The sequence below is a fragment of the Desulfobotulus alkaliphilus genome (assembly GCF_007830435.1).
GTDB lineage: Bacteria > Desulfobacterota > Desulfobacteria > Desulfobacterales > ASO4-4 > Desulfobotulus > Desulfobotulus alkaliphilus.
Window position 1 is genome coordinate 1 of sequence record NZ_VLLC01000025.1, and the last position, 51,237, is coordinate 51,237.

The following is a 51,237-nucleotide window of genomic DNA, read 5'->3' on the forward strand; positions in this document are numbered from 1 at the left end:
TCATGGCTGAGTCTTCATTCAACTGCAGTGTGTATCAGGGGTTCAATTTTCAGAAAGACGGTCAGGAGCTTGTGGGGCATCTGGTATCCCTCACCATCGGCGATGAGGAAATGACAGCGGATATGGATGTAACGGATCCCACATCGGCGAATATGTCCGAATATGTCAAGGTGGTTGGGGTTATTTCCAAGATTTACTGGAATGGCGGCTATGCGGACCCCATCCAGCTTGCCTTTCAGGTGAGTACGGCGGTGAAAAACAAGGTGGCCATGCTCCAGCACCAGAGCCTTTCCAATACGGAAGTGGTGATGAAGTTCAATATTTATGACTATGACCCCGATGCCAAAATGTATTATCTCTGCTTTCATTCCGACGATACGGATCTGAAGGGTCTTATCATGAAGTCCGGCGGGGATCTTGCCATCAACATCGACATGGATCAGTCCATGGAAGTGGTAAGCCCCAAGAACTATACCATGAGCCTTGGTGTCATGCCCCAGCCCGAGAGTCAGGACATTCACCTTGCCGTATCCAATACGGATAAGTTTGTAAAAAAATGGGGCGTTACCGTGGGCTGATAAAGGCTCTGATGAATGCTGCTGTTTTCAGATTTTTTGCTCCTCTGTTTTTATAAGGCATCATGGAATGGATGTATGGATGTATTCAAAAATATACATGTGCAGGTGCATGGGGCCTGTACCTGCACTTATCAATCAGAACCTTGAAGAGGAAGCCTGCTGCCGGTATGGGGGGCATTCAGGAGGATAGTATGGGAACAGGATTCAAGAATTATTCAAATTATCAACTTATTAGAAGTCTTGGGGTGAGCGCCCATCCAGTACAGATTATTCAGAGAACCAGCCAAAAAAATCCACAGAAAAAAGATGTGTGGTTTTTAAAGGAGCTGGAAAGTGCCCAGGAGGCCCAGATTGAGTGCATGACAGGCGAGATTTACCGTTATCTTCTGGGGCCTTATCAGCCAAAAATAAGGGTGCGGGATGCCAATACCGTGGTTTCTGCTTCGGTTAATTTTCTGTCTTTCCGGGAGCTTTTGGAAAAGGAGGGAAATAAAAATAACAACTTTATTTATGACAAATATAAAAAAGCTTTCCAGGAAAATCTGGACAGTTTCATGATGGTGATGATCTCTTCCATCTTTTTTGAAGAAAATGATCTCTCGGATAACAACTACGGGCTGGTGGTGCTTTCGGGGGATGGAAATGCCAGAGAATTTGGCGGTTTTGTTAAAATTGACCATGGCCAGTCCTTTAACAGCCTGAGGATCAGCGAGGCTTCGAGAAATGCTGGTGTTTTCGATGTGAAAAAAAAGATGCTGGGTCATGCCAATATCAAGTATTTTCCCCCTGTATCCCCAAGGCCCGCAAGGGACAGGCGGGTTAAAAGTGACCGCTGCACCATGGGCCTGATGTCCAACAGGAAATATCTCCTTTCCCATGCATTTTTGAATACAATTGTTACGGATTTTCTGGATGGTCGCATTACTAAGGATTATATTCAGAACCTCCAGTATCAGCCCAGTGCATGTCCTTTTTATGATTCACGGCTTCTCAGTCTTTTTGATTACGCCAAAGATCCCGGCCCCTATCTTTTAATGGAATACTTTAAGTATCTTGCCATCGCGCGGCTGATCTTTACCTCCCTTTCTGCTTTGTATCACATTGCAAAAAATGCCAGCGATATAGAAAAGGTTCCCAGAGTATGGGTGGATGTTCAGAAAAAACTGATTGAAAGCCGGGAGCATCTTGTCAGCGAGATGAAAAAGGATCCGGATTTTCTTCTTTTTTGTCATAGTCAGGAAAATCATATTAAAAATCTTATCAATAAGTCCTGGGGGGAAATGGTTCAGGGGTCTGAGCGTTACGCAGGTTTTGCAGGCAATGCCTTTGATGCGGGAACCATGAATGAATTTTCTGGTCCCGGAGGTGAATATGATAAGGATTCCTTTATTAAACAGACGGAAGAATATCTGGGATCACTGCAGAAGTTTATAGAAGATTACCCGTGGAGTACGGGGTGGGGTGGCGGTAAAAGTGTGGTTCTTGGCGGAAGAAATAAAAAGGTGCCCGGCCATGTGGCACAGATGGTTGAGGTGCTGGATCTTTACAGAAAATGCGGTCTGGTCAGGCTGATCCGCAGTGCAGGGGATATGGTGGACATGATAGAAAAGGCAAATGCCTCCACAAGTTCTACCCGTAAAAAATCCACAACAGAGGCCTATCAGGCACTCCATACCACGGTTCAGGCCTATGCCATGAACCTGAAATCTTCGGGTCTGAGCAGGGCAGCCATTGTTCGCATTCATCCCGGACTGGGGGCTTTTCTGTAGTTTTTGTCTGATTTGTGTTGTTGTAATAATTACAAAATGTTTTTGATATTTAGGGAGGTCATCATGTCTGAATATCTGAATTTTGTTGTAGGCTGGTTTAAAAATCATGGGAAGGCAGCAAAAAAGGAAAAGGAATGGGAAGAAATAGATATCGAGGGGAAGAAATTCTATCTGGCTGATCGGGTTCAGGAAGATATTGGTACAAGAGCAGAAGGTACCGTTGCATACCGGATTATATATGGGTATCACATTGATTCGCAAAAGATGGCATGCCGGATGTGGTACTATTCAGGCAGTGAGGCCAACTGGCGGGCTTTCACGGGATTCAGAAGTCGTGGAGCATGGGCAAAAGGGGCTGAAGGTTTTGGGGATAACAAAAAAAAAGAGCATACTAAAATTGGGTATGTCAATGAATGCTTTGTTACTTCAGAAATGCATACAAAACTCGAAACTTTCTGGGAAAAAAATAAATGCAGCAGAATCGTTCCCCATACATTCCCGTGGACAGGTAAGCCAAAAGCAGGATCCAGCGATCATGCAGCTTATAGCTATATGGTCATGGAAAAAAATCATTTTCCAGAACTAATGAAAGAATACGATACAAAAAGAAATTTTGAACCTGCTAATTTTCCGGCCAATGTGGAACATTGTTCCATCGAAAGAAGCGAAAAAATTGGCTCTGTTCTGGTTCAGGAAGTATATGGAAAACAGCCTGCTAAAATAAATCTAACCAAGGTAAAACATGGAGAAGTGGCAGGACCTATCTCAAAACATGGGCAGATTTTTAAACATGACACTAATTTAAATGCCTGGATCGTAGGCTGTCTCAGTTATTTTCAAAGGGAAGAAAAGAAATATCATCCTGTACTTAAAATGGATTACAGAATCAGATCATATTTAATGAAAGGTAATGCAGGCCCGAAATCTTCGTCTGATCTGATTGTGGAAATAGCTTCTACCTTAAATCCCAGAGAGCATATGTATATGGATTATAGTGGAACAGTTAAAAAGCTGAATACACCGGTCTGCTGGGTCCGGGATGTCTATTATGTCTCAGCCGGGATGACTTCCTTTGGAACGAGAAAGGATATTCCTGTCAATCTGTCTTTTTTAGTTCAGAAACCCTGTGATTATCCAGGACAGGTAAGTGATGATTATAATCAAATGACTGGTGTTGAAACAGATTCTGTTAATAGGGATCTTGGTGGAGGTAAATATGTCATTTTGTCTTTGCTCAATGAGGCCACTTCACCCTTGATTAAAACCTATAAGGATCAGATGGGTTATCCAAGGTTCAGGGAAAAATACCATAAGGCAAAGTCTCCTATAAATCAGGCAGCCATGAAGCTGCCAGCTCCAGGAGAAATGGATTATCCGGATTATCTGAAGATACTTATTTTTCAGGGTATCAGAGAATATATGGCCATTCAGATGAAGGAAGTGAAGTCTTACTCAGACAGTGGTTCCCACGGTTCTTCGGGTATAAAAAGGGCAAGAGCCCTGTCTGTCTGCGTTGAGCAGGCAAGTTCAGAAGTTGAAATCAATCAAATCATGTACAGATGTTTCAAGGAAAACAAGGTTGGAGATTTTTCCGGTGGATGGTTCAGTGGAATCAATACCCACCCGACCTCCCTTTTTACCTGTGTATGCAGGTCTCTTTTGGCAAATGCGGAATCACCTGTCGGTTCGGTCATAAAAGAAATGAAGTGGAGTGAAAAGAGTGCGGAAAAATGCATTAACCGTATGATCCAGTTTATCTATGCAAGGGGGCCTGCTTCGGATAAAGTTTCTAAAAGTTTGCATATTACAAATGAATCAGAAAGCCTTCTGAAGGCCCTGAAGGGTGAAAAGATTTCCGCCTGACCTGTTTCCATGAAATGCTGAAAATCCATGATTTCAGAGGGCTTTTTGGAAAAAGGAGCCGTCTTATGCCTCTTTTGGGCAATAAAATAAAACATGGATACTATGTGTGGAGGCCCGTGCGAATACGGCATGGCAGCCATGGCATCATGTCAGATGGTGGCTGCTTCCTTGGTCCGGTTAAGATACTGGCCGGACTCTTCCTTCCGGCCTCATCTGTTTATTTGATGGAACCCAGCCCTAATCCGCCTCCCTTGTTTTCAGGAAAACCACATCCGGCCACTGTTCCTCCACAAATCCCAGCTGCCATTCCGTTGTGGTGAGGAAGGTGAGGTGGCCTTCGGCATCCCGTGCAAGGTTGTGGCTGTGTTTTTTTTCAAATTCCGCAAATTTTTTGGGATCTTCGCAGCGTATCCAGCGGGCCACGCCAAAGTTGACGTTTTCATAGATGGCATCCACGCTGTATTCCGCTTTCAGTCTGTGCATGGTCACGTCAAACTGCAGGGAGCCTACGGCCCCGAGAATGTAATCCGGGGCATTGACGGGCCGGAAGAACTGAACGGCCCCTTCTTCGGCCAGCTGGGTAAGGCCCTTTTGCAGCTGTTTCAGTTTTAAGGGGTTTTTCAGGATGACCCTGCGGAAAATTTCCGGGGCAAAGTTGGGAATGCCCGTGAATTTCAGAGGCTCCTTGGCAGAAAAGGTATCCCCGATTTTAACGGTGCCGTGGTTGTGCACACCAATGATGTCTCCGGGCCAGGCTTCGTCCACATGGCTTCTGTCCTGGGCCATGAAGATGGTGGCATTGCTGATGGTGATTTCCTTGCCAAGGCGGTGGTGCATGACCTTCATGCCGCGGGTGAATTTTCCGGAGCAGATGCGAACAAAGGCAATGCGGTCCCTGTGGGCCGGGTCCATGTTGGCCTGAATTTTAAAGGCAAAGCCTGAAAAACTTTCTTCTTCAGGAGAGACCATGCGAGTGGTGGTGGCTCTGGGAGAAGGGGCCGGAGCCATCTCCACAAAGGCGTCCAGCAGTTCGCGCACACCGAAGTTGTTGATGGCGGAACCAAAGAAAACCGGTGTCTGGGAGCCGGAAAGATAGTGGCGCATCTCAAGGGGGCTGGCAGCACCTTCCAGCAGCTCAATGTCTTCCCGCAGCTCATCGGCCTGGGAGCCTAGAAGCGTATCCAGCACGGGGTCGCTGAGATCTTTAACGGTGATGACATCTTTGGGTTTGCTGTCTTCGCCCGGATTAAAAAGGGAAATTTCTTTCTTATAAAGATTGTACACACCTTTAAAGCGTTTGCCCATGCCGATGGGCCAGGACATGGGCACGCACTCGATCTGCAGCTTCTCTTCAATATCCGAGAGGATATCCAGAGGACTCATGCCTTCCCTGTCCAGCTTGTTGATGAAGGTGATGATGGGGGTGTTGCGCATGCGGCAGACGGCCATGAGTTTTTCCGTCTGGGTTTCAACACCCCTTGCGGAATCAATGACCATAAGGGCGGAGTCTACGGCGGTGAGTACCCGGTAGGTATCTTCGGAAAAGTCCTGATGACCGGGGGTATCCAGCAGGTTGACTTCATAATCCCTGTAATTGAACTTCATGACAGAGGTGGTGACGGAAATGCCGCGTTCCTGTTCTATGGCCATCCAGTCTGAGGTGGCATGGCGCTGGGCCTTTTTGGCTTTCACGGCACCCGCCGTCTGTATGGCACCGCCAAAGAGCAGGAGTTTTTCCGTTAAAGTGGTTTTACCGGCATCGGGGTGGCTGATGATGCCGAAGGTGCGGCGCATGGCCACTTCCTGGGCGATTTTGCTGTTGGGTCGGGTCATGGTTTTATTCCTGTGGGGTTTGGGCCGCAGGGATAAGGGGCGGCACAGAGGGTTCCGGAATGCTGTGCTGGCTGACGGCAACGCCGGAAAGAACCAGGGCGGCACAGAAATACTGGGGCATGGTAAACTGTTCGCCCAGAATCAGCCAGCCGAAAAAAACGGTGAATACGGGTATGAGGTTGACATAGGCCGATGCCTGGGATGCGGGAATACGGCTGACCCCGTAATTATAGAGCCCGTAGGCCCCTAAGGTGATGCAGACACCCAGGTAAAAAACGGAGAGGGCCGGAACGGGGATAAAGGTCTGGGGCAGCGGGGTTCCCGGAAAAAAGAGTACGGGAAAAAAGAAAATGCTGCCGCAGAAAGCCTGGAAACCGGTCAGCAGAAAAACCGGGTAACGTTCTGAAAGCCGTTTTAAAAGCAGGGTATAGGCCGCCGCACAGACCATGGCCAGAAACTCAAAGGTATTTCCCAGAAGGGGATTGGGTGCATTTTCGGACACGGTTCCTGTAAGGGAAAGGCCCACCGCACCGGACATGGCCAGGGCAAAGCCGCAGAAGGTGCGGGTACTCACCCTTTCATTCAGGGTCAGCATGGCGCCGATGGCCACCAGAAGGGGCAGTACCGCCGTGATCATGCTGGCCTGGGAGGCTGTGGTCAGGGTAAGGGCTTTGGCCTCGAAAATGAAGTAGAGGCAGGGTTCGCAGAGAACCATGATGCCAAGGAGTTTCCAGTCTCCCTTCCGGTAACGGACCTGCGGCAGCAGCCGAAAGAAAAAGGGCAGAAAACAGAGGCTGGCAATGGCCATACGGGCAAAAATCACCACCATGGGATCATAGGCCGTAAAGGCCAGTTTCAGGGCGATGAAGCTTGTGGCCCATAGCAGCATGGCAGTGACAAGGGCAAAATAGGGAAACATGGCGACCACGGCTTTTCCTTTCAGCCAGCCTCAGGTGTCTGCTGCCCTGTGCGGGTAGCAGTCCCATCCAGCAAGAAAGCCGGAGCCGCATAAAGAATCTTTCCGCGGTTCCGGCCTGTCATTCTTTTCGGAGCTGCTTTTAGCATATCCTTTCAAGAAAGAAAAACATTTTGATGGAAGCATCCGGGGCTGATCTACTGCCGAGTCAGTCTTCTGTATTTCATGCGTTTTGGAATCAGGGCATCGGCTCCTAAGCGGCGTTTTTTGTCTTCTTCGTATTCCGTAAAGTTGCCGTCAAAGAAGACCACTTCCGCATCTCCCTCAAAGGAGAGGATGTGGGTGCAGGTTCTGTCCAGAAACCAGCGGTCATGGCTGATGATGAGGGCACAGCCTGCAAAATTGGCAAGGCCTTCTTCCAAAGCCCGGATGGTGTTCACGTCCAGATCGTTGGTGGGTTCGTCAAGGAGCAGGACGTTGGCTTCGGATTTAAGCATCTGGGCCAGATGCACCCGGTTACGCTCCCCACCGGAAAGGACTTCCACCTTTTTCTGCTGATCTGCCCCTGAGAAGTTGAAGCGGGCCACATAGGCACGGGAATTGACCTCCCGGCCACCCACCATAACGATATCCTGCCCTCCGGAAATAACTTCCCAGATACTTTTGCCGGATTCAAGGGAACCCCTGTGCTGGTCCGCATAGCCCAGCTTCACGGTTTCACCGACCCGGATTTCTCCTTTATCCGGAGCTTCTTCCCCTGCAATCATGCGGAAAAGGGTGGTTTTACCTGCACCGTTGGGACCGATGATGCCCACAATGCTGCCGGGCTGCAGGCTGAAGTTCATATTCTCCACAAGGAGCTTATCTTCAAAGGCCTTGGTCACGCCATCGGTTTCAATGACAAGATTACCGAGGCGGGGACCGGGCGGAATGAAGATCTGCAGCTCCTTATCCAGCTGCTCGCTGGTGCGGCCCAGCATTTCCTCGTAGGCACTGATACGGGCCTTGGATTTGGCGTGGCGTCCCTTGGGACTCATGCGTATCCAGTCCAGCTCCCTTTCCAGGGTTTTCTGGCGCTGGGATTCCTGCTTTTCCTCATCCGCAAGGCGCTTTTGCTTCTGCTCCAGCCATGAGGAATAGTTGCCCTTCCAGGGAATGCCTTCGCCCCTGTCCAGTTCCAGAATCCATCCCGCCACATTGTCGAGGAAGTAGCGGTCATGGGTAACGGCAATGATGGTTCCCGCATACTGCTGCAGGTGCTGCTCCAGCCATGCCACGGATTCCGCATCCAGATGGTTGGTGGGTTCGTCCAGAAGGAGGATGTCGGGTTTCTGCAGAAGCAGCTTGCAAAGGGCCACCCTGCGGCGCTCGCCACCGGAGAGTATGGCCACCTTTGCATCCGGGGGGGGGCAGCGCAGGGCATCCATGGCCATTTCCAGCCGGGCGTCAATGTCCCAGCCGTCCATGCGGTCCAGCAGATCCTGCACCTCGCCCTGACGCTCAATCAGCTTGTTCATGGCGTCGTCATCCATGGGCTCTGCAAATTTTTCGTTGATGGCATTGTATTCCTTCATCAGGGCAGCCACCTTGCCAGCGCCTTCCTCCACCAGTTCCAGTACGGTACGGTTTTCGTCCAGAAGGGGTTCCTGGGGCAGATAGCCGATGGAATAACCGTCGGAAAGGATGGTTTCTCCGGCATATTCCTTGTCCACGCCGGCCATGATGCGCAAAAGGGTACTTTTACCGGAGCCGTTGAGGCCCAGTACGCCGATTTTGGCACCATAATAATAGGAAAGGGAAATATCCTTCAGTACGGTTTTGGTGCCGTGCCGTTTGCTTACCTGCATCATTGTGTAGATGACCTTTTTGGTATCCACGCTCATGGGTAATGCTCCTTTGTTCATGGGGGTTCATAAAAGGGAAGCGCACCGGGTGGGTGCGCTTTTTTTTTATATAAGGTCAGTGGGCCTTGAATTTTTTTCAGGCACCCATTTCAGTCCGTATCTAAAGGAAGATGAAGGGAATGGCAAGGCCTGCTTTTTCGGATAGCTTTTTTAATCCGGGAAGGGCGCACAGCCCCATGCATTCAGGGCAGTACTTTTACGGACAGAATTTTTACGGTTTCTTTGGGTACATTCTGATGTCCCCTTTTAAAGCCTGTGGGTACCCGCTCAATTTTGCTCAGCACATCCATGCCTTCCACCACCCGGCCGAACACGCAGTAGCCGAAGCCCTGGGCCGTGGAAGCCTTGTAGTTGAGAAAATCGTTGTCCACCGTATTGATGAAAAACTGACTGGTGGCAGAGTGCGGGGCATTGGTGCGGGCCATGGCAATGGTGCCTTTAAGGTTTTTCAGGCCATTGGCTGCCTCATTGGCAATGGGCTCCTTTGTGGCTTTCTGCTGCATGTTTTCCGTGAATCCGCCGCCCTGAACCATGAATCCGTGGATGACCCGGTGGAAGATGGTGTCGTCGTAAAAGCCTTCCGATGTGTAGGAAAGAAAGTTCTTTACGGTTTCAGGGGCTTTGTCCGGGTAGAGCTCAAGGGTCATGGCACCCATGCTGGTGCTTATTTCAACCATGATATTTGTTGTTTTTTCTTCTGTTTCTGCCATTGCGGGGCCTGCAAGCATAAGGCCCGTGCAGAGAAGGGAGATCAATAATTTCAGCATTTTTTATCCTTTCTTCTGTTTTTTTCCATTGTGCCTGATCTGACAGGCGCTGTTTTCCTCAGTAATCCCTTTTCCAGTAAAGGCCCATTTCTCCGCCTCTGGGACTGAGTCTGCTTTCAAGGGTGAGGCGCCGGCTCAGTTCCACATCCGCTGAAACCAGATCATCATCGGTTTTCAGATCCTTTTCCACCCGAAGATATACCCGTTCGTGGATATATTTGCCTGCCCGCAGGCGGATGTCCTCGTTATCGTCTCCGTCGGATACAATGTCAAGGTCATCGAGCTGCAGGATGTTTCTTGCGGTATCTATGGCTCCGGGACCGCCGTGTCCTGCAAGCTGCCGTGCGGCAAGGGCCAGCTGGGCGGCCTGAACCGGTGTGATGGTGGCAAGGGACCTGCCGAAAAGCATGTGGGCCAGCACCTCATCCTGGGGCAGTTCCGGGTTGGAGGAAAGGGAGAAATCCAGCTCCGGCGGGTGCCCCTCCACCCGGAGAATGGAGACGATTTCCCTTCCCTCCTGCCTTGCTTCAAAGGTGACAAAGGGGTTGGGCGGCTGGCTGCCGTCCAGCATGATATTGCCTTCCGTAAGGGTCAGGCGCTTTCCGAGGAAATCCATGCGGCCCCGGAGCAGGCGGATGTCTCCCCGGATGACAGGCGCCGAGCCCTGACCCTGAACGGCAATGCGGCCCCCCCATTCAGAATCCAGCCCCCGGCCCCGGACGAAAATACGTGAGGGAAAATGGAGATTGATGTCCAGTGCAAGGTCGGTGGTTTTTTCCGGTTCGGCCTGAACAGGCTCAGGCTCTCCTTTTCCGTTGATTTCAAGGACATTCAGATCGGCCACTTCCGGGCCGCCGGTGTCCCTTAGCTGAATCAGTACACGCTCAAAGCGGAGATTTCCCTTGACCTCCTGTTTCTGGGTATTGCCGCTGACGGTGCTGTTTCCCCTTGCCATAACTGCCATAATCAAAGGGTTGTCCACCACTTTGAATCGCTCAGCATCCACGGAAAACTGAAAGGGAAAGTGCTCTTCGGAAGAAATGAGCACCCTGCCGCTGCCCTGAAGCAGGCCGCTGGCCCCGTCGCTGGCCGAAAAGTTTTCCAGTTCTATCCTGTCTTCGCTGATTTTCAGTGCTGCAGCCAGATCCCGGATGAGTACACCCTGCTCCAGATGCTGATAGGCGATTTCCTGAAAAAGAATCGTCCCCGAAGGCCTGGGGGTGCCCACGCTGCCGTTGAGGCTGAGGTCCACAAGGGCACGTCCCGTAAGGGCCTGATCGTGAGGCATAAAGAGCAGACCCAGCCTTCCGAGGTCCAGACTTCCCGCAAGGGAGGCTTCCACGGGGTGGTTTTCGGAGATATCCAGATGAAAGGGGGCAAGGGAAAGGCCCATGGGCATGTGGCCATGTCCCTGCAGCAGGGGCTCGGAGGCATGCATTTCTCCGGCCCGGAGCCTGAGACTCAGATTTTTATCCCTGAGGGTGGCATCTGCATCCAGAGCCATGACAGGAAGATTGACTCCCCCATGGGGTACAAGGTTGCGGCCCTTTACTTCCGCCCGGATATGGGGATTTGCCGGATCTCCTTCCATGTGGATGGCAGCGTCCACTTCCCCTTCCATGAAAGGGGTAAGCAGGGGGACGGGCAAAGCGGTCAGATCCAGCTGCATGTTTATAGAATCCTCCTGCCATGCGGCCCGGGCCTTCAGCCTGCCCGAATCAAGGATAAGATCCAGAGATTCGAGGAAAAAGCCCTCTTCCTTCTGCTGCATCAGGACAGGGGATACAAGGCTGAACACATGGCTGTCCCAGCTTCCGCTGATGTCCTCCATGGTGAGGCTGCGGGTATTCTGCGCTTCTTCATAGAGGGCGGCCAGATTCAGCTCAAAGGGGGCCTGAATATGGCCTGTGCTTTGAAGATCCAGCGCAAGGCGTTCCGGAGAACCCGTGAACCCTGCCTCGGCGCTGTTTATCCTCAGATCCGTCACAGACAGATTCTCTACCCGGATGCTGGCATGCATCTCAGGTTTTTCAAAGAGATTCTGGATATTGCCCTCGGCACGAAGATTTTCCAGCGCAAGGGATGCTGTTTTCCATGGCTTCAGTTCCAGATGAAGGGATGCGTCCTGACGGCTTTCCTGTTCAAACATATGAACAATAAGCTGGCCCCTTCCTTCCATATCCATACCTGCGAGGGTACCGTAGGGCGATGCATCTTCAAGATCGGCCTTCAGCTCCCCGAGGATGACCTTTTTTTCAAAGTCAAAGGCGGCATCCCCTTTGATTTTACCACCGGGAACATGAAGAAGCAGTCCGGACAGGGAAACGGCCTTTTCATCCATGTGAAAAGCACTGCCGCCGGAAATCAGAAAGTCTTCAGGGCCTGCATTCAGGCGAAAGATGCCCGAAGGCATGCCGAAAAGATCTCTGGCCTTGAGGTCAATCCTGAAGGGCGCGGGGGTGCCTGTTATGGTCAGGTCCGGGCCTTCGAGGGCTGTTGTCAGGGAAAGATCATCAAAGCTGCCAAGGGTTTGGGCAAAAAGATCCAGACTGCCAGTGGCTTCCGGCAGCAGGGCGGAAGCATGGCGCAGGTGCATGTGGGCATCGGTTTCAAAACGGCCGTTTTCCGTAAATAAGGCCATCTGACCTTTGAGCCGGGCATTGGGCGTATCCAGCGTGAGGGATGGGATGTGTATGCCCATGCCGCCATCTTCGGGATTCAGATAATCCAGAAGCAGTTTGCCCTCAAGTTTTGCCCTGTCACCGGTGAGGGGGCCCAAGGGATGGGGCAGATCCCTGACATGTGCAAGCTCCGTCAGGATGTCAAAGTGCAGATACAGAGGATAAAAGCTTCCCGTCATACGGGTTTCAAGGGTGCCGCTGCCACAGGCCTCCCATGGCAGGTAGCGGGAAACCCAGGGGTGGAGCTCTCCCAGATGCAGACGGGCACGGATATCCGTTTCAAGGTTTTTTGTATTGATTTCGCCTTTGCCTTCAAGGCTCACATCCTCACCCTGAATGCTGAGGTCGTTTAAAAAAAGGTGGCCCGAAGAAAGGGCAAAGGCAAGGTCAAAGTCTGCTTCCAGCAGGTCCGGCAGGGGGGCGTAGGTATAGGAGAAGTTTTCCCCCCGGATCTTGCCCCTTGCCAGCAGATCAGGAAGCCCGGATTTTTTTTCTTCAATGGCAAGCTGGCCGTCCAGTTCCAGAAGGGAAAAGGAAAGACCCGTTACCTCAGGATCTTTCAGGGAAAGCCGTATCCGGGTTTCCGGTGCGGTAAAAGGACCTTTGGCACTTATATCCAATGAGATGTCCGTTCCGGGATTGAAGCCCAGCCAGTCTGCCAGTGCTTTTGTGTCTGTCAGACTCAAAAAAAGACGGCTGTCCATCTCCTTTGTTTCGGGAAGAAGGTTGCCTTCTCCTTCAAGGGCAAGCCGGCTGTTTTCCAGCAGGAGGTGGGATATGAGAATATGGCCGGTATCTGCTCTGGATATGCCGGCCTTGAAATGACCCGTGGGCAGAAGGCCCCTGAGGGGTTCCGGAAGCAGTTCGGGGTCCAGATCAAAGCCGCCGTCCAGTATCAGGGTGGGCAGGCTTTTCCAGCTCAGAGAGATTTCGCTTTTCAGCCCGTTGTTTTCTCCTGCCCGGATATCAAGGCTGCCCTTCCAGGCGTTTTCTTCCATGGATTCTCCCCCCAGCCGGAGATGCAGGGGAAGTTTTCTGTCAAGTCCCAGAAGCAGGGACAGCCTGCCATGGGGTTCATCAAGGCGGGAGTGGATGTTGAAAAGGCCTGTTTCCGGGAAAAAACCGGCTTCAAGGGCAAGGGAAGCTTCCGGTCCCCGGATCATGTCCAGATGGAGGCCCGTCTGCCAGAGTTCCCTGTCCGTGTGGAGAAAGGCCTGCAGGCGCATGTGCATATCCTCTCCGGCAAGGGATTCAGCGATAAAAATTTCTTCCAGCAGCAGCTCTTCCAGATGAATGGCCGGAAGATCCGGAGGAAAGGAAGCGGTTTTTTCTTCCTTGTCATGCTTTTCAGCGCTTTTTTTGTTTGTAAGGGGAAGGCGGTAAAGGCCAAGGTAGGATGCACGGAGTTTCTGGATATGGATGCGGCCGGACAGAAGTTCGCCCGGAGAAAGGCTGATTTCAGGATGGCGGACCTGAAGGAAAAGCCCCTCCCTGTCATGGAGGCTGAGGTTTTCCATATGCAGGTCAAAGGGGAGGGCACCGCCGAGGCCCTGTATGCGGACAGAGAGGCCTTGGGGATTTTCCAGCAGGCGGTTGATGCCACGCTCCAGCATACGCTGGCCGGGTTCCGTGCGCAAAAGAATCAGGCTGAAGGCGCAAAGGCCCACGGTCAGGGAGAGAAAAACCCAGAGGATGAGCATCAGGATTTTTCTTATTATGCTTTTTTCTGTTTTTTCAGAATCTTGATCTTTAGGGTCCATTAAAATGCCTGTCCTATGCTGATGTAGATCTGAAAGGAATCATCCCGCGCTCTCCGGTTCAGGGGAAAGGCCACATCCAGACGGAAAGGGGCAAAGTCCGTATAATAGCGCAGGCCCAGACCAGCTCCCCAGTAGAAATCGTCTTCCAGCTGCAGTTCCGAGGAGGTGAATACCTGCCCGCCGTCCAGAAAGGCCACAAGCCCGAAATTGTTTTCCATACGCCAGCGCAGCTCTCCCCCGGTTTCCACCATGCTGCGGCCCCCGACCACGGTTCCCTTTTCTTCAGGGCCTATGGACTTATAGCTGTAGCCCCGGATGGAGCCCCCGCCCCCGGCATAAAAACGTTCGTCCGCGGGCACACTGAGGTTGGATTCACCAAGGATGGAGCCAAGGGTGCCCCTCATGGAAAAAACAAGTTTTTCCTCTGCAATGAGGGGGAAGTGTACGGACATGCCCGTGGAAAGCTTGAGAAACCAGACATCCGTATCCAGGGTATCCCTGAGGGGCTCGATGCGCCAGAACATACGCATACCCTTGGTGGGATTGAGGATACTGTTGCGCTGGTCCCGGATCAGTTCCTGGGGAAAGGATATAAGACCGAAGGTTTTGGTTTCTTTCTGCTGGGTGGTGCGGCTGAGGCGGTACTGCACGCCCGTGGATGCGGACCAGAGGGGACAGAGCTGACGGAAAATCCTTGCGCCAAAGGCCCCTTCCTCACTTTTATAGGCCTGGGATTCTTCTTCCCCCACCCAGCCGGAAAGGCGCAGGGACTGGCGTTTATCCATGAAATCGGGAATCCGGTATTCTGTCCGGGACTCTTTTTTTCTTTCCGCAAGGGTAAAGCTCTGGTTCAGGCGTTCTCCCATGCCCCTGAGGTTGCGGTGTTCCCAGTCCACCTTCACACCGGATCCCGTGTCCGGTTCATGGAAGACCCCGGCTTTGATGGTTCGGGGGCTGCGTTCAATGAGGCTGACATGGACAGGCAGGAAGAGGTCCCCGTCGGGCAGGGGCGGGTGGTGGATATCCACCATGGCAAAAAGGCCGTCCTGCATGAGCTGGCTGCGGAAGCGGTTGAGGTGGGATGCCCTGAACAGTTCTCCCTTGCGCCATGGGACACGGTTTTCCACATAAAGGGGTTTGACCCGTTTTGTTCCTTCCACGGAAAGATCGCCGAAAAGGGAAATGGGCTCCGATTTGTAAGTATAATGCAGATGAACGCTGTGATCGCTGTGTCTGACCACGGGGGTTTTTAAGGTCACTTCCGGTGTTGCCGTTCCCCTTTCCCTGAAAAAATTTTTTAAGAGATCAACTCCCTTAAGAATCTCAGGAGCCCTTGCCCTGGTCCCGGGTACAAGGTTCAGATCCTTTGCTTTGGGAAGGTGCTGTACCGAAGGCTCTGTATCTTCTGAAGTTATCAGGATTTCATGGATAAGGTAGGCAGGCCCTGTTTTTACGTGGAAAATGACCTCAGGGATCTCCCCTCCTGTCTTCATTTCTGCAGAAATGTCGCTTTTGTAGAATCCTTCGGAGCGCAGGGCACGGGTCATGGGGGCAATGTCATTGGCCGCACGCCTTCTCAGCATTTCCGGTGTGGCAACGGGCCGGTCTTTCAGGGCATGGGTTTCGGAAACAGCCAGCAGAAGGTTTTTGATCTCAGGAGCCACTTCCCCCTCTATCCTCACCCTGTAGGCGTCCTGGGACAGAAAGGGGAGCAGTCTGGCTTCGGCTGAAGAAACAAGGCAGATCAGCAGAAGAACCGTTAAAAGTTTAAGGGAAATATTTAAAAAAAGCATGGCATGTTCCGGGTCCTGGGCTTTTACTGATGATCTCATATTTGTAATTATTCAGCACGGTTTATTCCGAACGGTCAATGCTGTAGTTGCAGCAGCTTTGTACTGTTGCAAGGCTCCGTGGCTATTTGCAAGTGACATTGCAATCGTTTCGGATCAGAGCTTTGCAGGCCTGTGCGAAAGAAGCGGCAAACTGTCTGAGCCGCCACAAAGGCAGCGTGCTTAAGCCTGCCATGGTAATCAAAAAGCTTATCCTGCCTGTGGCGGGGAGTTTTTGCCGCTTCCGCACAGGACAAGAAGCTCCCGAATAAGATTGCGTCACGGGCAAATAGCCTGGAGCCTGTGCATCTGTCTTGCAGCTATGGTACTTGGAAAACTGTGCTGAACAGTTACTCCTATTTAAAGGGTATAGGCATCGGTGACCGGTTCCCTCATAATGGCACTGACAGCAGCCATGGCACTTCTGGATGCTTCGGGAAAGACTTCTCCAAGATTGCCCACATGGCGAAGGTTTTCCGAGGTGCGCAGCAGGAGGCGGACCAGGTCGCCTTCGGCAAGGGGGCTGTTTTTATGCACCTCTTCCCAGGGCATGCCCGATGCCCAGTGATAAACGGTCACAGCAGGGGTCAGGTAGAGGGGGAAAACGGGAAATCCTCTGGCAACCATATCTTTGGCAAAGGGCTGCAGGTTTTTTCTCAGGTGCAAAAAGGCCTTGAGGAGTTTTTCGTCAATGAGATCCGAAGGAATTTCCTGATCATCGGCTTCCCTTTCATTGACAAAGGACGCCATGAGTCCGGCCATGACGGCAGGATTGTTTTCCGAAAAAAGCCTGAGCCGGAACCCCTCTGCCACCAGAACGGGCTGGTCAATACGCAGCTGGGATGCCCACATGCCGTCTTCACTGAGACGGTCGTCTGCATTGACAAAGTTTTTGTCCTTTAAAAAATTCAGATGACGGATGAAGTCGGCAAAGAGCAGCTCTGCGGCACCTTTGCTGGCTTTTTTTGAGCCTTTTCCTGTGAGCCTGCTGGCAATGCGGAAGGCCGCAAAGCTGCGGTCCATGATATCCCGGACCATACCGGGTGTGTGGGAGAGCAGCAGGTTCAGGGCCATGGAAAAATCAATGCGGATCTGGCTTTCCACCTCCGAGGGAGGGGCATTGATCATTTTTCCGAAGTGGCGGAGATCCATGAATTTGCCGGGAAGGGCCACGGCAAAGCCGATGCGGTCTTTACCCCGGCGGCCTGCACGGCCTGTCATCTGGTGAAATTCCGTGGATGAAAGGGGCAGGAACTCGGTGCCGTTAAAGCGGTCGGAGTTGGCAACCAGTACGGTTCTGGCCGGGAAATTCACCCCCGCTGCCACGGTGGATGTGGCAAAGACTGCGTCCAGAAGCCCTTCGGACATGAGGGTTTCCACCACCATTTTCCAGGCAGGCAGATGACCGGAATGGTGGGCGGCAACGGCCCTTTTTTCTATGTGCATGCGCTGGGGATGCCGGGCCGCATGGGGCCAGTAGCGGGTCAGTTCATCCATGCGGCTGCGAAGGACTTCGGCCCTTTCCGGATCCGCAAGAAGCCCTGCCTCATCACAGAGGGTAATGGCGGCATCGCAGTCGGATCGTGATTTCAGGAAAAAAATGGCTGGCAGCAGGTTGTAATGGCGCAGCACCGCCAGAATATCGGCCATATTCGGCAGACGGCGGGGAGGAGCCAGCAGGGGCGGGCGGTCTGCGGAAAGGTACTGGATGACCTTTTTATGGAGGCCTTTTTTGCTGCCGGGCCGTTTTTCATCGTGCTCCATGAGAAAGGGGAAGAGGGTGCCCGCCGGATGAAAAAACAGGGGCTGAAGGGGAACCATTCTCCTTTTGGCCCGGATGATGGTGCAGGCCTGCTGACGGATGGATTCCAGCCATGCGGCAATCTCATCGGCATTGCCGATGGTGGCGGAAAGCATGAGCAACGGTACCCTGGGTGGCATATAAATGATGGTTTCTTCCCACACCACACCCCTGTCCGGGTCGCCCAGATAGTGGACTTCATCCAGAATCACCAGATCACAGCGGATGTCCTCACAGGTATGCATGGCATCATAGAGCTGGTTTCTTAAAATTTCCGTTGTGCCGATGATGATGGGGGCATCGGGGTTTTCCTTGCGGTCTCCCGTAAGAATACCCACATTGAATTCACCGAATTTCCGGCTGAAGGCCGTATGGATGGCATTGGTCAGGGCTTTGAGGGGAGAGGCGTACCAGGCCCTTTTGCCTTCTTTGAAGATCTTTTCTATGGCCTGTTCCGCTATGTAGGTTTTCCCTGAGCCGGTGGGGGCCATGACAAGGCAGTCGCCCTTGCCTACGGCTTCTATGGCTTTTTCCTGAAAAGGATCGGCTTTAAAGGGTCTGGCTTCGGGGACACCGATTTTTGCAAAAACGGGCTTTAATCTGGGGTCCGCTCCGGGTTTCATGCGGCGGCCTTCGGGTTTGCGGTCAGGGCCTCTTCTGTTGCGGAACCGGGGTTTGTTGCCCGTTCTGCCGGGTACTTTATGGGATGGATTCATCGGGTATCACATTCGTTGGGCCGGAGCCGGGAAAGGGGTAAAAAAGAAGGTCGTTTATATTCGTATTTATCATTTTGATTACTACCCTGACTCAGCCACAGCTTGTTGGTCAGGTTGTTGCCAGGCCTATGGTGTGGGCTTTTAACACGGGCAGGCGCAAGGCCTGCCCTTAACGCTTGGTTTTTACGACCCTGTTTTGTGTAGGGGCACCCTTTACGGGTGCCCGCTAACAAGCGTAAAATCTGGTCATATTGTAACTGTTCAGCACCGTTTTTCATATCATACCTGCAAGACAGATGCACAGGCTCCAGGCTATTTGCCCGTGACGCAATCTTATTCGGGAGCTTCTTGCCCTGTGCGGAAGCGGCAAAAACTCCCCGCCACAGGCAGGATAAGTTTTTTGATTACCATGGCAGGCCTTGGTACGCTGCCTTTGTGGCGGCTCAGACAGTTTGCCGCTTCTTTCGCACAGGCCTGCAAAGCTCTGATCCGAAACGATTGCAATGTCACTTTCAAATAGCCTCGCAGCCTTGCAACAGTACGAAGTTGCTGCAATGACAGCATTGGCAGTTCGAAATAAAGTGTGCTGAATAATTACATCAGATTTATCATTGAGAAGAAGTTGCAAACATCGAAAAAGCATCAAAAAAACATTAGGGCTGTATACCATTGCCTGCTGTGCCGGGCAAGGGAATTGAAAAAAGGATGCCATGGTTCAGGCTGCCACAGGTCTGGAAAAGTGGACGAATTCCTTGCCCCTTTCTCCGCTCTCGGGTTAGACTGCCATGTAACCTTTTCATTTTTGCTGTTTCCTTGTTTTCGTGCCCCTGTGGAGCCGGGCCGCAGCAGTATATGTCCGGCAAGTTTATGCACCATATCCCTTGCCCGTATGAAGGAGGCTTTTTTATGAAAAGATGGCGGGTGCTGTTCATCCTGTTTCCCGTATTTTTTTTCTGGTCGCCGGTCTGGGCTGCCGGAGCATTTTCTAATGCCCAGCTCAGACCGGAACCTGTGCCGGAGGAGGCCCTTTCCCTGAAGGAAATGCTGGTGATTGCCAGAAAAGGCAGCCCTGACATGGAAGCGGCCAGGGCAAGGATTCTTGAAGCCGAAGCCCTTTTCCGGGAAGCCGGTTCAGGGCTGTGGCCGGTTTTTGGGGTTTCCCTTGCATGGACTAAAGGAGATGCACCCAGCTCCTATCTTTTTAAAACCATTGACCAGCGTCGTCTGCCCCAGAATGTCAATTTTAATGATCCCGGATCCTTTAATAATGCGGAGGCTGCCCTCTGGGGCCGCATGCAGCTTTATGACGGGGGCAGGACAGGGATTTTCAGGCAGATGGCGGATATGGGAAGAAAGGAGGCGGTCCTTGGCCTTGAGCACAGGGCCAGCCATCTGGGCGCTGCTGTGGTTCAGGCTTTTTTTCAGGTCAAGGCAGCAGAAGATTATCTCGGCATTGTCGAAGAGTCCATCGCAGCGGTTTCCCGTCAGCTGGAAGTGATGGAGGTGCAGTACAGGGGCGGCGGCGTTTTAAAATCCGATCTGCTTTCCCTTGAAGTCCGCCTTGCAGAGGTCATGGAAGAAAAGGTCAGCAGTGAAAGCCGGCTGAAAATCGCCTCTTCCGCCCTTTCCGCATTGCTGGGATTCTGTCCGGGAAAGGGCATCCGGCCCGGCAAGGCGGACCTTGTGCTGCCGGACATGCCCCTTGAAGGAAATGCGGCCATGGCCCTTGCCCTTGAGAACAGGGCGGATCTTAAAGCCATGAAGCTTTCCGTTCAGCGTTCAGGGAAGGCTGTGGATGCCGAGGGCAGGCGAATGCTGCCGGGACTCACCCTTCAGGGCCGTTACTGGCATCATGATCCGGATGCTGCCTTTGATAAGAACAGGGAAAACTGGGAGCTGTCCCTCAAGGCAAGCTGGGAAATATTTGACGGTTTTTCGAGGAAGGCCGGTAAGGAAGCCGCCCTTGCCCGCAAAGCAGGGGAAGAGGCAAGGGCGAGGGGGCTGATTCTCGAAGTGCGTCAGGATGTGGAAGAAGGGCTTTCTGCCGTCAGCGGAGCCAAAGCCCGCTATCGGGTGGCCCGGAGGGCCGTTGCCCTTGCCGGAGAATCTCTGGATCTGGTGCGCAGGCAGTACGAGGGGGGGGCTGTGGATGTGACCCGCTATCTTCAGGCGGAGCTGGATTATAACCGGGCAAGGGTAAGAAAAACAGCGGCCTTTTATGATCAGGAACGGGCAAGGGCGGAGCTGGCCCGGGCCCTTGGACTTCTTTCCGGGGAGGTGTGAGACATGGGGAATCAAGGACAGCTTTTTTCAGATGCGGAAATCTTTTCCGGGAAAAAATATTTCAGGCTCCGGCCAGCAGGGCGTTTTTTTTCAGGACTTTCAGTCCTTGTTTTTCTCCTTGCGGCCTGTGGCAGCGGTGACAAATCCCATGAGCGGGCAGGTCAGCCTTCCCCATGGCAGCCCGAAGCCACGGTGCTGGCCCTTGCCGGAGAGCGGCAGGAATGGCACGAGGCCGTGGGAACGGTGCGGCCCCGGACGGAATCCCGGATAGAAGCCCGAATTGCAGGGCAGGTGCAGGAAATCCGGGTGCGATCCGGAAGCCGGGTGGAAAAGGGGGATCTTCTCATTCTGCTGGATGACCGTCAGGTGCGGGCCCGCATGGAACAGGCCAGAGAAGCTCTGGGCGCTGCCCGGTCCGCACGCAATGAGGTGCTTCAGGCCATTGAAGGGGCCGAGGCTTCCCTTGAGGCTGCCCGTCTGGATTATGAGCGGGTTCAGGGATTTTTCAGTGAGGGTGCCGCAACCCGGCGACAGCTGGAGCAGGCCACGTCGGCCTTCCATCAGGCCCGGGCCGCAGCCCGTCAGGCCAGAGAAGGCCTTGCCGGAGCCGATGCCTCCATCCGTCAGGCGGAAGAGGTGCTGAGGGAGGCGGAAATCGCCCATGACTACACCCGTATCCGGGCACCGGAGTCCGGGGAGGTTTTAAAAAGGCTGGTGGAGCCCGGAGATATGGCGGTTCCGGGCAGGCCCCTGCTTCTTCTCCAGACCAGTGGCTTTCTGCGGCTGGAAGCCTACGTGCCGGAAGGTTTTTTTACCCGTGTGCGACCGGGGGAAAGCCTGAGTGTGCGCATACGCAGTCTGGATATGGTGCTGGCTGCTGAGGTGGAGGAGCTGGTTCCCTATGCGGACCCTGAAACAAGAACCTTTCTTGTGAAGGCTTCGCTGCCTGCAAGGGAGGGGCTTTACCCCGGTATGTTCGGTACCTTAAGGATTCCTTTGGGAAGCCGTCCTGCGGTCTGGCTGCCATGGGAAGCCATTCGCCGGGTCGGACAGCTGGATCTGGTGCAGGTGGCCGTGGAAGACCGCTGGGAGAAACGCTATGTGACCACGGGCGAAAGGATGGATGACGGCATGGTGGAAATCCTTTCAGGTCTGGACGGGGGTGAAAGGCTTGCCCTTCAGCGTCCGGTAAAGGAGGCATTATGACTTCTCCTTCGTCCTTTGCGGGAGGACCGCCTGCGGGCGTGCTCATGACACTGGTGCGCCAGTTTCTCTCCTCCAAACTCTCCCCCATTGTGATTGTGGCGGCCCTGTCTCTGGGAATTTTTTCCGTATGGCTGACACCCAAGGAGGAAGAGCCCCAGATTGTGGTGCCCCTTGCGGATATTTTTGTGGATGCCCCCGGTGCTTCGGCAAAGGAGGTGGAGCAGCTGGTGGCAACGCCGCTGGAACGGCTGCTCTGGCAGATTGACGGTGTGGAATATGTCTATTCCATGTCAGGTCAGGATGCGGCCGTGGTGACGGTGCGTTTTTACGTGGGAGAAGACAGGGAGGCTGCCCTGGTCAGGCTGCACAACAGGATCATGATGAATCAGGATCTGGTGCCGCCCATTGTCCGGGGCTGGCTGATCAAGCCCGTTGAGATCGATGACGTACCCATTGTGAACCTGACCCTGCACTCGGATATCTATGATGACCATGCCCTGCGGCGCATGGCAGAAGAAATGCTGGTACGGATTTCTGCGGTCAAGGATGTGTCCCGCACGGAGCTGGTGGGGGGCAGGAAACGGGAGGTGCGGGTCAGCCTTTCCGCCGAGCGCATGATGGGTTTTGGCGTGGATGTGGACAGGGTGCTGGCTGCCCTTGCCACTTCCGATGTGTCCGTGAGCGCAGGCCGGGTGAATCAGGCAAACCGCAGCTTCATGGTGGCCAGCGACGCCTTTCTCAAAAGCCTTGATGATGTGGCTTCTCTGGTGGTGGGCGTACACGGGGGCAGGCCTGTTTACCTTAAAGATGTGGCAGAGATAGAAGAAGGTCCGGAAGAAGCCCTTTCCTACACAAGGCTGAGTTTTGGTGCGGGCTATACCGGAGAGGAGCCTCTGGGAGAACCCCGCCATGCCGTGACCATCGGTGTGGCCAAAAAGCGGGGCACCAATGCCGTTACCGTCGCCGATGCCGTGGTGCAGAGGATGGCGGAGCTGGAAGCCGGGGTGCTTCCCCACGGGGTATCCCTTTCCGTGACCCGCAATTACGGGGAAACGGCCAGTGAAAAGGTATCCGGGCTTCTTCTTTCTCTGGGTTTTGCCGTCTGCTCCGTTGTCCTGCTTCTGGCCCTGACCCTTGGGTGGCGGGAAGCCCTTGTGGTGGCCGTGGCCGTACCTTTGAGTTTTTCCCTGGCCCTTTTTGTCAACTTCATTGCCGGTTACACCATCAACCGTGTGACCCTTTTTGCCCTGATTCTGTCTTTGGGGCTTGTGGTGGATGATCCCATCACCAATGTGGATAATATCCAGCGCAATATCCGTAAAGGGGAGCTGGACCCTCAGGACGCCACCCTTGTGGGGGTCAGGGAGGTCATCTCTCCCGTGCTCATGTCCACCGTGGCCATTATCCTCTGCTTTGTGCCCCTTTTTTTCATAACGGGCATGATGGGGCCCTACATGGCTCCCATGGCGGTGAATGTACCCCTTACGGTGATTTTTTCCACCCTCTGGGCCCTGACCATTGTACCCTGGCTGGCCTGGCTTCTCCTGCGTAAACGCTTTGGTATGCGCAGGGATGGAGAAAAAAAGGGGGATGCGGGTGTGCATCCCTTGATTGAAGCCCTTTACAGAAAGCTCATCAGCCCCTTTCTTGTTTCATCGGGATACAGGTGGGGTCTTTTCGGTGGCATTCTTCTGCTTTTTGCCCTCTGCCTTTCCCTTGTTTTTTTCCGTCAGGTTCCCTTGAAGCTCCTGCCCTTTGACAACAAGGCGGAGTTTCAGGTGATGCTGGATCTGCCCGAAGGAAGTCCCCTTGAGGCCACCGATGCCGTTGTGAGGGATTTTGAGCATTTTCTGCGATCTGTCCCTGAGGTGACGGAGGTGCTTTCCTTTACGGGTACGGCATCTCCCATGGACTTTAACGGCATGGTGAGAAAATATTACCTGCGTCAGGGGCCCCATCTGGCAGATATCCGCGTAAATCTGGTGCACAGGAGTGAAAGGGATCTGCAGAGCCACGGCCTTGTCCTGCGGCTGAGACCGGAGCTGGAGGCCCTTGCTGCCCGGCACGGGGTCTCCATGCAGGTGGTGGAGGTTCCACCCGGTCCTCCGGTACTGGCAACACTGGTGGCGGAAGTTTACGGAAAAGAGGATATGGCCTATGACGATCTGCTCCGGGCAGCCGCCCATGTGCGGGATATTATGAAAACGGAACCCTTTGTCACGGATGTGGATATCATGGCGGAAGCGGACCATGAACGCATTGCCTTTGTGGTGAACCGGGAAAAGGCGGCCCTGCACGGGGTTTCCGTGGAGGCGCTGCTGGGAGCCCTTGCCACGGCGGTGGGAGGCAGCGTGCCCGCCACCCTGCACAGGGAGGATGAACGCTTTGCCCTGCCCATCCGGGTGATTCTGCCCAGAGAAGCCAGAAGTTCCGTCAGCGGGCTGGGTGCCATTCCCCTTCGTACGGCCACCGGCGCCATGGTGCCTCTGGCGGAGCTGGTGGATGTGCAGCGCATCCCGGAACAGGGAAGCATCTACCATAAAAACCTCGAAAGGGTGGTTTATGTTGTGGGAGAGATGGCAGGAAAATCACCCGCCGAAGGGGTCATCGACCTCATGGGCCGCCTGAGGGATGATCCTGTGCCGGAAGGCATCCGCGTGCAGTGGGCCGGGGAAGGGGAGTGGAAGATTACCCTCAGGGTCTTTAGGGATATGGGTCTTGCCTTTGCCGGTGCCCTGCTGGGCATTTATCTTCTGCTGGTGATACAGTCCGGAAGCTTCGGGCTCCCCCTGCTGATCATGATGGCCATTCCCCTGACCCTGCTGGGTATTCTGCCGGGATTCTGGCTTTTGAATCTGGTGGCGGCTCCTTCCATCGGACCCTATCAGAATCCTGTCTTTTTCACGGCCACGTCCATGATCGGTATGATTGCCCTTGGAGGCATTGTGATCCGGAATTCTCTGGTACTGGTGGAGTTTATTCAGGAGGCCGTGGCAAAGGGGATGGTTCTTTCCGAGGCCATTCTCCAGAGCGGCGCCATCCGTTTGCGACCCATTGTGCTCACAGCCCTGACCACAGCCATCGGTGCGGCACCCATTACCCTGGATCCCGTGTTCTCCGGTCTGGCCTGGGCCTTGATTTTCGGGCTTTTTGCCTCCACCCTTTTCACGCTGATTGTGGTGCCCGTGACCTATTATGCCCTTTTCAGCAGATCGGGGCAGCAGGCCTGAGTGCTACAATGTTATTTTCCTTGTTTTTTCCCTCTGAGTCTGCCGGGCATGCAGGGCAGGGGAAAAGGCAACGGACTTTTCCGACCCCGATGCCTTTGAACGGGAAAGCATAAGGCCCGGACGGGGAATTTTACGGGGCTGCCCGTATGCAGAAAGGAATAATTTTAGTAACAGTTCAGTACGATTTTTCTTCGACAAATCGAAAGCTTACAATCAGGTGTATAGACAACCGAGCCATTTGTTCGTGACGCAATCCGGCACTCAAGCTGAAAAGCTCAAGCCCTTTACGGGAGCAAAAGTGCTTCAAGGATCTTGAGTGCCGGATTCGGGAGCTTCTTGTCCTGTGCGGAAGCGGCAAAAACTCCCCGCCACAGGCAGGATAAGCTTTTTGATTACCATGGCAGTCTTAAGCACGCTGCCTTTGTGACGGCTCAGACAGTTTGCCGCTTTTATAGCACTCCGGCACTCAAGCCTGAAAAAGCTTATTATTTTTATAGCTGGCTTTGAGTTTATGGCTTGAGTGCCGGAATCCGAAACGATTGCAATGTCACTCACAAACAGCACGATTGTCTTTTATTGGAACCAGGATTCTGAAATTAAAGAACTGTTTTTCAGGATAAAATGTACTGAATAATTAATAGTTTTATTGAAAAACCCCCTTTCCGGTCCATGTCCGGAAAGGGGGTTCATGGGGCATCTGTTTTCAGGTTGAAAAATCAGAATCTGTAGTTGACCGTGAGGTTGTATCCCCAGAGGTAACCCTTATTTTTTATATTCATTTTTGCATCTTTTTCCAGAAGAAGGTCAGATGCAACCTTGTTGAGGTGTTCGGATGTGCCATTGATGTCATCTCTGTAACCCCAGTCAAAGGTACGGATATGCTGGAATGCAAAGTCGATGGTCCAGTTTTCCGTGACTCTCGCAGAGGTGCCTACCGTCATGATATGGCGGTCATTGTCCGGCCAGATGTTGTCAAAGGTGTCGGCGGGAACGGGGGTGGGATCGTAAACATAGCCGGCAAGGAAGGTGAAATGCTCGTTAAAGATATATTCCATGGCTAGCTTGTACTGAATTTTATTGTTCCAGTCCCTTCTGTATCCCATATCCTTTGTTTCTTTGACGCCAGCAATCAGTTTTGCTTTTATCTGATCTACGGTAAGCCCTGGTATCTTCTTAGGGTCGTTGTCTGGTAAGGTATCGTTTTTAAATAAAATCATAGGAGCAATTTCATCCATGAAATCTGATGTCTCCTGGGGAATGGTGTGGATGGTAACGTATTCAGCCTGATGTTTTCCTATGCTCCAGTTGGCCCATACCATATCAAAGGACATGGCAAAACGTTCTGTGAAAGCATAGCGCATACCCGCCTGAACCGCTTCCGGATGGTCATAATCCATAGCAACCGTGCCTATGGTCTGGCCATTATGGATAAAATCTCCCCTAAAGTTTCCGGGTGTGCGGGAACGATAGGTGAGGCCGAGGCTGAGTCTGTCCGTGGGCTGATATTGAATCCCTGCGTTCCATGACCAGTTGATGCTGTCGTTCATTTCCATTTCAGAGGTAATCAACTTTCCGCCCTGTTCACTCTTGTCGATGTGTTGATAAATACCACTTGCATTTAGGACATCCTTGTTGACTTGAATACTCCCCGTTTTTTCCATTTCTCTCAGGATGCCAAGCTGAATGGGGTCATAAAGGCTGGTTTTCCCTCCGCCGGATTCGGAGCGGCCCATGCTGACGCCAAAACCAAGGGACAGACGGTCATTGACTCTATAGGATATGGCAGGGGTTACGGCTACCCGTGTATAATAGGACTCCCAGGCATTAAAGCCCGTGGGCCTGCGAAAGGGGTCTTTTTCCGTTTTCAGATGAAAACCATAGGGGGCATAGGCGGCTATGCCAAAGCTGATTCTTTCATTGACGGGCATGGCAAAGCCTATATGGGGGTTGATGATGGGATCTTTATTGGTTTTCCAGCTGGTATAACGAATTCCAAGATCATCATCCCATGTCCGGTCATTATTTTTTGAGTCAATAATTTTATAATCTCTGTAATAAGCCTGGGCATCATAAAGGGCTGTTCCCGCTGAAAGCGTGGGTGTCTTGATATTGCTGAGACCCGCAGGGTTATAGTAGACGGCAAAGGCGTCCGTTGTATGGGCAGATACCGCCTCACCAAGGGCTGCGTTCCTTGCACCGATGCCAAAGGGCTGGACCAGCCCTGCCTGAGCCGTGGCGGCCAGCATGAAGAGGCCTGCACATAAACAAAATACTTTTTTCATGGTTTTTCTCCCACCTTCTTTTCCCTTAAGTCCATAATACCCGTTCGGAAGTTGCCCGAAGGCTTTATTCTTTTTGTCTGCCTCCAGACACCGGATCCCCAATCCGGTCTTTGCTGATATCTTCCCACGGAGTTTGATTGTAAAACCAGTGTTTGACTCTTAGTTTGAAAGTTGAACCGATGTTCATTGTATGGATTCTCTCTATATGGGCCTGTACGTCTTTGTCAACAGAGAAAATGCATTTTTTGTGTGAACCTTTGAAAATAATGCTTTTTGGGTTTGTATGGGTGGGCGCTGTAAAAGAAAGGGCCACAGGAGGGTAATTATGCAGCAGCTTTGTACTGTTGCAAGGCTCCGTGGCTATTTGCAAGTGACATTGCAATCGTTTCGGATCAGAGTTTCGTCCGGCACTCAAGCCATAAACCCAGACCCTGCGATGAAAACAAAGGGCTTTTGCAAGCTTGAGTGCCGGAGTGCTAATAAGAAGCGGCAAACTGTCTGAGCCGCCACAAAGGCAGCGTGCCCAAGCCTGCCATGGTAATCAAAAAGCTTATCCTGCCTGTGGCGGGGAGTTTTTGCCGCTTCCGCACAGGGCAAAAAGCTCCCGAATCCGGCACTCAAGATCCTTGAAGCACTTTTTCTCCCGCAAAGGGCTTGAGCTTTTCAGCTTGAGTGCCGGATTGCGTCACGGGCAAATAGCCTGGGGTCTGTGCATCTGTCTTGCAGCTATGGTACTTGGAAAACTGTGCTGAACAGTTGCACAGGAGGGGTGTTGGGGGCTTTGCTGGGGAGGTTTTGACATCAAAGGGACTTTGAAGTAATAGGCATGGTGCTGACGGAGTGTTTGAAAATACGGGTTTTAAAAAATGGCTCGAAAAAAAGAGCCCGGAAAACAGATCTGAAAAGGAAAAAAATAGTGGAATGGTTGCTTGAGATTGTGAAAATGGGCGCTGCCCTGGGGTCGGCCATGCTTCTGGGACACTGGTTTCTGGCAGAGATGAAGCGGGTGAAGGCCCAGCAGCAGCCTGCGTATAAGGCCTATATGACCATACCCGGCGTGCTGGTGATCCTTGCGGTCCTGATTCCGGCCGTACTCTGGCTATTCTGGGGCTAGTCTATCTGCTGCATTGTGTATCAGGCCTGCCTGAAAAGCATGGAGGAGTTCAAGGGCCTGTTTTCTGCTGGAAATGGAAGAGGCTTCAGATCTGAAAACCGTACTTCCGGGAAGACCCTTGACAAACCAGCCCAGTCGGCTTCGGAACATGCTGCAGGCGGTTTCTTCTCCGTAAAAAAGGGTGAGATTCTCCATGTAGTTTTCCATGGAGGCAAAGTGTTCCGCAAGATTCCGGCCCCAAGGGGCGTTTCCTTCCAGCAGGCTGTGGATGTCTCTGAAAATATGGGGACTGTGCATGGCAGCCCTGCCGACCATGACGGCATCACAATGTGTCTCGCTGAACATGGAAAGGGCATCTTCGGGCCTTATGATGTCTCCGTTGCCGATGACGGGAATTTTTACAAGACTTTTTATTTTGCGGATGACTGACCAGTCCGCCTTTCCTCCGAACCCCTGACGGGCGGTTCTGGGGTGAATGGTGAGGGCATCCACGCCGCAGTCTTCGGCTGTCCGGCTTAAATGAAGGGCCTCTTTTGCATCGGGCTGCCATCCGGAGCGGATTTTGATGGTGAGGGGAACCGAAAGCACCCTGCGGACCCTTGTAATGATTTCCTTTGATTTTTCAGGTTCTGCCATGAGTGCGGATCCGGAGCCGGATTTTAAGACCTTGCGCACGGAACAGCCGAAATTGATATCCACAATGTCTGCGCCCGCATCCTGTACCATCAGAGCGGCTTCGGCCATGATGGCGGGATCGGAGCCGAAGATCTGTACGGAAAGGGGCCTTTCTTCCGGGTGAGATGCCATGAGCTGCCGGGTTTTTTCCGAACCATAAACCAGACCGTTGGCGCTGACCATTTCGGAACATACCAGACCGCAGCCGAATCCTTTGATCATGCGGCGGAAGGGCTGATCCGTAACCCCTGCAAGGGGAGCCAGTACGGTGGGGTGGGAAAAGGGGATACTGCCAATGGAAAAAGGGCGTTGTCTGGGCGTCATATGAAAAGGGCTGCCTTGGCTTGAAAATGGTTTTTATGGATGCTCTACCTTGCATAGCAATAAAGGCAGTGATGGGCGCAGGGCTGGCTGCGGTAGGAGCCAATGTCCGTGGCGTGGGTGCAGCCGCAGTTTTTTCTCTGTCCTTTTTCTTTTCTGAGGGAAAGTCTGCCAAAGGCTTTTTGCAGCTCCTTACCCGGAATACAGTGGGCCTGAAAAATATTATCAGGCCTGCAGGATGCCAGCAGCTCTGGCTCGCAGCAGAGAAAAAGCCGGATATTCATCTGCCCCAGCCGTTCTGCCATGCGCTCAATGATTTTTCTCTTGTGCTCCGGATCAGGATCAAAGAAAAAAACGCCGCTCTTTCTGCCCTGACGGATGACCTTGGGATAAAGGTCCAGAAAACTTGTGGTGCAGGAAGAAATCCCCGCTTTGGCTGCTGCTTCGGCGATGGAAGAAAAATCCTTCAGGTTGTGCCGGATACCTCCATGGGCATCCTTCCAGTGGCATATGGGATCCCAGCGCCAGAAAACAGCCTGCGGACCGAAGCGCAAGGCCAGCTCCTGCATCTGTTTCATCCGTTCCTCAAGGGAGGGCAGGCCGGGTTCCAGCAGGGGCGTTTCTGTATTGACCGTGAACTGAAAGCAGGCCCCCATTCCCATGCTCCGGAGTTTTTCTCCGGTTTTACTTTCTAAAAAAGGGCCATAATTTTTAGACCAGAAAACAAAGGCGGCCACATCTTCTGCTCTGGCAGAGACGGAAAATTTTCTGCCGGAGACGGGATTTTCCACCTCAAAAAAACCCTTTTTCAGTCCCCGGTGGAACCATGGGAGGTGAAAGGCGGGAAGATCCGTTCTCCGGGATGCGGAGAGAATGCGGCGCAGGCCCATGGGAGGATTTCAGCTTTTTTTGAAATCGGAAAGGGAGATCACCTGACCGGGGGCAGCGTTTTCTTTTTTTTCCTTTCCGGCATTCAGAATTTCTTCCTGTCTTTCTTTGAAGGCTGCGGAAGGTTCCAGTTTTTCCAGCCGGATGCGTTTTCCCTGCATGGTAAATTCGTCCCCGTTGATGTAAGTATCCCGCAGGATCCAGGTGATGCGTTCCGGCGGAGCCGGTACCTGCAGAAGGGTCATGGTGAGCTGGTACCAGTCCCGTTTCACATCGGCTTCAATGTCATCGACCCGGGCGTAGGTTGTGGGCTGGTCTTCAAAATAAATGAGAACGATATCTCCGATATCCGTCATGGTTTCTGCCTTTTTTTATTGTTATAATACTTATTTTACGGCTTAAGGATTCAGACGACTTCCCATGCCGGGCCATCTATGGCACAGGAACGGCTTTTTTGTCAAAGAGGAGAAGCATATGCTGCTGAGTGATATTTTTGAAAAAAATCCCATGACCTTCAGTTTTGAATTTTTTCCGCCGGCAACGGAAAAGGGCTGGGAGAGTCTTTTCCATACCATTGCCGATCTCATGCCCTTAGAGCCTGCCTATGTGAGTGTCACTTACGGAGCTGGAGGTTCCACCCGTGACAGAACCCACAGGCTTCTGGCCCGTATCCACAGGGAAACCCCGCTGACCGCCGTATCCCACCTCACCTGCGTGGGAGCATCCAGGGATGAAATCCATGATATTTTAGGTGCCTATGATGCTCTGGGTGTGCACAATATCCTTGCCCTGCGGGGAGATCCGCCCGCAGGAGAGCCCTTTACACCCCACCCGGACGGTTTTTTATATGCCGCAGATCTTGTGGCCTATATCAAAAAACACTTTCCGGGTATGTGTGTAGGCGTGGCCGGTTTTCCTGAAGGGCATCCTGCAACACCCAACCGTCTTTTGGAAATCGACTATCTCAAGGCCAAGGTGGATGCCGGAGCCGATTATATTGTTACCCAGCTTTTTTTTGATAACCGGGATTTCTATGATTTTCAGGATCGCTGCCAGCTGGCGGGTATTGATGTTCCCATTCTGGCGGGTATCATGCCCGTAACCACCCGCAAAGGCATGGAGCGGATGGCGGAGCTTGCCGCAGGGGCCCGCATTCCGGCCCCTCTGCTGCGGGCTGTACACAGGGCCGGGTCCGATGCCATGGTGGAGAATGTGGGGGTGCACTGGGCCACGGAGCAGGTGAGGGATCTCATTGACCATGGGGTAAGGGGGATTCATTTTTATACCCTGAACCGCTCCCCGGCCACCCTGCGAATTTATGAGGCGCTGGGCGTAAAAAATTCCCGGAATCTGAGCCGTTGAGGGAGAATCAATGAAGGACTGGCATATGAAAGAAGACGCTTATTTTGAAGAAGACGGCAATGATGAAGAAGGATGGGACGGGGATCTTCCCCGGAGCCGGTCCCGGAAAAAGCAGGAAGCCAGAGCCCTTGAAGCCATGGGGGTGATGCTGGCATCCATGGGAGAGGACGTCTGGCAGAAGCTGCCCCTTTCTCCTGAGCTGTACCGGGCTTTGGTGGATGTAAAGGGAATTCGCAGCCATGGTGCAAGGAAGAGGCAGGAAAAAAGAATCGGCAGCCTGATGCGCCATGAGGAAACGGAGACCGTGGCGGCCATTGCCCGTTTTCTGGAAGACGGAGAATCAAGGAAACGGCGGGAACACTCCCGGATGCAGTACCTTGAATCCCTGCGGGACCGTCTGGCTTCAGGGAATGAAGGGCTGGCTGAAAATCTTGCCCGGCATCCGGGGCTGGAAAGAAACCACTTTCTTTTTCTTGTGGATCAGGCCGTCAGGGAAAAGACAACGGGCAAACCCAAGGGCAGCAGACGCACTCTTTTCAGGTATCTGAATGAAAGGCTGGATGGAGAAGGTCTGGATCTGGTGGATGGCTTTCTTTCTGATGAATGAAGATTCCTTGCTTTATTGTAGGTGTTTATAAAGCTTTTGTCATTTTATCCCTGCGGGCAGGCGCAATGCCTGCCCCTTCCCTGCCATTTCTATTGGACCCCGGAAAAAAGCCAGTTGCTGCCCACGGAAAGGGCACGGACCTTTTCCCCGAAGATGCGGCGCAGGTGGCAGTAGGCATGGATGCCCGTGCAGTGGCCCACCGTGATCTGGTCAAAGGAAAAAGCCTTAAGGCCTTCACTGACATGGTTCAGTCGGTCCGGGTCTGCCTCGCCAAGGTGCAGGCCGCCCATGATGGCGTGAAAATGGTTTGAGCCTGTAAGGCTGGCCACATGGGTAAGGGTATTGATCAGCCCCCTGTGGGTGCATCCCAGCAGCAGAACCGTTCCTTTATCCGTATCCAGAATCAGGCCCATGTCATCGGGCATACTGTCCTGCTCTATCTGATTTCCGGCAAAAAAACAGGATTCCACCCTTTCCCATGGGGTGACCATGGGAATTTCTCCCGTTGTCCGGATGCCTTTGGTCAGTGCAAGGGAATCCCTTGTCCTCTGTATTTCAAAGCCTTTTTTTTCAAGAGCCTCCGGCGTTAAAGGGCATCCGATGCCTGTCACCTGATCCGGCTGTCTGCCTGCCCATTTGGGTTTAAAGGCTTCCGGATGAGCCACGAGTTTTCTTTTTTTTCCATTGTCACCGAGACAATGCAGCCCGCCCGTATGATCGTAATGCCCGTGGCTGAGTACCACGGTGTCCACCTCCTCCAGATCCTTTCCAAGGGCTTTGGCATTGGATGTCAGCACTAAACCCTGTCCCGTATCAAAAAGAATTTTTTCAGATGCTGTTTCCACGAGAAAGGAAAGGCCGTGTTCGCCCATGAGGGCCATGCCCATGACGGTGGTGTTTTCGGCAAGAAGGGTGATGCGGATCATGTAAACTCCTTGAATATCATAAAAGCCTTATCCGGCAGATCCGGTTTCCTGAAAGCAGGAATCCTGACATGAGGACTCCTGCCACGGAACCGGATGCCCTTTAATGGTCGCAGAGATTGACACCCGTCTGCAGGCAGTTTTCAAGATACTGTCGGACCAGCACTTCCGGTGCTTCGCTGGGGGCACCGGTGAGTACGGTGATATTTTTTTCCGCAAAGAGCTGTTGGGCCTTGTGCCCCATGCCACCGGCAATGACAAGGGTTGCGCCAATGGATTCCACCCAGCGGGGCAGTACACCCGGTTCATGGGGGGGAGGGGTGAGGCTTTCGGTTTTTTCAATTTTTCCGTCATTCACATGGACCAGAGCAAATTCCTGCACATGGCCGAAATGTACGGCAAGTTTTCCTTCTGCAACGGGGATGGCAACTTTCATGGTAATTCCTTTCGGACAGTTTTGGATGTATATTCAGCAGGGATATATAATTTTTTTTAACTGTTCATCATATTTCATCTTGATGGTTTATACTTTAATTCCAAGGTGCTGATTTCAGCATAAGGCAATCGGGCTGTTTGTGAGTGACATTGCAATCGTTTCGGATCAGAGCTTTGCAGGCCTGTGCGAAAGAAGCGGCAAACTGTCTGAGCCGCCACAAAGGCAGCGTGCTTAAGACTGCTATGGTAATCAAAAAGTTTATCCTGCCTGTGGCGGGGAGGTTTTGCCGCTTCCGCACAGGGCAAGAAGCTCCCGAATAAGATTGCGTCACGAACAAATGGCTCGGTTGTCTATGCACCTGATTAAAGGTGTTCGATTTACTAAAGGAAAATCGTGATGAATAATTAAATTTTTTGAGACTACTGTTTTGACTCAGCCGCAGGGCCTGTTTATACCCAGTGTCCTTCCACATCGGGTGCCATGGCTGTTTCCAGTTTTCCGTTTTTATAGTGCTGTACCGCATCAATCACCCGTCCTGAAGCCCCCACCACCACCTCAATGCCCGCAGCCTGCAGTACGTCAAAGGCTTTGGGACCGCAATGGCCCGTGAGAACGGCTGCAGCACCAGTAGCTGCTGCGGTTTTTCCAGCCTGAATTCCGGCCCCCTGGGGCAGGTTCAGGTTCTGGAAATTTTCCACAACGGAGTATTCTAAAGATTCCGTATCCACCAGAAGAAAACAGGCGGCACGGCCAAAACGGGGGTCCAGAGCGGCATCCAGAGTTTGCCCCTGGGATGAAACAAGTACTTTCATGGTATTGTCTCCTGTTTCAGGGATTCCATAATCAGAAGGCCGCCATCGGAGGACTTCTGCTGTTTTTCCAAAAGGCCGAGTACTTCCTGCCAGAGCTGCATCAGGGCCTGACTTGCCGGGCCACTGGAAATTTCCGTAAGGCTTCTGCCTGCGGCCATGGCCTTTGCCATTTCCGTATCAAAGGGGATGGATGTGAGGATTTCTATGCCCCTGTTTCGGGCTTCTTCCTCCATGGTATGGGTCATTTCCGGATTGAGATCCCACTTGTTGAGGGTGAGGCATACGGGAATGCGCATCCGGGCGCAGAGCTTTGCAAGGCGCAGCATGTCATGGCGGCCGGAGAGTGTGGGTTCCGTAACCATGAGAACAAGATCCGCACCGGTGAGGGAGGCAATGACAGGGCAGCCGATGCCGGGGGGGCCGTCCACAAGGATGAGTGGATACCCGCCCTGTCTGCCAAGTTCCCCTGCGCGTTTGCGCAGCATGGAAACCAGTTTGCCGGAGTTTTCTTCGGCGATGCCTAAGTGTGCATGGAGCATGGGCCCTTCTGCCGTGCTGGAATGGAACCATGTTCCAGAGATCCTTGGCTTGAGGCCTATGGCTCCGGCGGGGCAGAAATCATGGCAGATGCCGCAGCCTTCGCAGTAAACCGGATCAATTTCCGGTGGATGGGCGTCCTTGATGGCATGGAAGGCGCAGACTTCCACGCAGGTGCCGCAGTCCGTGCACAGGGTCGGATCCAGCTCAGGAAGAATACCGCCGGAAAAGGGTTCGGAAGAAAAGACCTTGTGGGGTACAACCAGATGAAGATTGGCTGCATCCACATCCGCATCCACGAGAATACGGGAAGGTGCCAGATGGGCAAAGGCTGCGGAAATGCTGGTTTTCCCCGTGCCCCCCTTGCCGCTGAGGATGACAAGTTCCTTCATGATGCCCTCCGGATTTCCTGTCCCCGTTTCAAGATGATTTCCCATAGTCCGGTGAAGGCCTTTTTGAGGGCAGGGTCGGTATCAATGAGCTTTTCTCCCCTGGAATAGCTTTCTGCGTAGGATCGTTTAAAGGGAATTTCAAGGAGCAGGGGAATCTTTTCACGGCTTGCATAATCCTGTATCTGCGTATTGCCCTTTTCTGCCCGGTTCACCACAATACCGCAGGGGATTTTCAGGTGTCTGGCTGTTTCCACGGCCAGGGAAAGATCATGGAGCCCGAAGGGTGTGGGCTCTGTAACCAGCACCACAAAATCACAGTCCCGTATGGCGGCAATCATGGGGCAGGAGGTGCCGGGGGGGGCGTCCAGCAGAAGGGAGCGGTCGTCCGGAGCCATGCGCTGTACGGCTTCAATGAGGGGGGGGCTCATGGCTTCGCCCACCCGCATTTCTCCCCATATGAGCTGATGCGTTCCAAAGGTGGCGGAAACCACATCCCCCAGGATCCGTTCACCGGGGGAGATGGCTTCTTCCGGGCAGATGCGCATGCAGCCAAGGCAGGCATGGCACATTTCAGGATAGGCCAGCAGCCGTTTTCCTATGATCACCAGTGCTGAAAACCGGCAGATGGTTTCGCATTTTCCGCAGAGGGTGCAGCGGTCAGTATCTATGACCGGGACAAAAACCCCTTCCGGATACCGCTGTATCCTTTCTGTCTGTATGAACAGGTGGGCATTGGGTTCTTCCACATCGCAGTCCAGAAGGCAGATGGGCATGGGGGCGGATGCCGCAAGGTTCACCGCAAGGGTGGTTTTTCCTGTGCCGCCTTTTCCGCTGGCTATGGCGATTTTCATGCTGCCTCCTTTTTGCCTGTGGTTGAAGGTCTGTATCCGGCCCTATGATTCCCTTGCTTTGATTTCCGGATGGGTACACCGGGGACAGTGCTCCGGATGTTCTTCTTCTAAAGGATGCTCAAACGCCCGCTGACATCCGAGGCAGAGAAAATGGCTGGCCTTGCGCAGGGTATAGACACCACCTTCCACCCGGATGGCTTTACCGTGAATCAGGGCATCGGCTACCGTATTCCTTGCTTTTTGCAGGATGCGGCCGAAGGTGGCTCTGGATACTTCCATGCGTTCGCCGGCATCGGCGTGGTTCAGGTCTTCCAGATCCGCAAGCCTCAGGGCTTCCCGTTCATCCACCGTGAGAATCACTTCATCCAGATCCCTGAGGGGAATGCCTCTGGGTTTGAAGTAGCTGACCTCGGGGTGGGCGGATACGATACGGTTTTTTTTGGGTCGAACCATCTGTCCTCCAGATATGAGCATATGCTCAATATTGATGTATTAGTCAGATTCTGTCTGACAAGTCAAGGGAAAAAAAGAATTGTTATGCCGGGATGAAAACCCCGCTTATTTTGTGCTCATAAAGAAGCGGGCTGTTCTGTCTCCACCATTGTGAGTGGAGGCTTTTTCTTTTTCATGGTACAGAGAAGGGGTCAATATGTGAACAGGGGAGTGACGGTTCAGCAAACTTTTCTACGTGCCATACCTGCCAGGCAGGTGCACAGTCATCCAGGCTATTTGCCCGTGACCGTAAGTGTTCAGCACCGTTTTCCAAAGACCATACCTGCAAGACAGGTGCACAGGCCCCAGGCTATTTGCCTGTGACGCAATCCGGCACTCAAGCTGAAAAGCTTAAGCCCTTTGCGGGAGAAAAAGTGCTTCAAGGATCTTGAGTGCCGGATTCGGGAGCTTCTTGGCCTGTGCGGAAGCGGCAAAAACTCCCCGCCACAGGCAGGATACGCTTTTTGATTACCATAGCAGGCCTTGGTACGTTGCCTTTGTGGCGGCTCAGACAGTTTGCCGCTTCTTATTAGCACTCCGGCACTCAAGCTTGCAAAAGCCCTTTTTTTCATCGCAGGCTCTGGGTTTATGGCTTGAGTGCCGGAATCCAAAACGATTGCAATGTCACTTGCAAATAGCCACGGAGCCTTGCAACAGTACAAAGCTGCTGTAACTGGAGCATTGGCAGTTCGGAATAAACTGTGCTGAATAATTACCCGTGACCTTGCAATATCTGATTGACTACCCTGACGCAGCCACAACTTGCTGGTCAGATTGTCATCAGGGTCATGGTGAGAACTTTAACACGGGCAGCCTTTACGGGTGCCCGCCGATAATCTTAAAATCAGCCCATGTAATTTTCATGGTTTAAAGTTCCTATGGCTGAAAGACAGTGGTAATCAGATTGTAATATGGAGAGGCTCCATGCAGACGATATATTATGATATCAGGGAGATGGCGCGGGCCATTGTCCATGGTGCCCCAAGCCCGGCCTTTTACGGCGAGTGCGCCTTTTTTCTGGAAAAATCCTGCCTTTTCTTTGAAAGGGATGCAAAGGTTGCAGGGATACGGGACAAGGTCATGCTGCTTCTGGCCGAAGACTGGGGACACGGGATGGGGCACAGCCGGAAAGTGGCGGTGGAGGCAGGGGCCCTGATTTTCATGGAAGGCATGGCCTCAGGGATCAGGGAAGAGGCCAGTCTGGATCATCTGATGCGTCTGGCCCACTGTGCAGGACTTTTGCATGACATCTGCCGTAAGGAAAAAAATCATGCGGAAAAGGGCGCGGTCATGGCTCAGGGCATCCTTGATGAGGAAGGTTTTTCCGAAAGGGATGTGGCGGGTGTATGCGAGGCGATCCGCAGGCATGAGGCCTTCAGGCATTACCCTGAAGCCGAAGCCCTCAGCCTGAACACGGATCTTCTGGTAAGCTGTTTGTATGACGCGGATAAATTCCGCTGGGGACCGGATAATTTTACCCATACGGTATGGGATATGCTGGCATCGGCAAGGGTGCCCGTCCACGCCTTTTTAAAGGGTTATCCCCAGGGGATTGCGGGCATTGCCCGCATCAGAGAAACCTTCAGGAGTCATTATGGCCGCCGCTTTGGTCCGGAATTCATTGACATCGGCATGGGTATTGCCGCCCGTGTCTATGTGGCTGTTCTGGAACGTTACGGCAGGGATGGGGGCTGAAAAGAAGGCCTGTTTTTTATTTTGGGGCCTGTCCCCGCTTTTTGGCCGCAATGATGGGTGTGTTCAGAACAAGGGCCGAAAGATCTTCCTGCCGGGTAATGTCCAGCCGCAGGGAGGCCTTGTCTATTTCGAAATATTTGGAAAGGACATCGACAATATCATTCTGGAGATTCTGAAGCATTTCATCGGAAACTTCCAGTTTGTCATAGACCAGGGCAAACTGCAGCCGCTTTTTGGCGACCTCCCCCGGAGGTGCCTCTTTTTCCTTGAACATCTTGGAAAAAAAGTTGTTCAGCATATCTAAAACCCCTTTCTGGCAGGTATGTTTCAGGTGCCGTACCTGATTCAGGTTTTCCGCAATCCGATTTTAGAACTGATGCGGTTCCAGAATCCTTTGAGATCCTCAAGGGGATCGACAATGGGAATTTCTGTGTTTCCGAGGAGGCGGGCGGCAATACGCCGGAACGCCTGGCCTGCCCTTGAATCCCTGTCCAGAACAATGGGTGTACCCGTATTTGTGGATGTGATGACAAAGTCATCCATGCATACAAGACCGATGAGTTCAATGGACAGGACATCCACCACATCTTTGTGGCTGAGCATATCCCCCGAGGCCACCAGTCTTGGGACAATGCGGTTGACAATGAGTTTCGGGGTGATGGATCTGGCATAGAGAAGGCCGATGATACGGTCCGCATCCCTTACCGCAGAAACCTCCGGCGTACATACAACAACGGCCTCATCCGCTCCGATGACAGAGTTTTCAAAGCCCTGTTCAATGCCTGCGGGGCAGTCGATGAGAACAACATCAAATTCCTGGCGGAGTTTCTTGCAGAGCCGCACCATATCATCGGTGCTCAGGGCGGTTTTATTATCGCTCTGGGAGGCGGGTATGAGAAAAAGGTTTTCTATGCGGCGGTCCTTGATGGAAGCCTGACGGACCTTGCAGCGGCCCTTGGCCAGATCCACCACATTGAAAACAATACGGTTTTCAAGGCCCATCACCACATCGAGATTGCGCAGGCCGATATCCATATCCACCACGGCCACACGTTTGCCTTCCAGGGCAATGGCAGCCCCCAGAGCAGCCGTTGCCGTTGTTTTGCCAACGCCCCCTTTACCGGATGTGATGACAATAATTTTTCCTTCCAATGTTCACCTCTTATGGGTTTTCATGGCGATCTGATTAAGAGTGTAAGCGTATCCGCTATGGTGTGCAAGGGTGTTTTTTTTTCTCAGGGACGAAATTCCGGCCAAGGCAGACGTCCGAAGGGCGGGTTGCCGAGGTAATCCGCCACCTCAATACGGTCTTCCCGCAGAAAGGCATATTCGGGGCTTCTGTTGCCGGCCCCGAAGGGACCGCTGCTCACCTGCTGGCCGATATGCAGAAGGGTGGGCCGGAAATCGAGGGCCATGATAATGGCATCTTTTTTCTGGGTCTGTCCGGCCATGGCCATGCCGCAGAGACTGCCCAGTACAATGATGTCGCCACCGGCGATGACCTCTCCGCCCGGATTGACATCCCCCATGAGAACAAGATGTCCTTTGGCCTGAATTTTCTGACCGGAACGGACGCGGCCACACATCATGAGGACATCACTCTTCCGGTTTTCCCAGGATCTGTCCACGTCACGCTGGCGCTTCCTTACCTCCTGCCTGCGGGGTTGTTCCGCCTCCATGGGAATGACCTCTGCCACTTCGTATTCCCGGATAAGAAAATCCCTGAGAAAGGGCAGGAGGTCCGGATCTTCCCCGCTGGCATCCACGGTAATCCGGGCTCCCGAGGCCAGCTGACGGATACGGTCAAAGAGGGGGCTGATTTCCGCCAGCAGTTCTTTCCGGGCCATGGGAACACCGATGTGCAGGCGAAGACCATCTCCTACGCCTTTTAAGGATACCGTCTGGTCCATAACTGATTTTGTCGCTTTCCGCAAGTAAGTGGGGCAGAGAACGGGTTTTATCCGGGATTGTCAGTATGGAAAAACCGATCTGTATCCTGCCCTGAATTTGATGGAAGCCTTTTTGAATGGGCAGATTCAGGCACTTCTTAAAATTGTCAGAAAATATAAAGAAAGGGTCAGGGTGTGTCAAGCTGTGCCTGCATTCATCCAAGTTCCGCAATGGCTTCCTTCAGACCTTTCAGGGTAAAGGGTTTCTGCAGAAAGGCGTTTATTTCCGACAAGATGATTTCTTCTGATTCCAGGTGTGCCTTTTCATAGCCACTGGAGATGAGTACGGGCAGAGAGGGAGCCCGTTCCCTTAAGGCCTGCATGGTTTTTTTTCCATCCATTCCGGGCATGACCAAATCCAGAATCACAAGGTCGATGATGTCGGAATATCTGTCAAAAAGATCAATGGCTTCCTGGCCCCCGGATGCAGCGATGACTTCATATCCCAGCTCTTCCAGCAGATCTGTGGCCACGCTTAGAATCATTTCTTCATCATCCACAAGAAGAATGGTTTTTATGGCAGAGGAAGGAAGAATTCCCCTTGTCTGATGACTGGAACAGGGCAGGTGAATCATGAAGGTGCATCCCTGGCCCCTATGACTGTCTATGGAAATGATACCGTGGTGATTTTTGATAATGCTGAAGGTGGATGCCAGGCCCATGCCCGTTCCCTGCCCCTTTTCAAGGGTGGAGAAAAAGGGGTCAAAGGCCCGTTTTCTGGTTTTTTCATCCATGCCTTTGCCCGTATCCCGAATCAGAATACGAAGGTATTCTCCGGCAGGCAGCCTGTGGGGACGGGTATGGTTTTCTTTAAGAAAAACCCTGTCCGTTTCCACAAAAAGATCGCCGCCATCGGGCATACCGTGGGTGGCGGCATTGATGAAAATATAAAGAAGCACCTCCCTGATCTGGGAAGTATCCGCCATCACGGGGCAGATCTGGCTTGAAAGCTGCTGGTGCATCTGGATGTTTTTATGGGTGCGGGAGAAGATCAGACCCGTATCCTGCACGAGGGTATTGATGTCGCAGATGGCCCGTTTGCCTTCCTGATCCCTTGAGAAGCCGAGAAGCTGGCGTGTGAGGTTCGCTCCGTGGCGTACCTGTTCTTCAATTTTCAAAAGACGCTTCCATGCCGGGGTTTCCGGTTCCGTATGGAGCATGAGCAGGGAGGTGTTGCCCTGAATTCCCATGAGAAGGTTGTTGAAATCATGAGCAATACCTGCGGCCAGTGTGCCGATGGCTTCCAGCTTCTGGGCCTGTTGCAGTTGCTCTTCAAAAAGGGCTTTTTCTTTTTCTGCGGCAATCTTGCTTGAAATGTCTCTGGCGACTCCGCGGAATCCGTGTAATTTCAGCTCAGCACTCTGGATCAGAGAAACGGATATTTCCAAAGGCACGGTGTGCCCCTTTTTATGGAATACTTCCAGAAGACTCAGTGCATGGCTTTCCTTTTTTTCCAGGGTATTACGGAAAATTTCTTCCAGCCGTATGGCTGATTCACGGGGGCAGAGATCCCTTGCCACTTTCCCATGGAGGACGCCTTTGGAAAAACCTGTGATGTTACAGAGACTCTGATTGAAAAAGGTAAGGCGGCCACTGGTATCCGTTTCAAAGTAAATTTCAGAAATACTGTCCAGCGTCATGGTGTAACGCTCTTCCATTTTCCGCAGACGGATGCGGAGCCTTTCATTTTCACGGCGCAGGTTTTCTGTTTCTGTATCTCCGGACATAATTGCTTCCCTGTGTTTTTAGTGCTGCACGATGACCCGCGGAACCCTTGGCATCAGCCCTGTGACCAGCTCATAGCCAATGGTGCCTATGGATTCCGCCAGGGTTTCTGTCAGAATTTCATCCCCGCCATCTTTGCCGATGAGGGTAACCGTGTCACCTGTACGGACATCGGGAATGCCGCTGACATCCACCATGCACAGATCCATGCAGATTCTTCCCCTCAGGGGGGCCCTGCGTCCCCGGACCAGCACTTCCCCATTGTTGGACAGAAGGCGTGGGAATCCGTCACCGTAGCCACAGGCAAGGGTGGCAATGGCCGTGGGTTTGCTGGCGGTCCAGGTACGGCCGTAGCTGATGGAAAAACCTGCGGGAACGGTTTTGATCTGAACAATCCTTGTTTTCAGGCTGAGGGCAGGCTGAAGGGAGAAAGCTTTTTTATCCATGGTAAGGGAGGGCTGGATACCATAGATGGCAATGCCGGGTCTGACCATGTCAAAGTGGCACTCGGGAAAGGAGATCAGGCCTGCGCTGTTGGCGGCATGGGCAATGGGCGGGCGGAGGTTTGCTTCTTCAAGACCTGCCAGCAGCCGGGAAAAGGTCTGGATCTGATGCCGGGTAAATTCTTTTTCCGGGTGATCCGCCGTGGCAAGGTGGGTGTAGACTCCCTGAATACGGAGACCGGGCAGGGAACCTATTTTTCTGACCGTTGTGACAGGATCACTGAGGGCCTGCCCCGTAAAGCCCAGCCTGCCCATGCCCGTATCAAATTTTAAATGTACGGGCAGTTTTTTACCCGTGGTCATGGCGGTCTCTGATATGCGCAGGGCATCGTCCATGCTGTACACGGAAGGTGTCAGGCGGTAACGGATCATTTCCCTGATATCACTGGAAAGGGAGGGGCCGAAAACCAGAATGGGGGCGGCAAATCCTGCGGTACGAAGGGCAATGCCCTCTTCCATACGGGCCACACCAAGGCTGGCGGCACCACTGGCAAGGGCGGTACGGGCAACTTCGACGGCGCCATGTCCATAGCCATTGGCTTTAACCATGGCCATGAGGGAGGCTTTTGACGAGGCTGCCCTGCGAAGGCTGCGGATATTTTCTGCAATGGCATCCAGCCTGATTTCAGCCCATATGAGATGTTCATTCATTTATTCTTTGCCTCCCTTATCCCATTGGATCTTTTATGATCGACTTCTTTCCTTATGGTCTGGATGAAGGGCTGTCAAGCAGCATGGCAGAGAAAGCTGCAGGGGCAAGTCTTTGTATGCCGATCTGTTTGGGATCATGGTGTAAAAAGCAATCCCGGCGGCGGGTTCCGTCGGGATTGCTTACGGTCTGCAAAAGAAACAAATGTCGTAACTGTTCAGCACAGTTTTCCATATCATACCTGCAAGACAGATGCACAGGCTCCAGGCTATTTGCCCGTGACGCAATCCGGCACTCAAGCTAAAAAACTCAAGCCCTTTACGGGAGTAAAAATGCCTATGGATCTTGAGTGCCGGATTCGGGAGCTTCTTGCCCTGTCCGAAACGATTGCAATGTCACTTTCAAATAGCCTCGGAGCCTTGCAGCAGTACGAAGCTGCTGCAACTACAGAATTGGCAGTTCGGAATAAACTGTGCTGAATAATTACCAAATGTCTTACGAGGTCAGGCTGCACAGGATAAATATGTGTTCATCAGATATCCAGCGTCCACAGGGAGCTGACGGCGGGTCCGCCCCCCACGCAGAGGGAAGCTCCCCCCAGCGTGGCTCCCCGCCGCTTCATTTCATGATAGAGGGAAACCACAATGCGCAGGCCCGTGCAGCCCACGGGATGCCCCAGGGCGATGCCGGAACCATTGGCATTGACTTTTTCCATATCCAGTTTCATGCCAAAGTCCTTTTCCATCATGCGGCCCACCCCCAGCCACTGGGCTGCAAAGGCTTCGTTGATTTCCCAGTAATCAATGGCGTCAAAGGAAAGGCCAGCCTGCTGCAGACATTTCGGGATGCAGACCGCAGGACCAAGACCCATGACCTTGGGGTCTACGCCCATATCACAGACATTCACCAGTTTCATGAGGGGTTTCAGCCCCATGTCCAGTGCTGCTTTTTTTGACATGAGCACCATGGCGGCAGCACCGTCGTTCAGACCGGAGGCATTGGCCGCCGTGACCACGCCATCCTTTTTAAAGGCAGAAGGCAGTGCGGCCATGGATTCCATGCTGGCATCAAGAATGGGATGTTCGTCCGTCTCAAAGATCCGGGTTTTTTTACGGGAAATAATTTCCACGGGCACCACTTCTTCTTTGAAGAGGCCCTTTTCAATGGCAGCCTTGGCCCGCAGATGGCTCATGAGGGCCAGTTCATCGCATTCCCTGCGGGTGATCTGATATTTTTCTGCTATGTTTTCGGCGGTGATTCCCATGTGGCCGGGAACCATTTCATCCACAAGGCCATCATGGAGCATCTGATCTTCAATCTGACCCGATCCCATGCGGTAGCCCATACGGCCCTTGGGAAGCATGTAGGGGGCATTGGTCATGCTTTCCGTTCCCACCACAAGGGCAGAACGGGTTTTGCCCAGCATGATGTTGTGGGCGGCCACTTCAAGGGCGCGCATGCCTGAGGCGCAGTTCTGATTGACGGATACGGCACTGCTTTCATGGGAAAGGCCGATGCGCATGGCCACCTGCCGGGCGGGAAGGGAACCCTGCATACCGGGAAAAACCTGGCCCATGCAGATTTCATCAATTTCACCTGCAGGAATGCCGGCCCGTTCAATGGCATGGCGGCCTGCGGTCATGGCCAGCTCTCTGGCGGATACATCCTTGAGGCCGCCCATGAATTTTGCAATGGCCGTGCGGCAGGCACTTACGGCAACAACTTCCTGGATTTCCATTCGCTCTGTCCTCCATCAGGGTTTGATATAAGGGGCTGTATGGTCATCTCTCCTGTTTTTTAATCTGAACCGGATTTTTGTGTGGCAAACAATAGTCGGAACAGGGGTCGGATGTCAAGGCGTCAGCGAATGATGCACTGCCCCACATGGGGGGCAAGGAGTTTCCGGATTCTTTCTGCTTCTTCCAGAGTAAGCCCCCGGCCCTCATGATTAAAAAAATCCGGATTGTGCAGGGAGTTTGTGGAGAAGGTCTGCAGGGCATAGGTCTTTGCCCCGTGAATCAGCGGGAGAATCTTCTCTATCTTCTCTTCCGTGATAAAAGGATGGACACAGGTACTCCGGAACTCGTGATCCAGGCCGCTTTCAAGGATGATGCGGATACTGCTTTCAAGGGCCTGTTCCATGGAAGCCTTGCAAAGGCCGGGGGCGTATTCCGAAGGATGGGTTTTGATGTCCATGGCAATATAATCAACCAGTTTTTCGGATATCACTTCCTTCAGTACTTCAGGCCGGGAGCCGTTGGTATCCAGCTTGACAGGGTAGCCCATTCCTTTGACTTTTCCGCAGAAACCGGCGAGATCCTTCTGCAGGGTGGGTTCTCCGCCGGTAATGGCAAGGCCTTCAAGAAGTCCCTTGCGTTTTTCAAGGAAAAGGAGAATATCTTCTTCGTGGAAAATGCCTTTTCCTTTCATGGGAATCAGGTCGGGATTATGGCAGTAGGGACAATGGAAATTGCATCCTTGGGTAAATACAAGGGCAGCAATTTTTCCGGGAAAATCAATGAGGGAGTTTTTTTGCAGACCACCGAAAATCATGCTAATTTGCTCCTGACAAAGGGACGGTTGTTTTAAAATTTGGCATACGGGGACATGGCTGTTTCAGGCACCCTGTATTTTGATTCGTGTTGGCCATGGGAAAATTTCTGCGTGCAGGGGAGGAATGATGAAACCTTTTCAAAGAGTGCTTGTCTGGCTGGTTCTTTTTTTGTGTCTGGTTCCCATGACGGGGTGTGGCACCCTGCTGTATCCGGAACGGCGGCATCAGCAGCTGCAGATGGATCCTGCGGGGCGGCGTATTGATCCGGCAGTGGCTGTAATGAACGCAGCCTGCCTGGTATTTTTTATTATCCCGGGCGTAGTGGCTTTTGCCGTTGATTTTGCAACGGGTGCCATTTATCTGCCCGGAGGCAGTGCCTCTCTGGATGGTGAAAAAAGAAATGCCATGACAGCCTTTCCTGTTACTGCCAGAGGAATTGAAGACAAAATGATGGATATTGCAGGGATTTCTTTTGGTATGAACGATCCGCGCCTGGAAGCCTTTGTTCTGGACAGGAAGGACTTTTTTTAATAAAATTATAGGATTGTTGCCATGGATATGGATCAGTCGTAAGTACGGGTACTGAGTCTTCTCTTTGACCTTGCAACGGGCAGGCCTTGCCCCTGCGAATGCTTTTTAGGCCCCTGCAAGACAGGGGCAACGTCTGTTCATGAAATTTTCCTGACCCATGGGCTATATGGCGTCATGGAAGGTTTTCCGCATGCGGAACTCCGTCTGCTTGCCGTTGTTCCACTGGTTTACCGGTCGCAGGTATCCAACCACCCTGGAGTAAACTTCTGTCGGGCCCTGACAGGTGGTGCAGGCGCTTTTTTCTCCCCGGATATAGCCGTGTGAAGGGCAGACACTGAAAGTGGGTGTCAGGGTAAAGTAGGGCAATTTGTAATTGTCCGTTATTTTACGCACAAGGTTGCGTGTTACCGCAGGATCCCGGATTTCTTCCCCGAGGAAGGTATGCAGCACGGTTCCACCCGTATATTTTGCCTGCAGATCATCCTGATGATCCAGCACTTCAAAGAGATCATCGGAATAGTTCACCGGCAGATGGGTGGAGTTGGTGTAAAAGGGATCTCCGCCTTTTTTGAAATCCTCCTCATTGGCGCAGACAATTTCCGGATACATTTTTTTATCCTTCAGGGCCAGTGAGTAGGAGGTACCTTCCGCAGGGGTAGCTTCCAGATTGAAGATGTTTCCGGTTTCGTTCTGTATGCTTTCCAGCTTTTCACGGATATGGTCCATGATGGAAAGGGCGAATGTTTTGCCCGCCTCCGTGGAAATGTCTTCTCCGATGAAGTTGAGACAGGCTTCGTTCATGCCGTTGATACCGATGGTGGAAAAATGGTTTTTCCAGAAGACGCCGGTACGCTCCTTGATGTGGCGCAGATAGAATTTGGAATAGGGGTAAAGGCAGCCCTCGGTGAAACGTTCCAGCACCTTGCGTTTGATCTGCAGGGAGTCTCTGGCCAGCTCAATGTTGCTGTCCAGAAGGTTTTTGAATTCTTCTTCCGTATCCGCAAGGTAGGCGATGCGGGGCATGTTGATGGTGACAACGCCAATGGAGCCCGTGAGGGGATTGGCTCCGAAAAGACCGCCGCCCCTTTTACGCAGCTCCCGGTTGTCCAGACGCAGACGGCAGCACATGGACCTTGCATCGTCCGGACTCATATCGGAGTTTACAAAATTGGAAAAGTAGGGGATGCCGTATTTGCCCGTCATTTTCCAGATGGCGTTCATGCGGGGGTTGTCCCAGTCAAAATCCTTTGTGATGTTGTAGGTGGGGATGGGAAAGGTAAAGACCCGGCCCCGGGCGTCGCCTTCCATCATCACTTCGGCAAAGGCCTGATTCATCAGGTCCATTTCCGTCTGAAAATCCCCGTAGCAGATATCCATGTCCCTGCCTCCGATGACTACGGGGACATCTTTGAGGATGGAGGGAACATTGAGATCCATGGTAATGTTGGTGAAGGGGGTCTGGAAGCCTACCCGCGTGGGGATATTGATGTTGAACACAAATTCCTGCAAAGCCTGTTTGATATCCGCATAATCCAGTTCATCGTAGCGGATAAAGGGTGCCAGAAGGGTGTCAAAGTTGGATACGGCCTGGGCTCCTGCGGCCTCTCCCTGAAGGGTATAGAAAAAATTCACCAGCTGACCCAGAGCGGTACGGAAATGGCGGGGCGGCGAGCTTTCCACTTTGCCTGCAACTCCTTTGAAACCCTGACGGAGGAGGTCCTGCAGATCCCAGCCCACACAGTAAACGGAAAGCAGGCTTAGGTCATGGATATGGATATCCCCTTCCTTGTGGGCCCTCCTCACTTCCGGAGGATAGATGCGGTTCAGCCAGTATTCTGCAGTGATGTCCGAAGAAATATAATTGTTCAGCCCCTGGAGAGAATAGCTCATGTTGCTGTTTTCTTTGATCTTCCAGTCCATCTGTCTGAGATAGTTGTCCACAAGATCCCCGTTGACGCCGGAGACAATGTTGCGGAGCTGTTTGCGCTGTTCCCGGTAGATGATATAGGCTTTGGCCGTCTGCAGATAGGGAGAGTCCAGCAGGATACGTTCCACAATATCCTGTATGGCTTCCACATCCGGAGAGGGTCCAAGGCGCATGTCTTTGATCAGGGTCAGAACCCGGAGGGTAAGCTTGCGGGCTTCACGCTCGGTGAATTCTCCGGTGGCTTTTCCTGCCTTGGCAATGGCAGCGGTGATTTTGGAAGAGTCGAACTCGACAATACGGCCGTTTCGTTTTTTGATACTTTCGAGCATGGCATCTCTCTGGGGATTGGGGTTTGTCGGCTGTGTTCCGTAACCATAGGGAGCAGAGGGCTGTCGGATTTTATCCCGTCCGAAGGAAAGAAAACGTCCTTGTTTCCGGGTTAAGATAGGGAAGAGTTTTTAGTCTGTCAAGGCTGTATGTTGTGTGTTGTTGTTTTTTTGCCCCCTTATATTGTGCTTGTGCATGGATCTATCTGGTTTCTTGGGGAAAAACAATGGCCCTGTGGAAAAAGATTTTTTCTTCTTCGGAGAGAGGGCAGGAAAGGGTCGGAAAGGAATCCGGTCTTGTGGAAACGGGCTTTTTCTGCATTTCTTAAAAAAGCAAGGAAGAAGGGGCAAGGAGGATAAAAATGGGCTGGGAAAAAAAACCCGTACATCGTCAGAAACACATACCCTGGTATGACAGTCAGACCGTATGCCGGATTACCTTCTGGCTGCTTTTCCCCATACTGCTTTTGGGCATTACGGGTCTTTTTGAGGCCCTGAAAACAGATAACTGGCGGCAGAATATCTGGATGCCTGCAGCCATGAGCCTGACCAGTGGCTGGCTCATGCTGCGTATGGCGCTTCGTGTTATATTCAGGAAGGACGAGGAGGATTACCGGTAGAAAGAAGGCACTCCATGAAGTGGTGGATGATGCGTGCTGTGGCGCCCCAGATGACCGCATCTTTTATGGGATAGCGCAGTTCGGTCCAGTCCGGATCTCTTCCAGAGAAACCCGAGGCCAGATGGCTTTCCATCAGTATGTGCAGGGGGATGTCCATAACCCTGTCAATTTCTGAGGGATCATGGCGCAGGGGGCCAGTGCCCTGCCACCATCCGGCAAGAACCTCAATGCACACATTGTTCAGGGTCATAAAATGTCCCAGAGAACCGATCATATCCACTTTGTCGGAGGAAATTCCCAGTTCTTCCTCCAGTTCCCGGAGGGCCGTATGTTTCGTGTCCGGATCTTCAGGGTCCACATGACCGCCGGGAAGGGCCACCTGCCCTGCCCAGGTATAGCTCGGGTGGGCGGCTTTCTGTATGGCCAGAAGCCGGGGTGCTTTATCCGGGGTGAGCAGAAAGGACACCGCAGCAGGACGTATGCGCTTGCCGGGTGGTTCCGGGTGGGGAAGATTCAGTATGATATCTTGATATGTTTTGGCAAAGGTGTTCATTTGTCGTGTTTTCCGGTGTGGAGAATTTCAAGAATCCGGATAAAGGTCTGGGGTGGCACATGGCCGGGTCTGCTGAAAAGGGTTTCTCCCTGAGGGGAAAGAAAAATGTTGGCTGGCACGCCGCTGACCCGGTATTTTCTTGCCAGAGCCGGGTTGGTATCCATGTTGATGCTGACACTGATGAAATTTTCTTCCAGATAGGCTGCCACCTTCCCATCCCCATGGGTTTTGTTTTCCATGGTCCGGCACCAGGGGCACTGGGGACTGTGGAAATAGAGATAGATCTGTTTGTTTTCAGATACGGCTGTTTCCAGCGCCTGTTTATAGGGCACCGAGGTGAGGGACTTGGCCGTGAGGTTGCCAGCAGTAAGAAGAAGGAGCAGGGTACTTAAGAGAAAAAGACGAACAAAAACCATGGATGGTATCTCCTTATGATTTGTTTTTTGGTTGCGGAAAACGCCTGGTCTGGCCTGTGTCATCATGGGATAAAAACCAGTCTTCCCATCTGATCGGTCATCAGGAGAAGGCCGGTGGCCACAAGGAGCAGGCCTGCTGTTACATTGGCCACACGGATAAAGCCCCTAGCCTTTTTGATAAGGACCATAAGCCGGGTGGCCGCAAAGGCCAGCAGGGCAAAGGGCAGAGCAAGACCTGCGGCATATACGGAGAGAAGAAGAATGCCGTATTCCACGCTCTCCTTTGTACCTGCAATGACAAGGATGGAGCCAAGCAGGGGGCCGATGCAGGGACTCCATCCTGCGGCAAAGGCCATGCCGATAAAAAGAGCCGCCAGGCCATGTACGGGTCTCGATTTCAGGTGTACCCGTTTTTCTGTCTGCAGCAAGGGAATGCGCAAAGCCCCCATGAGATGCAGGCCGAAAATCAGCACCATAGCACCTCCTGCCATGCGAAGCCAGAGGCCGGTTCCGGAAAAAAGTTGCCCCAGAAAGCTTGCCGATGCACCAAGGGCAATGAAGACGATTGAAAAACCAAGGATAAAGCCAAAGGTGCTGCGTCTTATGCTGCGTTTAGCCGCGCTGGAAGGACCTTCTGCCAGTTCTTCGATGGATACGCCGGATATGAAACTGAAGTAAGCGGGTATCAGGGGAAGGATGCAGGGGGAGAGAAAGGAAAGCAGGCCTGCACCAAAGGCGGCAGCAAGGGATACGGGTTCTATGATAATCATGGAATCTTTCCCGGTGTTAAAAAATTGTAACTATTCAGCACAGTTTATTCCGAATTGCCAATGCTGTAATTACAACAGTTTTATATTGTTGCAAGGCTCCGTGGCTATTTGCAAGTGACATTGCAATCGTTTCGGATCAGAGCTTTGCAGGCCTGTGCGAAAGAAGCGGCAAACTGTCTGAGCCGCCACAA

General features: G+C 52.6%; 41 protein-coding genes. 13 read left to right on the top strand and 28 right to left on the bottom strand.

Annotated elements, in window-relative coordinates; all coding sequences use genetic code 11:
- The 3 genes from LZ24_RS17300 to LZ24_RS13280 all read left to right on the top strand — a co-directional run.
- The coding region (locus LZ24_RS17300; RefSeq protein ID WP_144686284.1) for a hypothetical protein at positions 1-578 on the top strand (578 nt) is incomplete at its 5' end.
- A gap of 191 nt (positions 579-769) precedes the next feature.
- Entirely contained in the window at positions 770-2,347 is a 1,578-nt protein-coding gene (locus LZ24_RS13275; protein ID WP_222427637.1) for a hypothetical protein, read from the top strand.
- 63 nt (positions 2,348-2,410) lie between these two features.
- The gene (locus LZ24_RS13280; RefSeq protein WP_144685927.1) at positions 2,411-4,210 is read left to right on the top strand and encodes a hypothetical protein; all 1,800 of its coding nucleotides are present in this window, start codon (positions 2,411-2,413) and stop codon (positions 4,208-4,210) included.
- A 237-nt stretch (positions 4,211-4,447) separates the two neighbouring features.
- Here the strand turns inward: LZ24_RS13280 and LZ24_RS13285 are convergent, their stop codons facing one another.
- The 7 genes from LZ24_RS13285 to LZ24_RS13315 all read right to left on the bottom strand — a co-directional run bounded on the left by LZ24_RS13285 (position 4,448) and on the right by LZ24_RS13315 (position 18,417).
- Complete coding sequence (locus LZ24_RS13285) at positions 4,448-6,043, bottom strand: peptide chain release factor 3 (RefSeq protein ID WP_144685929.1); 1,596 nt, start codon at positions 6,041-6,043, stop codon at positions 4,448-4,450.
- A gap of 4 nt (positions 6,044-6,047) precedes the next feature.
- Positions 6,048-6,962 (bottom strand): DMT family transporter, encoded by a 915-nt coding sequence (locus LZ24_RS13290; RefSeq protein WP_144685995.1) that lies wholly within the window; start codon positions 6,960-6,962, stop codon positions 6,048-6,050.
- 194 nt (positions 6,963-7,156) lie between these two features.
- Complete coding sequence (gene ettA, locus LZ24_RS13295) at positions 7,157-8,842, bottom strand: energy-dependent translational throttle protein EttA (RefSeq protein WP_144685931.1); 1,686 nt, start codon at positions 8,840-8,842, stop codon at positions 7,157-7,159.
- A 203-nt stretch (positions 8,843-9,045) separates the two neighbouring features.
- Positions 9,046-9,630 carry a peptidylprolyl isomerase gene (locus tag LZ24_RS13300; protein ID WP_222427638.1) on the bottom strand — a complete coding sequence of 195 codons (585 nt, stop codon included), beginning with the start codon at positions 9,628-9,630 and terminating at the stop codon, positions 9,046-9,048.
- Positions 9,631-9,688: 58 nt separating this feature from the next.
- Positions 9,689-14,011 (bottom strand): translocation/assembly module TamB domain-containing protein, encoded by a 4,323-nt coding sequence (locus LZ24_RS13305; RefSeq protein ID WP_222427639.1) that lies wholly within the window; start codon positions 14,009-14,011, stop codon positions 9,689-9,691.
- Positions 14,012-14,070: 59 nt separating this feature from the next.
- Entirely contained in the window at positions 14,071-15,864 is a 1,794-nt protein-coding gene (locus LZ24_RS13310) for an autotransporter assembly complex protein TamA (protein WP_186443146.1), read from the bottom strand.
- Between the two features lie 396 nt (positions 15,865-16,260).
- On the bottom strand, positions 16,261-18,417 hold the full coding sequence (locus LZ24_RS13315) for a DEAD/DEAH box helicase (RefSeq protein ID WP_246118598.1): 2,157 nt from the start codon (positions 18,415-18,417) through the stop codon (positions 16,261-16,263).
- 906 nt (positions 18,418-19,323) lie between these two features.
- Between LZ24_RS13315 and LZ24_RS13320 the strand changes: the two genes are divergently transcribed.
- The 3 genes from LZ24_RS13320 to LZ24_RS13330 are packed head-to-tail and all read left to right on the top strand — an operon-like array spanning position 19,324 to position 25,136.
- Positions 19,324-20,700 (top strand): TolC family protein, encoded by a 1,377-nt coding sequence (locus tag LZ24_RS13320; protein WP_186443147.1) that lies wholly within the window; start codon positions 19,324-19,326, stop codon positions 20,698-20,700.
- A 3-nt stretch (positions 20,701-20,703) separates the two neighbouring features.
- Positions 20,704-21,906 (top strand): efflux RND transporter periplasmic adaptor subunit, encoded by a 1,203-nt coding sequence (locus LZ24_RS13325; RefSeq protein ID WP_144685938.1) that lies wholly within the window; start codon positions 20,704-20,706, stop codon positions 21,904-21,906.
- A complete protein-coding gene (locus LZ24_RS13330) occupies positions 21,903-25,136 on the top strand; it encodes an efflux RND transporter permease subunit (protein ID WP_144685940.1) in 3,234 nt (1,077 codons plus the stop codon). Before LZ24_RS13325 ends, LZ24_RS13330 begins: the two co-directional genes overlap by 4 nt.
- A gap of 716 nt (positions 25,137-25,852) precedes the next feature.
- Here the strand turns inward: LZ24_RS13330 and LZ24_RS13335 are convergent.
- Positions 25,853-27,418 (bottom strand): OmpP1/FadL family transporter, encoded by a 1,566-nt coding sequence (locus LZ24_RS13335; RefSeq protein WP_144685942.1) that lies wholly within the window; start codon positions 27,416-27,418, stop codon positions 25,853-25,855.
- Positions 27,419-28,334: 916 nt separating this feature from the next.
- Here LZ24_RS13335 and LZ24_RS13340 point away from each other — a divergent pair.
- Positions 28,335-28,532 (top strand): hypothetical protein, encoded by a 198-nt coding sequence (locus LZ24_RS13340; RefSeq protein ID WP_144685944.1) that lies wholly within the window; start codon positions 28,335-28,337, stop codon positions 28,530-28,532.
- Here the strand turns inward: LZ24_RS13340 and dusB are convergent.
- The 3 genes from dusB to LZ24_RS13355 are packed head-to-tail and all read right to left on the bottom strand — an operon-like array spanning position 28,518 to position 30,772.
- Positions 28,518-29,531, bottom strand: coding sequence for a tRNA dihydrouridine synthase DusB (gene dusB, locus LZ24_RS13345; RefSeq protein WP_144685946.1), 1,014 nt, complete (start codon positions 29,529-29,531; stop codon positions 28,518-28,520). The genes LZ24_RS13340 and dusB overlap by 15 nt on opposite strands.
- A gap of 44 nt (positions 29,532-29,575) precedes the next feature.
- Positions 29,576-30,418: a DUF1848 family protein gene (locus LZ24_RS13350; RefSeq protein ID WP_144685948.1), complete on the bottom strand. Its 843-nt coding sequence runs from the start codon at positions 30,416-30,418 to the stop codon at positions 29,576-29,578.
- Between the two features lie 9 nt (positions 30,419-30,427).
- Positions 30,428-30,772 (bottom strand): hypothetical protein, encoded by a 345-nt coding sequence (locus tag LZ24_RS13355; RefSeq protein WP_144685950.1) that lies wholly within the window; start codon positions 30,770-30,772, stop codon positions 30,428-30,430.
- A 118-nt stretch (positions 30,773-30,890) separates the two neighbouring features.
- Here LZ24_RS13355 and metF point away from each other — a divergent pair, with 118 nt between their 5' ends.
- Both metF and yjgA read left to right on the top strand, forming a co-directional pair.
- On the top strand, positions 30,891-31,778 hold the full coding sequence (metF, locus tag LZ24_RS13360) for a methylenetetrahydrofolate reductase [NAD(P)H] (protein WP_144685952.1): 888 nt from the start codon (positions 30,891-30,893) through the stop codon (positions 31,776-31,778).
- A 10-nt stretch (positions 31,779-31,788) separates the two neighbouring features.
- Positions 31,789-32,385 (top strand): ribosome biogenesis factor YjgA, encoded by a 597-nt coding sequence (yjgA, locus tag LZ24_RS13365; protein WP_144685954.1) that lies wholly within the window; start codon positions 31,789-31,791, stop codon positions 32,383-32,385.
- 89 nt (positions 32,386-32,474) lie between these two features.
- On the opposite strand, the gene LZ24_RS13370 is transcribed toward yjgA, so the two are convergent.
- The 6 genes from LZ24_RS13370 to LZ24_RS13395 all read right to left on the bottom strand — a co-directional run bounded on the left by LZ24_RS13370 (position 32,475) and on the right by LZ24_RS13395 (position 36,789).
- The gene (locus LZ24_RS13370; protein ID WP_144685956.1) at positions 32,475-33,311 is read right to left on the bottom strand and encodes an MBL fold metallo-hydrolase; all 837 of its coding nucleotides are present in this window, start codon (positions 33,309-33,311) and stop codon (positions 32,475-32,477) included.
- Between the two features lie 100 nt (positions 33,312-33,411).
- Positions 33,412-33,744 carry a NifB/NifX family molybdenum-iron cluster-binding protein gene (locus LZ24_RS13375; RefSeq protein ID WP_144685958.1) on the bottom strand — a complete coding sequence of 111 codons (333 nt, stop codon included), beginning with the start codon at positions 33,742-33,744 and terminating at the stop codon, positions 33,412-33,414.
- Between the two features lie 449 nt (positions 33,745-34,193).
- Positions 34,194-34,556: a NifB/NifX family molybdenum-iron cluster-binding protein gene (locus LZ24_RS13380; protein ID WP_144685960.1), complete on the bottom strand. Its 363-nt coding sequence runs from the start codon at positions 34,554-34,556 to the stop codon at positions 34,194-34,196.
- On the bottom strand, positions 34,553-35,485 hold the full coding sequence (locus LZ24_RS13385; RefSeq protein WP_144685962.1) for an ATP-binding protein: 933 nt from the start codon (positions 35,483-35,485) through the stop codon (positions 34,553-34,555). The genes LZ24_RS13380 and LZ24_RS13385 overlap by 4 nt, the downstream gene beginning before the upstream one ends.
- Complete coding sequence (locus LZ24_RS13390; RefSeq protein ID WP_144685964.1) at positions 35,482-36,336, bottom strand: nucleotide-binding protein; 855 nt, start codon at positions 36,334-36,336, stop codon at positions 35,482-35,484. Before LZ24_RS13390 ends, LZ24_RS13385 begins: the two co-directional genes overlap by 4 nt.
- A 42-nt stretch (positions 36,337-36,378) precedes the next feature.
- On the bottom strand, positions 36,379-36,789 hold the full coding sequence (locus LZ24_RS13395) for a DUF134 domain-containing protein (RefSeq protein ID WP_144685966.1): 411 nt from the start codon (positions 36,787-36,789) through the stop codon (positions 36,379-36,381).
- A 963-nt stretch (positions 36,790-37,752) separates the two neighbouring features.
- On the opposite strand from LZ24_RS13395, the gene LZ24_RS13400 reads away from it, so the two are divergent.
- The gene (locus tag LZ24_RS13400) at positions 37,753-38,523 is read left to right on the top strand and encodes an HD domain-containing protein (protein WP_144685968.1); all 771 of its coding nucleotides are present in this window, start codon (positions 37,753-37,755) and stop codon (positions 38,521-38,523) included.
- Between the two features lie 16 nt (positions 38,524-38,539).
- Here the strand turns inward: LZ24_RS13400 and minE are convergent, their stop codons facing one another.
- The 5 genes from minE to alr form a co-directional block, all read right to left on the bottom strand.
- Positions 38,540-38,821, bottom strand: coding sequence for a cell division topological specificity factor MinE (gene minE / locus LZ24_RS13405; protein ID WP_144685970.1), 282 nt, complete (start codon positions 38,819-38,821; stop codon positions 38,540-38,542).
- 47 nt (positions 38,822-38,868) lie between these two features.
- A complete protein-coding gene (gene minD, locus LZ24_RS13410; protein WP_144685972.1) occupies positions 38,869-39,675 on the bottom strand; it encodes a septum site-determining protein MinD in 807 nt (268 codons plus the stop codon).
- An 83-nt stretch (positions 39,676-39,758) separates the two neighbouring features.
- Positions 39,759-40,433: a septum site-determining protein MinC gene (locus tag LZ24_RS13415; RefSeq protein WP_144685974.1), complete on the bottom strand. Its 675-nt coding sequence runs from the start codon at positions 40,431-40,433 to the stop codon at positions 39,759-39,761.
- A gap of 194 nt (positions 40,434-40,627) precedes the next feature.
- Entirely contained in the window at positions 40,628-42,199 is a 1,572-nt protein-coding gene (locus tag LZ24_RS13420) for a hybrid sensor histidine kinase/response regulator (RefSeq protein ID WP_144685976.1), read from the bottom strand.
- A gap of 18 nt (positions 42,200-42,217) precedes the next feature.
- The gene (alr, locus tag LZ24_RS13425; protein ID WP_144685978.1) at positions 42,218-43,351 is read right to left on the bottom strand and encodes an alanine racemase; all 1,134 of its coding nucleotides are present in this window, start codon (positions 43,349-43,351) and stop codon (positions 42,218-42,220) included.
- 54 nt (positions 43,352-43,405) lie between these two features.
- Here alr and LZ24_RS13430 point away from each other — a divergent pair, with 54 nt between their 5' ends.
- Complete coding sequence (locus LZ24_RS13430) at positions 43,406-43,828, top strand: hypothetical protein (RefSeq protein WP_144685980.1); 423 nt, start codon at positions 43,406-43,408, stop codon at positions 43,826-43,828.
- Positions 43,829-43,881: 53 nt separating this feature from the next.
- Here the strand turns inward: LZ24_RS13430 and LZ24_RS13435 are convergent, their stop codons facing one another.
- Both LZ24_RS13435 and LZ24_RS13440 read right to left on the bottom strand, forming a co-directional pair.
- Positions 43,882-45,087: a thiolase family protein gene (locus LZ24_RS13435; protein WP_144685982.1), complete on the bottom strand. Its 1,206-nt coding sequence runs from the start codon at positions 45,085-45,087 to the stop codon at positions 43,882-43,884.
- 122 nt (positions 45,088-45,209) lie between these two features.
- On the bottom strand, positions 45,210-45,902 hold the full coding sequence (locus tag LZ24_RS13440) for an anaerobic ribonucleoside-triphosphate reductase activating protein (protein ID WP_144685984.1): 693 nt from the start codon (positions 45,900-45,902) through the stop codon (positions 45,210-45,212).
- Positions 45,903-46,026: 124 nt separating this feature from the next.
- Here LZ24_RS13440 and LZ24_RS13445 point away from each other — a divergent pair, with 124 nt between their 5' ends.
- Positions 46,027-46,434, top strand: coding sequence for a hypothetical protein (locus tag LZ24_RS13445; protein WP_222427640.1), 408 nt, complete (start codon positions 46,027-46,029; stop codon positions 46,432-46,434).
- 162 nt (positions 46,435-46,596) lie between these two features.
- On the opposite strand, the gene LZ24_RS13450 is transcribed toward LZ24_RS13445, so the two are convergent.
- On the bottom strand, positions 46,597-48,690 hold the full coding sequence (locus LZ24_RS13450) for a ribonucleoside triphosphate reductase (RefSeq protein WP_144685987.1): 2,094 nt from the start codon (positions 48,688-48,690) through the stop codon (positions 46,597-46,599).
- Between the two features lie 359 nt (positions 48,691-49,049).
- On the opposite strand from LZ24_RS13450, the gene LZ24_RS13455 reads away from it, so the two are divergent.
- The gene (locus LZ24_RS13455; RefSeq protein ID WP_144685989.1) at positions 49,050-49,307 is read left to right on the top strand and encodes a hypothetical protein; all 258 of its coding nucleotides are present in this window, start codon (positions 49,050-49,052) and stop codon (positions 49,305-49,307) included.
- Here the strand turns inward: LZ24_RS13455 and LZ24_RS13460 are convergent.
- From LZ24_RS13460 to LZ24_RS13470, 3 genes are all read right to left on the bottom strand, one after another.
- Positions 49,279-49,860 carry an NUDIX hydrolase gene (locus tag LZ24_RS13460; protein ID WP_144685991.1) on the bottom strand — a complete coding sequence of 194 codons (582 nt, stop codon included), beginning with the start codon at positions 49,858-49,860 and terminating at the stop codon, positions 49,279-49,281. The genes LZ24_RS13455 and LZ24_RS13460 overlap by 29 nt on opposite strands.
- Positions 49,857-50,276, bottom strand: a complete 420-nt coding sequence (locus LZ24_RS13465; protein ID WP_186443148.1) for a thioredoxin family protein — start codon at positions 50,274-50,276, stop codon at positions 49,857-49,859. The genes LZ24_RS13460 and LZ24_RS13465 overlap by 4 nt, the downstream gene beginning before the upstream one ends.
- A gap of 62 nt (positions 50,277-50,338) precedes the next feature.
- Positions 50,339-51,046 carry a cytochrome c biogenesis CcdA family protein gene (locus LZ24_RS13470; protein WP_246118599.1) on the bottom strand — a complete coding sequence of 236 codons (708 nt, stop codon included), beginning with the start codon at positions 51,044-51,046 and terminating at the stop codon, positions 50,339-50,341.
- Positions 51,047-51,237 lie beyond the last annotated feature (191 nt).

Bases quoted from the DNA above. Each gene is read 5' to 3' on its own strand.
- LZ24_RS13275 (WP_222427637.1), top strand. From the start codon at position 770: ATGGGAACAGGATTCAAGAATTATTCAAATTATCAACTTATTAGAAGT.
- LZ24_RS13280 (WP_144685927.1), top strand. From the start codon at position 2,411: ATGTCTGAATATCTGAATTTTGTTGTAGGCTGGTTTAAAAATCATGGG.
- LZ24_RS13285 (WP_144685929.1), bottom strand. From the start codon at position 6,043: ATGACCCGACCCAACAGCAAAATCGCCCAGGAAGTGGCCATGCGCCGC.
- LZ24_RS13290 (WP_144685995.1), bottom strand. From the start codon at position 6,962: ATGTTTCCCTATTTTGCCCTTGTCACTGCCATGCTGCTATGGGCCACA.
- ettA (WP_144685931.1), bottom strand. From the start codon at position 8,842: ATGAGCGTGGATACCAAAAAGGTCATCTACACAATGATGCAGGTAAGC.
- LZ24_RS13300 (WP_222427638.1), bottom strand. From the start codon at position 9,630: ATGCTGAAATTATTGATCTCCCTTCTCTGCACGGGCCTTATGCTTGCA.
- LZ24_RS13305 (WP_222427639.1), bottom strand. From the start codon at position 14,011: ATGCTCATCCTCTGGGTTTTTCTCTCCCTGACCGTGGGCCTTTGCGCC.
- LZ24_RS13310 (WP_186443146.1), bottom strand. From the start codon at position 15,864: ATGCTTTTTTTAAATATTTCCCTTAAACTTTTAACGGTTCTTCTGCTG.
- LZ24_RS13315 (WP_246118598.1), bottom strand. From the start codon at position 18,417: ATGAATCCATCCCATAAAGTACCCGGCAGAACGGGCAACAAACCCCGG.
- LZ24_RS13320 (WP_186443147.1), top strand. From the start codon at position 19,324: ATGAAAAGATGGCGGGTGCTGTTCATCCTGTTTCCCGTATTTTTTTTC.
- LZ24_RS13325 (WP_144685938.1), top strand. From the start codon at position 20,704: ATGGGGAATCAAGGACAGCTTTTTTCAGATGCGGAAATCTTTTCCGGG.
- LZ24_RS13330 (WP_144685940.1), top strand. From the start codon at position 21,903: ATGACTTCTCCTTCGTCCTTTGCGGGAGGACCGCCTGCGGGCGTGCTC.
- LZ24_RS13335 (WP_144685942.1), bottom strand. From the start codon at position 27,418: ATGAAAAAAGTATTTTGTTTATGTGCAGGCCTCTTCATGCTGGCCGCC.
- dusB (WP_144685946.1), bottom strand. From the start codon at position 29,531: ATGACGCCCAGACAACGCCCTTTTTCCATTGGCAGTATCCCCTTTTCC.
- LZ24_RS13350 (WP_144685948.1), bottom strand. From the start codon at position 30,418: ATGGGCCTGCGCCGCATTCTCTCCGCATCCCGGAGAACGGATCTTCCC.
- LZ24_RS13355 (WP_144685950.1), bottom strand. From the start codon at position 30,772: ATGACGGATATCGGAGATATCGTTCTCATTTATTTTGAAGACCAGCCC.
- metF (WP_144685952.1), top strand. From the start codon at position 30,891: ATGCTGCTGAGTGATATTTTTGAAAAAAATCCCATGACCTTCAGTTTT.
- yjgA (WP_144685954.1), top strand. From the start codon at position 31,789: ATGAAGGACTGGCATATGAAAGAAGACGCTTATTTTGAAGAAGACGGC.
- LZ24_RS13370 (WP_144685956.1), bottom strand. From the start codon at position 33,311: ATGATCCGCATCACCCTTCTTGCCGAAAACACCACCGTCATGGGCATG.
- LZ24_RS13375 (WP_144685958.1), bottom strand. From the start codon at position 33,744: ATGAAAGTTGCCATCCCCGTTGCAGAAGGAAAACTTGCCGTACATTTC.
- LZ24_RS13380 (WP_144685960.1), bottom strand. From the start codon at position 34,556: ATGAAAGTACTTGTTTCATCCCAGGGGCAAACTCTGGATGCCGCTCTG.
- LZ24_RS13385 (WP_144685962.1), bottom strand. From the start codon at position 35,485: ATGAAGGAACTTGTCATCCTCAGCGGCAAGGGGGGCACGGGGAAAACC.
- LZ24_RS13390 (WP_144685964.1), bottom strand. From the start codon at position 36,336: ATGAAAATCGCCATAGCCAGCGGAAAAGGCGGCACAGGAAAAACCACC.
- LZ24_RS13395 (WP_144685966.1), bottom strand. From the start codon at position 36,789: ATGGTTCGACCCAAAAAAAACCGTATCGTATCCGCCCACCCCGAGGTC.
- LZ24_RS13400 (WP_144685968.1), top strand. From the start codon at position 37,753: ATGCAGACGATATATTATGATATCAGGGAGATGGCGCGGGCCATTGTC.
- minE (WP_144685970.1), bottom strand. From the start codon at position 38,821: ATGCTGAACAACTTTTTTTCCAAGATGTTCAAGGAAAAAGAGGCACCT.
- LZ24_RS13415 (WP_144685974.1), bottom strand. From the start codon at position 40,433: ATGGACCAGACGGTATCCTTAAAAGGCGTAGGAGATGGTCTTCGCCTG.
- LZ24_RS13420 (WP_144685976.1), bottom strand. From the start codon at position 42,199: ATGTCCGGAGATACAGAAACAGAAAACCTGCGCCGTGAAAATGAAAGG.
- alr (WP_144685978.1), bottom strand. From the start codon at position 43,351: ATGAATGAACATCTCATATGGGCTGAAATCAGGCTGGATGCCATTGCA.
- LZ24_RS13430 (WP_144685980.1), top strand. From the start codon at position 43,406: ATGGTCTGGATGAAGGGCTGTCAAGCAGCATGGCAGAGAAAGCTGCAG.
- LZ24_RS13435 (WP_144685982.1), bottom strand. From the start codon at position 45,087: ATGGAAATCCAGGAAGTTGTTGCCGTAAGTGCCTGCCGCACGGCCATT.
- LZ24_RS13440 (WP_144685984.1), bottom strand. From the start codon at position 45,902: ATGATTTTCGGTGGTCTGCAAAAAAACTCCCTCATTGATTTTCCCGGA.
- LZ24_RS13445 (WP_222427640.1), top strand. From the start codon at position 46,027: ATGATGAAACCTTTTCAAAGAGTGCTTGTCTGGCTGGTTCTTTTTTTG.
- LZ24_RS13450 (WP_144685987.1), bottom strand. From the start codon at position 48,690: ATGCTCGAAAGTATCAAAAAACGAAACGGCCGTATTGTCGAGTTCGAC.
- LZ24_RS13455 (WP_144685989.1), top strand. From the start codon at position 49,050: ATGGGCTGGGAAAAAAAACCCGTACATCGTCAGAAACACATACCCTGG.
- LZ24_RS13460 (WP_144685991.1), bottom strand. From the start codon at position 49,860: ATGAACACCTTTGCCAAAACATATCAAGATATCATACTGAATCTTCCC.
- LZ24_RS13465 (WP_186443148.1), bottom strand. From the start codon at position 50,276: ATGGTTTTTGTTCGTCTTTTTCTCTTAAGTACCCTGCTCCTTCTTCTT.
- LZ24_RS13470 (WP_246118599.1), bottom strand. From the start codon at position 51,046: ATGATTATCATAGAACCCGTATCCCTTGCTGCCGCCTTTGGTGCAGGC.